Raw genomic sequence first — 57671 nt, forward strand, 5'->3', positions numbered from 1 at the left:
GTTATATGCACTCAAATAGTATGGCTGGTTTAGCTAAAAATGTTGTGATCAATCTTACTTTTGTAAACGCTGCTACGAGTTTCGCTATTATAGTTTTCCAATAGTCACTAATAAGCTTTGTTGTTTTTATTACTGCGTAATGTAACAAAGCTATTATTTCGTTCTGGCAATTGTGGGTAGCTCAATTTATAGTGTGGCTATTACTACCGTCTTTTACTTTAAACTTCAGTAATTAAGTTTAAATTTATCAGGCATATAACAAGCAATTTAACGGGACTTTTACAGCTGGCTGTGCTCGTCCCTCGCAAATTTTAAGCCAGCAATAAAAGCCCATTAATTGGGCGTTATATGCAATTCATGTAGTAGGGTGCTTTAGCTAATATTTTGGTTATTAACTTTTACTTTTTTATGTGCTGCTACGTGTTTCGCTATTATAGTTTTCCAATAGTCACTAATAAGCTTTGTTGTTTTTATTACTGCGTAATGTAACAAAGCTATTATTTCGTTCTGGCAATTGTGGGTAGCTCAATTTATAGTGCATTTATTACTACCGGCTTTTACTAGTTGCTTGTGTATTTATGTTTAGGTTTATCAGGCATATAACAAGCAATTCAACGGGACTTTTACAGCTGGCTGTTTCGTTCCTCAACATTTTAAGCCAGCAATAAAAGCCCATTAATTGGGCGTTATGTTTAAAAGGAGTTTTTGTGCAACTTGAAGCTGAAAGTATATTCGGAAAGTACTTTATAGATATTAATGAAAATACTTCTGAAGTTTTAATTTCTGATTTATCGGGTGATAAATCACTAGCATTAACCTTGAAAGATTTTGAAGGGATAAATCCAAGTCATAAGCTGGAAATTTTCGGGGCTGGTTGCAGAATAATTGATGCGCGAGTTAAGGAAGCTATAAACACCAATAATGATGAGCCTGAGATCGAGGAAAAGCTTGTCGAAGCAACCTTAGCGTTATTGATTGCTGATTTTACAAAGCGTTTTGGTAGTCAACAGCATAAATTGAAAAGCTGTGTTTATCATTCATCAGCATTAGAGTTTTGGGAACAAATACCTGAGCTTGTGATTAGGAAAGGATGCACTAAAGAATCAAACATCCTTATTGTCGCTCAAGAGTTAGCGCATAGAGGGCTCGTTGAATTTAATGAATCTGGTATGGGGTTTATGTTAACGAAACTAGCTTTTGTTAAATGCGAAAATTTAAGTTGTTTAGATAAAGCTAATGCATTTTTTACTAAACACCAATTATTCATGGCTGTATTAGCGGTAGTTGGTATTGTAATTGGTTTAATCAGCATAATTTAAACATAACAAGAACTTCAAACGGAAAAAATACAGTTGGCTGTTTTCACTCCGTTCAACATTTTAGCCAACTACATTTTTCCGCTTAAGTAGGCGTTAGATTTTTCGTTTATAAATTGAGGTTTAAAGTGGAAGTAGAAAAAGTAAATTCCCAAGCTATTTACAATCAAGTTAAATATATTCAAGGAATATTCGATAAGTCTGGAATAGAGATAAAAAAGCATAGCTTTTTATATAAGTTGCTATCGAAGACATTAAAAAATTACGGTGCATCAAATACACCATTTGAAATATTTGATGCTCTGTATGTAAATAGAATTTATTCGGCATTATTAAACTTAGAAGACTGTCACAACATTAAATCATATTTAAAAGACCTGATGAGATCTACATTAGATTTTATGGAGGTATCTCAATCCCATTCAAAAAATATACTTTTTGAACTAGAGGTAACAGGTAAACTTCGTAAAATTTTCGAGAAAACATATTTAGCAGAGCCCGACATAGTTGTACCATTTGAAGATGGTAATGTTGGAATTGCTTGTAAAAAAATAATTTCAGAAAGTAACTTTGAGAAACAATTATCTAAAGGTGTAAATCAAATTAAAGATAATGATTTTATTTTTGGCATTGTGGCAATAAATATTGATAATTTACTACCAGAGAAAACAATTTTGAATGCAAATACATTTAGTGAAGCTTTAGAAATATTGCACAATCAAAACATGGACTTTATTAATAAGTACTCTCATAAATTTAAGAAATATTTAACTGAAAATAGAATTATATCTGTACTTGTAGTTTCATCAACAATAGCTGATATAAAAAATGAGAATCCAAGATTCAATAATATCTCTCAGTCTACAATCTGGACTATTCAAGGGCTAGAAGAAGAACACAAAAATAAGGTAAATCAGTTTAAACTATTAGATGATAATGCTACATAGTATTTTGTGTATGTATATAGAAGTGAACGTAATTTACTTTAATGTAATATTAATTAGTACGTCGTAAATCAAAATCTAACAAGTTGCTCAAACGGACACAAACAGCTGGCTGTGCTCGTTCCTCGCTATTATAGCCAGCCATTTTTAGCCGCTTAGCAAAGCGTTAGCCAACCTCAAGAAAGGATTGCAACCACACGATGAGAAGTGGCAAAAAAAGTATTCTTACGCCTATCAGTCCAATTGTGATAGCTGATAATAAGTCGTATTGGGCTACACATTTTTATAGTATTTTAAAATGTATGGATAGCCATAAAAACTTAATGCACTCCCCAAGGAGATTTCAAGAGTTTCCTACTTGGTCATTAAGCTTGCTTAGGGGGAATCTTCCTCCCAATTTTTTTGATCAAATCGAAGTCTATATTAGGAACTGGGGAGTGCAGTATTTCTTTGCGAGCCTGTTTAATCAAAAAATTGGAAGTCACATAATAATTGAGTTGATTGAAAGGTTAGAAGAATTATATGCAGTTTGTTTTAACAAAGATTTAGAGCAGTTTTTATTTTATGTTTCAGGAAATGATTCTAGTTTAAGTTATAAATTGTCAAACAGGTTTACTGAGGTTTTTCCATTTAGAGAAATGAAAGGCTCAGTAGCTGATTTAATAGGATATTCAGATCTTTGTCTTGTTTTAGACAACACTTTTACAGGTTCTTCTATTGGAATCTTTGGTGAAGTGGAAGGAACCTACGGTAATAAACTTAGAACTGAAAGCTACTGGGGAAAGAAGCAAGAGTTCTGTGTTTTTAGTGTTGGTGTTGTTGATGGTGATCAAAAGCTAATTTATTTTGAGGAGTCGAACCACAAAGGCATACCAAGAGTTCATCTTATGTTCGAAAAATCTCATTTTTTCATTAGCGATTTTTTGGAAGTTCTGAACTGTTTTAAATTCTTATTCTTGTATGGGCCGACCACAAAGTACCGTTGTCCAGATGATGAGTTTGGTTTTTTCCTAGCTGAGATAAAGAAAAGATGGTCTACCCCCATAGAGCAGGTCTTTGACTTTTTGGAAAAATTTATAGATGGTGGCGATTTGGTTGGTTATAACGATGGGGCTATATCAATTATCACAGACCTACAGTCATAGTTGGCTAACAAAGAAAACCTAAGACACCCATTTAGTTTGTTTATATATGTCAATTAGTTAGGTTATAAAACTCAAAAATGAAAAGGAAAGTTTGCCGAGGGCCAGAAGTCAGTTTGTCGTTTGGTTGAAGTTCCAGGGAATAAATAGGTTAATTAAGTTAACTGAGAATGAGGCATTCTCAGTTTCGTTGAACTACACCGCTTCGCGGAGCGGTTCATTTCATTGTTTCCTGTCTAATTCTATGATTCGTTACCAAACTTAGCTCCCCACTCATGGTTGGAAATGACGTTATAACCCTATTACGCCATCGGCTGACTTTTCGAAGTCACGCTGTGTTTCAAACGCCATTTTCTGCACAACATTAGATAAAAACGCAAGTTGAGTGTTTTCAGTAACCTTATTGCGGAATGAGTCCGTCACTATTTCATCACTGACGCGTTGTAAAGTTTCATCACGAATGCCAGAGTGCATGTCTGCTAAAGTCTCTGTGAAGGCATTAAGCGACATTTTCTCGGTGGCGGTACTGTCGCGGCGAGCACTTTCAAATGCGACTAGCGTACTGACCATATTACCAACGTCTTGTTTATAAACGTCGAAGGTTTTTGCGCTGTATATATTTTCCGATTCATGACCTTTTACCGAGTGGCCGTTAACCATGTTGACTTGGTTTTTGGTGGCGCCTAAAAGTATTCTTGACTGATTCACCGCACTGTCGAGGTTTTTAAACACAGCCGCGCCTTCTAATGCGACAACCGTCAGACCTTCTTCGATGTCAGGGCGCTCGATCAACGTGACATCATGATAGCGTGAGCCGTTGACCAGCGAGAGCACATTTTGGTTATTGCGCAGCTCACTTACCACAGCAACCGCTTCATCAAGGTTCTTTTTATTACTATTCTCTGACACCTTGTCTTGCAGCATATCATCGAGTCCTATGGTGGTAATCTCAATGTAAGCGCGTTTTTCTGGGTTCGATAAACCGCTTAGTTCGGTTCCCATGGTCTCTAGTTGTTCTTCAGAAAAGTCGTATTGCTCCAACATATTGATCATGCTGCTAACCGAGTCCAAAGCAAACTCTCGACCATGGCTTTCTTCATTGTCTTTTAACAGGGCGTCATCACCATGCCATGCAATGCCAAAGTCTTTTTTGACCTGAGACGTTATCTCATAAATCTTGACCGAGTCGACCATATCACCCAATGCGCTAAGCAGAGAGTCGGGAAGTTGGTCGCCCTCTGGACCCGCTAGCTGAGCCAAACGGTCGCCTAGGACGGTGTCTAAGCCGTAAACGCTGAGTAAACCGCGTTGTGCTTCATCGCTCATGTGCCCCAGTTGCTCGGTTAAAGCGCTAGGATCGTCTGTGGCCACGATAGCTGTCACATAGTTGTGTAGGTTATTGGCGGAAGTATCATTACGATAAGGGTCAAACTTGACCTGAGTGATTTTTTGACCGAAGACATTTTGTTTAAAGCTGGCGGCGGCATCGACATCGACTTGTCCAGCGTATTTGGCAGACTGTTCTAATATAGCACTGCGCTCAACCGTATTACTGCTTTTCAAGACATCCATAAATTTAGCAACTTTAGTTTGATAAGAGCGGTCGGCTTCGTTATGGGTCGTGTAATTTGCCGACGCTGGCAGAACCATCGCTTTGACCGTGATGGCTAAATCCTGTAGCGCTTCATCGCTCATGGATTCCGCCATATTCAGAAACTCAGGGTCGGTTAGCACACCGGCATGAAGGAAGTCGCGCATACTGTTTTGATAAAAGAAATGGCCCGCGTTGCCCTCATGTATCGGACCATCAAGGCGCTCAGCAAGAACCTTTGCTTTTGCTTTAAGCTCGGGTTCATTTTGATAGAGATTATACGGATCTCCTTTCGGGCGAATCAATGAAAAGGAAGACTCTTCTAAGAGATCATTCTCACTTCGATGAACCTGTGATGAGCTTAGACCCACTAACGCTTCTTGTAACCCAGAAGAGGAAGTATTGCTGAGTTGAGCTTGGCTAGATCGTTGGGATGAGTAAAACGTCATCGCCACATTCGTATTGCCCATACCGGTCACTGATATATGTGCCATCTATAACGTCCCTTTAATGAATCTGTATCTTGTTAGCGGCTAAGCTGCATGAAACTTGAGCCGTTTTTTTGCCACATCAGCCCAATCACACTTCCCCTAACAAACCGAATAAAACCTGATTAAAACCTGAGACATCCTTTTTGTTTATTTATACATTTCAATTAGTTAAGAAATAAAATCCTATATAGTTGTAAAAGAATAATACAGGCCACCCATCACTTTATTGATGTTTCTTTGATCACGATCTAAACTAGAAAAACAAACTCAAGGATGAGGGGAAAACTATGCCAAGGGCCAGAAGCCAACAAGTCAGTTTGTCTGATACTCCGTACTATCACTGTATTTCTCGATGCGTTCGCCGTGCTTTTTTATGTGGTGAAGATTCTGTTACTGGAAGAAGTTTTGAGCATCGCCGTGGTTGGATCGAGGCACGAATTTTATTCTTAGCTGAGGTCTTCTCTATCGATATTTGTGCTTATGCGGTGATGAGTAATCACTTGCACATTGTGTTACATGTAAATGAAACACAAACTAAAAATTGGTCTACTCACGAGGTCTTAAACCGCTGGCATTCCTTGCATAAAGGGACGTTATTTACACAACAATACGCCCGTGGCGACACCATGCCAGCTTATGCAATTGAACTGGCTGAGCGGTCGGCGGAAGCGTATCGAGAAAGGTTGTCTGATATCAGTTGGTTTATGCGGGAGCTGAACGAACCCATCGCACGGCAAGCGAATGCTGAGGATGAATGCACTGGACGATTCTGGGAAGGGCGCTTTAAATCTCAAGCCTTGTTAGACGAAGCCTCTGTTTTGGCTTGTATGGCCTATGTTGACCTTAATCCAATTCGAGCCAATGTCGCAGCCACGCCGGAAACGTCAGAATTTACTAGCATCAAAAAACGGGTGAAAGCGGCTGGAAAAAACGTTCAACCAAAAGCCTTATATCCTTTCGTTGGGAATGAAAGTAAAAATAAAACAGAAGGCATCTTATTCAAGTTAACGGATTACCTTGAACTGGTTGATATGACAGGTCGCATCGCTCGACAAGACAAACGCGGTGCAATTGACTTGTCGCTTTCACCCATTTTACAGCGGCTTGGAATATCCTCTGATAACTGGCTAACCATCGCTATTCAGTTTGAGCAACATACCCATGGCGTAGTTGGCCAGGAGCACAGCATTACTCGTTACAAAAACGCCCAGCCAAGGTCTAGGCCAAATAAACGATGTTGTCGATTACTTGCCTAGCGTATCCACATAGTTTATTTCACATTAGTCCTGGGTCTTACTAAACAGTAAGCGAATCCATTCATCTAAAAAATGTTATTTTTATCGGGCTAGATAACAATATTGGCTGTTATTTTTAATAAAACTCTGTTTTTCAGAATCGTGTGATCCGGTTGTCCAAAATACCAAAGCTGTTTTTTGAGTTTCATTAACGTTGGGTGTCTTAAGTTCGTTTATTGTGTGATCCGGTTGTCCAAAATACCAAAGCTGTTTTTTGAGTTTCATTAACGTTGGGTGTCTTAAGTTCGTTTATTCGATAAATCGCATTCCCAAATTAACGTATTATCTCAATTATTTTATAATAGACAGAGATTACATTCGAGTTTAGGATATAAAACACTGCTGAATTTGAATTAGCAGAAAATTGAAACGAGGATGGTGTTCATTTTATCGGGTGAAGATTACAAGCTAGCGCGCGTCTTTGCTTGTTGCGTTACATTGCCATAATTTTTGCCATCCAGAATAATCCAATATAAGAAATATAGCTTAGGATATCTAAGCTATAACGAATATACATGGAGTAATAAATGTTCAAGATGATGTTCTTATTTTTGTCAGTTCTTCTCAGTTTTTCTACCTTCGCAGGAGGTATAAAATCAACTCTTTCTAGAGAAAGCATAGGAGATATTGAGGGGATCCTTAAGGATGAAAGAACATGGTCTGCTCCTGAATTTGTTGCGGAGCAGAGTTACCGACCTAAAGTCGATCAACCTCTTAGTTTAGGCGTTTTTGATGTTAAACGCCCTTTACCTATTCAACTGACTTTTCTCAAAAAGGAAGATGTGGGGACAGCAAACTGTAGGGCTTATTTTCTTGATAAGAATTTTTCAGTCAAAGAGGCTAAATTATTTTTTGATCAGCACGCGGGCTCGAAGCTAAAGTTATTAAACGGTCAGCTAGTTAAACTCAAAAGCACTGGTGGCTCTGCCAGATGGTGTAAATTTACTGATTATAAAGTACTGGCAAGCCAAAAAGAGCTAGAGCAGGAAAGACAGAACAGAATAGCTGAATTTAACTCCTATCAATTTGAAGGCACTATAAAAGTCTTTGTGGCTCGTTTGTATCCTTCAAGAATGATTATGTTTAACCTAACAGCGGGGGATATCACGCAGAAAAGCCTATTTGAGCGTTGTGATAAGACCCTGACGATAGATCCACCTCTTACGAAATCACAAATAAGGGCGACTGATTATAGGAAGAAAGAGGCGACCGTTAATCTAAAAATAGAGGGAAGGAAGTGTGTCGCCAAGAGTGTGGTGTTTGACGCTTAATCATCGATAACCGTTAGTCAAAGAGTGGCTGAAAAATAAAATACTCTGGCTCCATTGACTCTTCATTTTATGGCAAGGAGATCACTCCTAATGTTTAAATGCTTTGGCTGTGATTACCCAGCCAAAGTTGAAATAAGATGAAATCTAGATGTGCCAACGACAAGCCATCCAACACCGTATTGATGTTTCCTTGCGCTCTTTCTAAGCAAAAAAATCACACTCAAGTATGAGGAATAAAGTATAAAAGTGTAAAAGTGTAAAAGTGTAATCAGGGTGTTTTAAGTCCGCTATTTAATCGAGAAACAATACGAAGCTTTGCTCGCTTCAAAAAATCCTTTTGCATTGAAGGTGCAAAAGATCGGGCGATTGCGACAGTCCCTACTAACGAGACTACCGTTTCTTCAGCTAAGGCTTTTGCTTCTCGGTTACCGTGTTTTTCTAGAATACCTTCTAAACGCTCAACTAAATTATCAAAGCAAGCTTGGTAGGCTTTGCGAACCTTTTCTTCTTTATGGGCGGCATCCGTTACTAGAAATTCCAGAGGTGAAGGCTCGCTATTTTTTTTACCCCAATTTAGGTAGCGAGTGACTAAGGCTTTAATGTGAGTATCTTTGCCTTCTGTTTGCTTATCGTCACGGGCCCAAAACGCATTGGACGTCGCAAACTGCATAGCTGCTTCGTATAAACTACTCTTCCCTGAAAAGTGTGCATAAAAAGCGCCGTGTGTCATATTCGCTTGTTGCATTATTTGCGTTAGAGTGACTCGATCAAAACCATGTGAGCAAAATAACTTCGCGGCGGCTTGTAATATCCGCTGGCGCGTTTGCTCTTTATGTTCAGGTGTGTAAGGCATAATTTTCTCCTTTTAGCATCCGACTCAAAATGTATATAGGATCATGGTAGCAGAGCTTTTTAATATTATCTTGATCATATAAAGACTTTCTCTAGCATTAGGTTTTTCTTTGTGTCGTAACAACAGAAGGTGAACTCATGTCACTTAAAGATCGTATTGTGATAACAGGTATGGGGTTAGTATCGCCTCTTGGCTTAGGTGTCGGTTCTGTGTGGGAACGCTTGGTTCGTGGAGAGTCTGGAGTCCGCTTGTTACCAACCACACTGGTCACAGGTCTGAGCACTCATATTGCCGGGCAAGTTCCAGATCACACAGAACAAGATAATGGTTTGAACGAATCGGATTATCTCTCTCCTAAAGAGCGTAAGCGGGTCGATTTATTCACGTTATTCGCTCTTGCAGCCTCAGAGGAAGCGTTGGCACAAGCCAATTGGAAACCATCAACTCTTGCGGATCAGGAAGCAACGGCAACCATTATTGCAACAGGGATTGGCGGTTTACCGACTATCACTCATGCTCAATCTGTTTTGACGAATCAAGGTGCTCGCAGGTTATCGCCTTTTACGGTTCCTGCCTTCCTTGCGAACTTAGCGGCCGGTAATGTTTCTATCAAATACGGATTCAAAGGGCCACTCGGTACACCAGTAACGGCCTGTGCAGCAGGAGTGCAAGCCATTGGCGATGCAATGCGTTTGCTGCGAACCGGTGAAGCAAAAGTTGCTTTAGCAGGTGGAACCGAAGCGTGTATCGATCCGTTGTCTCTTTCTGGGTTTGGTGCTTTAAAAGCGCTTTCCACTCGAAACGCTGATCCAACTAAAGCGTCGCGTCCTTTTGATAAAGAGCGGGAAGGCTTTGTTATGGGTGAAGGCGCGGGATTAGTTGTGTTAGAAACCCTTGAACATGCCTTAGCCCGCGGCGCTACGCCTTTAGTTGAAGTGGTTGGATACGGAACAAGCGCCGATGCTTATCATTTAACTTCTGGGCCAGAAAGTGGTGAAGGTGCTGCGCGTGCGATTAACACCGCTTTAGCGATGGCAAACATAACGGCTGACCAAATTGGTTATGTAAATGCTCACGCAACCTCAACTCCAGTTGGCGATCGTGGTGAGATCAATGCGCTTAGAAAAGTGTTTGGAGACAAGATAAGTGCCGTCGCTATTTCATCAACGAAATCGTCGACTGGGCATTTGTTGGGAGCGGCTGGTGGTGTGGAAGCTATTTTTAGTGCTCAAGTTATACGCTCTGGTACGTTGCCGCCAACCCTTAATTTAGAGAATGTTGAAGACAGCATGGCTGACCTTGATCTGGTGCCATTGGTTTCGCGTGAAAAAAGTGTCAAGTACGTTTTGTGTAATGGTTTTGGTTTTGGTGGCGTGAACGCCGCGTTAATATTGAAGCGTTATTAAGTGGGATGGATGCATGGTAATCTAAGACACCCATTTGGTTTATTTTGTGAATTCACTGAAAACTTTTACTTTGTAGGCGTAGATTCTGTTTTTGTACCGACTAAGAGCATTCAAATGCATGCAGAGCTAATGGCAAAAAATGTGAGCAAGACTCAAGTTGACTATGCCTTTTGTTAAATTAGGTGTTAAGTAACAGGTAACCCGGCCTATGATTGACTATGTACAAAGTATGTGGATGCTTGCATCTGATGGAGATAAACAAGGCGTACTCTTTTTTGTTGTTATCTACGCTTTCGTTATATGCCTATATTCTTCCATACAACAAATATTGATCAGAAGTTGGCCGACCACTAAAGGTCACTTACTGACGGCTTCAATTAAACAGAGGAGTACTCCTGAGTTGATTGACACAAATCAGGAATATAAAGTGAATTCGTTATATGTTTATCAGGTGTCTGATAAGGTCTATCAAGGCAAGCGAGTTTCACCTTGGTTAATCATTGCTTCTCACAATGCTAAATTCTTACTTAAAGCGCAATTAAAGAGTATCCAGAATAATGAAGATGGTACGGTAAATGTATTTTTTAACCCCAAAAAACCGCAAAAAAGTTATTTGGTTCAACCTGGGGGTTTAGGTATAGCCATTACTTTAGCCATGGCTATTTTACCTATCGTTTTCTATTCACTTGCGTATTTATAGTCAAGTAATAAATGGATGGTTAGTGATCCCGCTCGTTATAAAAATAGACAGACACCTCACTTTGATACTTGGCTTTAGGACGTGGCATTTAAAGAGATTAAAAAACCTAAATCCTATTATGCTCATGATCTATCTCTTTCTTCTTTCCTACTGTCATAAAACCGTAGCCGAATTGCCTTAGAAGTGACATTTCCAACCTTTAGCATAAAAGCATCAAACGCGTTAAGCCGCTAACCTCCTGTAGGCTAAAGGAAAATAAGATGCAAACTCGTTACCGCTCTGTCTTTATCTCAGATGTTCACCTAGGTACTCGTGCCTGCCAAGCAAATCACCTGCTCGATTTTCTTAATACAATAGAGTGTGAAACCTTATACTTAGTAGGAGATATTATTGATCTCTATGAAATGCAGAAAAAAGCCTATTTCACCGAAGAGCACAGGCAAATTATCAGCCTTATTATGCAGAAAGCCCGCGAAGGGACCAAAGTTATCTATATACCAGGTAATCATGACGCTTTTTTCAGACAGTTAGCAGGGCAAAGTATTGCAGGGATTGATATTAAGTTGAACGATATTTACACCAGCGTAGATGGTCGCCAATTTTACGTCAGTCACGGAGATGAATTTGATCAGGTAGTAAAGATAAGTCCTCTTTTATTAGCCATTGGTGACCGAGCCCACGGTCTAATGTTAAACCTAAATAACTGGGTAAATGGCATTCGAAAATTGATTGGCCGACCCTATTGGTCCTTTGCAAACTACATCAAAAATCATATCAATAAAGCCAAACAATTTATAAGTCGTTTTGAACAGGCGGCATTAAAATCGGCTGAAAGCCATAATGTGGATGGGTTCATTTGTGGTCATATCCACTACGCTTCTTTTCGCCTACAACACGGCAAGCTTTATTGTAATGATGGGGATTGGGTAGAGGACTGCTCGGCGTTAGTTGAAAGTGAACAAGGTGTGTTTAGCTTACTCCACTGGTCTGAAAACCCTCATACTATAGCTGTAGAGCCTGAATTAGAAACCCAATGGGGAACAAAATCAAAAACAACGTCTGGCCCAATAAAATATACCTGAAAGCAAAGCCTATGTGGTTGGCGATTTATCACCCTTAACCGACCAGCACGACCTCCACGCTAGACATTCCGCCTATCATAGGTCGATAGCAAAATAGAGTGCCCCCTTAGTAACACAGGTTTCACTCTATTATTCCTGTTTACGACTTCACAAAACACGTCTTATACGGTTGATAGGTATCATACAGCCAATTAAATACAAAAGTGTAAATCAAAATAAAGATTAAAAAACCGGCTTCCAAAAGAATCGCAGATAACCAAGTGATATTTAAATACCACGCTACCGTCGGCAAAGTAACAATCACCATACCGAATTCAAATCCAAATCAGAGGTCACTTTAGAGTTTTTAAGTGCCTCTAGCTTGGATATTATTGATATGCTCAAAGAAGGTAAAATGCTTACAGGCATTATCTTTAGTGAATTAGACATACCGAGCTATTTAGACTTTGATTGCCTAGGAACGATTAGTTTTGACTTATATGTTGCGAAATCTCATCCATTGGCTAAATTAGTCAGTAAAAATATGGATGATCTTAAATTACACAGGCAATAGCTTATCCGCTCACGTAACACTCAAACCAGTAGTTTCCAGCTTAGAGTGAGCCCAGATGTGTGGTACGCAGACAATTATTTTTTATTACTAGAACTAACGTTACAAGGTCATGGTTGGGGCTTACTGCCTAACCACATTGTCTCTGAATCGGTTGAAAATGAAGATCTCATTAAGCTCCCTCTCGCCTCTCAAGGGATGGGGTGGCACGCCAATATCGATGTGTTACAGCACCAGCAGCATAGTGATTTACCCATATTCAAAGATCTTAGGCTATTACTAAACGATTTTTTATAACTCCTCGTTATGATATAAACCAACCAAAAATTGTTTGTGTGATCACCTCGACTGTCGTTACTATTTTAGGCGTCTGCATACTATAGGTTATATGCTATTCTGCTGCACAAATGTAATCGACTCAGCTCATTATTCCAGAGCTTACTTTTCGAACTCGCATTAAGCGTTTACATTCATCGTTTAAATATAGGGCAATGCCCTACTCTGTCCTTAAGGGATTTGTGCATGACTGACTATCGTAAACAGTTTTGGCTAGGTGTAAGGGATTTATTACCATTAGTATCCGGTGTGCTGCCGTTTGGTTTAATTACAGGAGCTACTGGCGTTTCATTAGGTATGACGCCAGAAATGGTCATGGGAATGACGGTTCTTTTCTTTGCTGGCTCAGCGCAACTAGCCGCCTATTCTCTCATTCAAGATAATGCCCCTTTTGTCATCATTCTACTTACCGCTGTGGTCATTAATTTACGTTTTGTGATCTACAGTGCAACCTTTGCCCCCTTACTAGGGCCATTAAAAAAGCGTTATCGGTTCCCATTAGCGTATATGTTATCTGATCAAGTTTACGGGCTGTGTTCAATGCCAGATCAACAACAAAAAACCGATTCAGAACGACTTTGGTACCTCACCGGAGTATCTATCTCTATGGCATTAAGTTGGATATTGTCGGTTATATTAGGAGTCGCTATCGGCGCCAGCATTCCTGCTCACTGGTCTCTTGAATTCACCATACCACTTGCTTTCTTAGCTATGTTGGTTACCACCATTAGTAATCGCCTACTCTTTTTTGTAGCCATTATCTCTGGCAGTTGTGCTATCGCTTTCCAATTACTCCCCTATAACGCAGGTTTTATCCTTGCGGTTACCGCTGGAGTAAGTTGTGGCCTCTTCATACCAGAATTATTTAAAAAGCGGAGCAATAAACATGGATAATTTGACTCTCTGGCTGTTGTTTATCGCCGCTGGCTTAGGCACTTTTTTGGTACGACTTTCCTTTATTCAATTACATGGCAGTACCGAAGCGCTAATCCAACGTAGCAAAAAAATCCTGATGCTATTGCCTCCTGCAATTTTGGCTGCGCTCTGCGTTCCCGCACTTGTTTTTACCCGCCCAGCAACAGAGTATCAAATAGCCCCTTCACAGTTAGTCGCTGCGGCCGTCACCATTTTCATCGCTAAATACAGTCGCAGCGTCTTTTGGCCAGTGGTCGGGGGAATGCTTTGCTTTTGGTTAGTTCAATATATTATCCACTAAACATTCGCACTACCCCTTTAAACTCAGGTACTTCTTATTAAAAAGTCGAAGGTTAAAATACCTTTTCGATGATAGGTTACTAAGAGTTCGGGGGTTACTGATGCTCACTAAACACCGTCTTGGCGTTTTGTCGCCTCTTCATTTCTTTTTAGGAAGACTCCAAGGAAACAGCCACATTTGGACCCATTGCACAGACTTAAAAAGCAAAAGACTGATAATAGAAAGAAAAATAAGCCCCGCAAAGGCTTGAGGAATCTTAAAGAAAGAGGTGGAAAACTGGATAAAATAACCAAGACCTTCTTCTGCTGCAACAAACTCCGCCACCACAGCCCCAATAATCGCCAGAGTAATAGAGACTCTTAAACCACTAAATATGTGGGGAATTGCATAAGGAATACGTATTTGCCACGTTTCACGATAACGCGGTGCTCGCAATGACTTACTCAACTCAATCATTTCTGGTGGCGTTTCTAACATGCCGGTTGTTGTAGACACAACCAAGGGAAAGAAAGTAATAAGACAAGTAATTAGTACTCGCGATGGGTCATCGGTACCAAGCAACACAATAATTAACGGCGCTACTGCCACAACTGGCGTAGATTGAATGACGATCAATGCAGGGTAAAGCACTCGATTCATGAGTTCAGAACGCATCATGCCAATGGACAATGGTATAGCTATTATTATAGATAAAAAGAACCCCATTAATGCCACACGCAACGTTGCCCATAGATGAGTCATCCAACGGGAAAACTCCACATTTAAAAAGGCAGTAATAATAGAGGAAGGCGCAGGTAATATATAATTAGGAACCTTTCCAAATACACAAATGCATTCCCATAAAAGTACTAACCCTATAAAAAATAATCCAGGAGCAAAACGATTTACTTGTTGCTTACACCAAAACTTAAACGGGTACGTTTGGTTCATAAATATATCCTCGTATTATGTCGGTTAATTCAGCAAAGCGAGGGGAATTAATGGTTTTCGAGGTTCGAGGACGAGCCAAGTCTACTTCAATTAAATCCATTACGGTCCCAGGGCGTTTACTCATAACAAGAATACGATCTGATAACAGCACGGCCTCGCTGATGGAGTGAGTGATAAAAAGTACTGTTTTCGGGTGCTCACGCCAAATATCCAACAGATCGAAACCGATTTGCTCCCGCGTCAATGCATCGAGAGCAGAAAAAGGTTCATCCATTAACAAAATATCAGGGTTTAAAAGCAAAGCTCGTACAATACCAACTCGCTGCTGCATCCCTCCAGACAATTCATCCGGCATCTTATCGGCAAATTGCATCAATCCTGCCATTTCCAATAATTCATTAGCACGAACCTCATCAGCACTCGAATAACGGCCATATTTATGTTTCAAAGGAAACAGAACGTTTTTACGGACGGTTAACCAAGGCAACAAATTGGCTTTTTGAAATACAATACCCACATCATCACGAGGTTCTGTCACTGGCAAGTTGAACACAGACACACTTCCATGGGATGGCACCAATAACCCAGCTACCATTCTCAACAAAGTTGATTTTCCGCACCCAGAAGGGCCGACAACGGCCACAAATTCATGTCGGTGAATGTCCAGATCAATATCTTGCACTACCATTGGCGAATTAGGGTGTGGGTCGTATTTATGACCCACACCTTTCAAACTGACATAAGTAAGGTTTTTATCTGTCTTATTAGGAACCGGTCCCATAGGTTACTCCGGAATAAAGTCGTTATTTACAATCATCATCGGCTCCAATGCATCGTCTTCAAGGCCATTGGCTTCTGCAACGTATTTCCATGTTTTTTGGATTCGCTCAGGAGTAAAGTATCCAAAACCATCTTTTTCAGTCACATCGTTGAATACTAGGTTAGTGATGCTTTTTATTTGAGCAGACACTATACCTGCGTCCACTTCCGGTACCATTTTATGGAGATCTGCACCGGCTTTATCAGGGAATTCATAGGTAAACTGAATCGCTTTGGCATATGCTTTAACAAAACGTTTAGCCACATCTGGACGCTCTGTTAAGAATTTCTCTGAAGCCAATAAAGAAGAACTATAAAGGGATAAACCAGAATCGGACCAAGGCATTTCGATGACTTCTTTACCGACACTGCTTGCTTGATTTTTAAACAGTGCCGTATTCGTCACCCAGGCAATGATGGCATCAGCATTACCCGTAATCATCATTGGCGCAAGCGCACCAGGATCTGATTTCACTAACTGTATGTCCTCTTCAGAAAAACCGTTTTCTTTTAGCACTAAAGGCAAGAAGGCATTTGAAGAAGTAAACGGTGAGGTGGCAATTTTTTTGCCTTTTAAATCTTTAATGGATTTTATACCGCTACTTTTTAGAACAAAAAAGGCATGTGGCGCTTGGGTAAAATAAGGTAAAACGGCCACAACAGGCACATCGTCTTGTGCTCTCGCGGCCATTAAGGCACCTATATCAGAACTGCCTATATCAGATTGACCGGTTGCCATTTTTGTCAATGCATCTGTAGAGCCACGACCACTGGCAATGGAGACATCCAAATCCAATGCTTCAAAGAAACCTTGTTGAATCCCTACATATACGGGAGCTTTATCGCCTCCTGGTAACCAATCTAATTGAAAAGTAACTTTGTCTGCCGCCATGACGGATGTGCTCGTAATAAGACTCGCGAATAGTGTAAACTTGAGTTTGGTTTTCATTGATATGCTCCCAAAATACGACAATCGATTTGATTCATTTGTTTCAACCAAATAAAACACTGCAACAATCGTTCCCAACATTAATCTTCACCATGGTTTTTTTAAGTTTCTGAATTCATTATAAAAAAGTCATCGATTAAGTTTTAAAATGGAAAGGACGCACTCTCATTAAATTTAACAACGCACAAATTAAGAGCGTAAAACAAATATTCGCGACAATTTTGGGCTCTTGCTAGGTTCAGCGCCCCCCTGAAACCAAGACACTATTTTTTCCCGCTGTTTTCAAAAATAATCAATAGGTAATACGCCTTGAAATGCATTACAATGGTTAGCAACCGTTCAGCTGGTTTCTCTAAACCGACTGTCTCAACCGAATTCAACGATTCGTCTTTTTACTTGAAGAACGCTTTCTTGCATAACCATTCACATGAATAAAACCGAAAAGGATTTTTTGTGACTATAAATCTCAATATTGATCGCCACGCCAACCTAGTCGGAAGTTTTTGGATGATAATCGCAATGGCCATTTTTGCAATCGAAGATGTCTTTATTAAAATCGTTTCAGAGTCCCTACCCATAGCACAAACCATGATACTTTTTGGCCTCGGTGGCTCCTTAACCTTTGCTTGCGTCGCGTTATTAAAAAAAGAGCGCCTATTAAATCCAGACGTTCTCTCACGTCCAATGCGCTTTCGAATATTTTTTGAGATTTTTGGCCGCTTATTTTACGCTCTTGCGATTACTTTAACACCACTGTCCGCCGCCACTGTCATCTTACAAGCCACCCCCATTTTTGTTGTCGCTGGAGCCGCACTATTCTTTAGAGAAAAAGTAGGCATAAGAAGATGGGCTGCCATTTGTGTCGGCCTCATTGGCGTGGTTGTTATCATACGTCCAGGAACTGATAGCTTTTCCATGCTATCCATTCTAGCTCTTCTTGGGATGCTCGGGTTTGCCGGACGAGATCTAGCCAGTCGAGCCGCGCCAGCATCAATCAGTACCTCTATTTTAGGCGTATACGGTTTTTTTGCTGTTTTCATTGCCGGTGTGCTCTTATCGTTCTGGGAAGACACGCCTTTTATTTTACCTAATGCAAAAACCTCTCTCTATTTATTAGGCGCAATCTTAGCGGGTGTTTCCGCTTACTCAGGATTAATGAAAGCCATGCGAACAGGTGAAGTTTCCGCCGTGACTCCCTTTAGATATTCTCGATTATTATTTGGTATGGCCTTCGGCGTATTGCTGTTTAATGAACAAGTGGATATCACCATGTTGATTGGCTGTGGACTCATTATTGTGTCTGGTCTTTTTATTCTCTGGAAAAGAAAAAAACCTACGTCGCTAAGCTAATTCTTAGTGACGTTAATCGTATCAACAAGTAAAGCAGACTAATCTAGGGCGATACTCTGCTCATAATTAAAACGATTTTCAGGATCTAATTCCTTTTTCAGCTGTTGTAGTCGTGCATAAGAATTACCGTAATATGCCGTTTCATACTGTTTTATATTAAGATCTGGGTAATTAATATAGTGTTGAGTCACCTTATTATTATATAGGGTATTTTGTATGTTTTTCATGGCCTCCATACTCCGTTTCTCAGCATCCGAGCTGCTCCAAGAACATTGTGCTTCAGCTAGGTAGCTTGCATTGCGATGAGCATAAGCACTGCCCTCTACTCGTGCCATGTTATTGATCTCCCCCCTAGGGTGTTTATTTGAAATATGGCACCTGGAGTATCTGCGACTTGAGTAAATAACGCTTCAGCACACGCCTCTATATCCTTAAAGCTTTGGTAATATCCCGCACTAATGTTTTTGAAGAACAAAGGTTTATTATGGCCATAGTAGTATTGCACACCGATTTCAATAGGGTCGGGTTTTAACCTATCATTTTTATCCATAACACCATTGAATGTGCTTAATACTTGCTCCATTTCCTCGTCATGCTCTGTTGCCGTAAGCATAATGGTTAATGTATCTCTATTTAAAACAAAGGCAGAAAAAGCATGGTTTGGTAAGGTATCACACTGCTTAAACCAGAACTTCGCTAGATGAGCCGCTTTCTTAGGGGTCAATTTATATGCTCTGAATCGATGTTGGTATAATGTCGTCGGGGCGTTAACCGTTTTAAAACGTAACTGGGTTATTACGCCAAAATTACCATTACCTGCACCACGACATGCCCAAAGCAATTCCGGCAATTCATCAGAATCAATCACATTGCCCTTCACATCGACCAAACGGACACCCGTTAAATAATCACAGGTCAAACCAAATTGACGAGAAAATAAGCCATAACCACCTCCAAGTGTTATCCCAGATAAACCAACTGACGCACAAGAACCCGATGGTAATAGCCGTCCCTTGGGTAAACAATAATGATAAAGCTGGGCAAGACTAACGGCTGGGTCGGCTACCAAGCCATGGTCATTATCTAATTTCAAACTATTCATCTGAGAAAGGTCAATGACCATACCACCATGATTTAAAGAGAAGCCTTCAAAGCTATGACCACCACTTTTAATATTGATATTTAACCCATGCTGATCCGCATACTTAACCGCTTTTTGCACACCAAGCTCTGTTTTACACACGGCAATAATATGGGGCTTTGCATTAAAGCGTTTATTAAATAGCCTCCTGTAGACATCAAATCGTTTATGCTCTTTTTTCATAAACTGCACATCTTCATCACTGTCCAATCCCTGAACATGCGCCCAAGCCAAAGGCCCAGTAAAGGCCGTTAATCCGAATAATTTTAATAATGTTCGTCTATTGATATTCATCATCCTTATTTCATTCATCACTATGCTCATTCTAATACAAGACGTTCCTAAGGAAAGATGAAAATATTCAACCTTATTTCAGTCTGATTTTTTCTTCTAACGAATAGAGTCACAAGAAACCGACTTTAAAAATAACAGAGCCAAAGTCATACACTCGAATATAAAAAAAGGGGATGTACTGCAGAATGTTCCCTCTTCATATATGTGAAGGAGATTTGACACCCTGAAAAATCTTGCCTCGGATAGCGCTTTTGAAGAATATAAAGACACAGCCGCATTACTGTTAAATGCGAGTAATAAGGTCGATGACTTTGCTTAACCGTAGAATAAAATCATCACACTTGAACCTATTCCCTTGTCGCTTGCTCATTAGATTCGTACATGGTCTTTTTCCCTTGAAAATCTTTAAACAACCGCTCGTGAGCTGCTTTAGAAAAGGTATCATCACGAACGGTATATTGTGAAATCCAATTAATCAACATTTCTAAATTGGCATCTTGATCGGCTTTACTTTCATATTTATGTGGCTCCCATGGTCGATTTTTTGCATTTTCTATACATACAGAAACAGGTAAATTTAGAAATATCACTTCATCAGCCTGTTGAATCACAACGTCTAACAAATCAGAATAACAACCCTCTATAACCCAATTGCAATTAATTGATGTAAAGGCTCTTATCTGTGCACAAGACTCAGATACAGGCAAGCGTTCTGGTGGTGTCATGGGTTTCCACGCCACAGTATCGAGGTCTAAATGCGCTAAGTGATTTATCAATGCTAATTTTGTTGCTAACGTTGACTTACCTGAACCTGAGTTCCCAAAAATGACAATTTTACTCATAATAATCTCCTTAACGCCCTGTACCTTTGTTTTCAGAGTTCGCTTGTCTAGCAATAAGCGTATTCAGTCCTTTTATAAACTAACTTACACCCATAAGGCGTTTTTTTAACAGCCTCTTAGGTAGATTCAATCAAAGTGAAAGTATAACTCGCCTTTTACCTATTGTTGAGTAAACAAGCGGCCTTCTTAAACACTCTTTGACAATCCTTGGTTAAAAAAAGTATATTCGCACTCATCGGATTATTCCGGTTCGTTCTCGGGGCGGGGTGAAATTCCCCACCGGCGGTAAGGAGGTCTATTTCTAAGCCCGCGAGCGCCTATTAGACATGCTTCTTTTAGGGTCAGCAGATCTGGTGTGACTCCAGAGCCGACGGTTACAGTCCGGATGATAGAGAGCGTGTCAGACAAGCCTCACTGCATCGTTATACTTGTTATAGCGATAATATAAGGTATGCCATATTTTTATGGTGTATTTGCCTGTCCGTTCGCCCTGATTCACCTTTAATTTAGGAATTTACTATGAATCAGAGCTCAACGAATCTTATTGATTTCACACCAGCAACAAAACGTATCGCTATTTTCCATGCTACTTGGCACGAAGATATTGTAATGAATGCCGTAAATGGGTTTAAAGATGAACTCATTTCCCGTGGCTACAACGAAGCCTTAATAGAGACGATTTCCGTACCAGGTGCCTACGAAATCCCGCTACAAGCGAAACTGTTGGCAAAAAGTGGCAAATACTCTGCTATTGCGGCTAGCGCCTTAGTGGTGGATGGTGGAATTTATCGTCATGACTTTGTGGCACAAACCGTTTGTAACGCGTTAATGCAGGTTCAATTAGAAACAGAAGTCCCTGTACTAACGGCAGTGCTAACGCCTCACAACTTTCACGAACATGACGAACATAAAGACTACTTTCGCCGCCATTTCTTGAAAAAAGGCACGGAGCTCGCCAATGCTTGTGATATGGCGATTCAATTGACAGAAAAAGCAAAGCAACTTTAGCGAAATAAATAAGGCCGCTATCAGATTATGTTAACTTTATCTAATAGCGGCTTAGGTTCGCCTTATGAGGCACTCATTTCAAGACAACTGCAATGTGTTCCATTGAATCGCCATTAGACTATCTAGTTACTCCTCCATTCATCTCGATTAATTATTTTAACTAGATATCGCCATCTCTTGTTCAATGTTTAGGATTATAAATTCAGCAGGACGTATTAAAGCCACCTTGACGAATACTCTCATAAAGCCATTCAGGATATCGTCAGCGGTCATAGTAGATCCCAACCCACACTCGACTTGAAAAGCATCTGCAGCACTTGCTCCCTGTAGCCCCCCTTCTTTCCAAATACTTACCAAGAAACTACTTATCGCACTTTTAACAGCCTCCCAAGTATTGGCGCTATTGTCTTCAAATGCATAAGCAGCAACCGCTAGTTTTACGGATTGCTCAAGAAACGTCATTGTGCGTCTAACAGAGATGTAACGCCAATCTTGGCTATTACCATCTAGCGTTCTTGCTCCCCAAACTAAGATCCCCTGCCCATTAAAAAAGCGAATCGCATTAACCGACTTACCTGATACCGCATCGATATTCAAATCGGCTTGTTGCGCGTCAGTCAAGTGAATAGGAAGGCTAGAAGCACCTACAATACTGGTATTCGCGGGAGCATTCCAAACACCATGTTCATTATCATTGACGGTATAAACCCCCGCCATTGCCCCACTTGGAGGTAATACATTCGCATCACTCAATACATGATTAATGATTTGAGCGTATTCTGCAGAAGCGTTAAGCAAAGATTCATTAAGTTGAGATATTGACAGTGGATTCTCTTTAGAAGGTTGGTCAATCATGTCAATAATCGTCTCAACTACCCTATTAGGTGCAGAAGTAGGACTCAGGATTCGCTTTAACTGCTGAGCATCACCACCAAACAAATTGCTATAATTCATCTCATAGCTCTGCATGATAGTCGTACCAATAAATGGATAATAAACAGCGCCGTATTTTAACCCCTTTGAACCTGTTTTATTACGGAAGGTGTCAATATCATAAGTATATGTAATAGGATCTGGAGTATTACCACCAATAATATCAAACAAACAAACCGCGGTTTGCTGGTCATTCGCTTGCGACAACATAGATTCCATCAAGGTCCCATTATTATCTATTGATAACAGCGTCGCTTCTGGACAAATGTAGATTGTAGGCTCTGATTCATTTTTTAATAATGCTAAACCCCGTTGCAAATCGGCTAACTGTACATTTGGATTAACAATCTGCTCTCCTACATTACCCGCTTTTCCGCTTACCGGGCCATAAGAACCAACAGATACAATATACGCATCGCCCCCACCATTCTGATAAAACAGTCGAATACTATTGTATAAATAATAAATGGTACTAGGGTCCGGCACGATGCAGTAGCAACGCCCGTCCAGTTGAAGGTAATCTCCCTTGTTAGGCTTTGCGTCTTGCTCAATCAAGTAATATTCTGGATGATATGGAACCGCTGGTTCGGCTACAGAAGATGATGAAGAGGTTAAATAAATTTCTTGGAACTCCGCAAAAGACGATATCTTCTGTACCTTATTAGAGTAAGACTTTCCTTGAAACTCCGCACTAGGGGTATAGCCAATAAAAGCCGGCACCGCTGTAGCAACAGGAACAACAGAGTGGCCAAAAGCGTTTATCTCGTTTATATACACACCAGGTGTTTTGATATTAGAAACCATACCTATTTACTCCCTTTCGTTTAATACTCACCAATTTAAAAGTGAACATATTGGATCAAAATTCTAATAATTCATTGTGTTCTAAGGCGTTCAACATGTTAAATATGATCGACGGCTTTGCTACATTCTAGTACAGGATTAATGACCCATACACTAACAGGCTTAACGAAAGTAAATACTGGACATCCAACCTTATAAATCAGAAATTTGAAGTAAGTACTGGACATCCAACCTTATAAATCAGAAATTTGATCAAATTTTTTAATTCAAACAACGAGAAAAACAAGAGAAAAGTAAGTATTTAAGCCAATTAGCCGATAGAAATTGGTTAAGTGCGACGATTATTCATATATCAGGCGAGTAGGATTACTTACTATTGCATAAGAATGGTTTGGGGGGGATGCTATTTACGCTAGGCTAATAACTTGCAGCACCTTTTATTTGGCCTAGACCTTGGTTGAGCGTTTTTATAACGAGTAATACTATTTTCTTGCCCCACTATCCCATGGGTATTTTGCTCAAACTTAATCGCAATGGTTAACCAGTTGTCAGACGATATTCCAAGCCGTTGTAAAATGGGTGAAAGCGATAAATCAATTGTCTTTCTTTTATCTTGTCGAGCAATGCGGCCTGTCATATCAACTAACTGTAGATAATCCGTTAACTTAAACAAAATTCCTTCGTTTTTATCTTTATGATCATCTCCAATAAAGGGATACAGCACCTTTGGTTGAGTAATTTTCTTGGCAGACTCTACTCTTTTCTTAATACTAGTGAAGTCCGATGTTTCAGGCGTCGCTGCTATATTAGCTCGAATCGGATTAAGATCCACATAGGCCATACAAGCTAGAACAGACGCTTCGTCTAACAAGGCTTGAGATTTAAAGCGCCCTTCCCAAAAGCGACCTGTACACTCATCCTCAGCATTCGCTTGTCGTGCAATGGGTTCGTTCAACTCCCGCATAAACCAGCTGATGTCAGACAACCTTTCTCGATACGCTTCCGCAGACCGCTCAGCCAGTTTAATTGCATAGGCGGGCATGGTTTCACCACGAGCGTATTGCTGAGTAAATAACGTCCCTTTATGCAATGAATGCCACCTCCTTAACACCTCATGAGTTGACCAACTTTTGGCTTGTTTTTCATTAATGTGCAATACAATATGCAAATGATTACTCATCACCGCATAAGCGCAAATATCAATAGAGAAAATTTGAGATAAAAAGAGAATTCGTGCTTCAATCCACCCGCGGCGATGCTCAAAACTCTTTCCGGTTACAGAATCTTTCCCACACAAGAAAGCACGGCGAACGCATCGACTGATGCAATGGTAATACGGAGTGTCAGACAAACGGACCTGTTGACTTCTTGCCCTTGGCATAACTTTCCCCTCATCCTTGAGTTTGGTTTTTTCTAGTTTAGACCGTGATTAAAAAAACATCAATAAAGTTATGGGTGGCCTGTATTATTTAGTGATTAAAAAAACATCAATAAAATTATGGGTGGCCTGTATTATTTGATGGGTGGCCTGTATTATTTGATGGGTGGCCTGTATTATTTGTCAATGGGTGGCCTGTATTATTTATTTTCGGTGATTAAATGTGGGTGAGTATATTGAACCATGGAAGGCTATATTCTTGCATAATTTGCGCAAGTGGAAAAATAAACAATGTGGCGATGTAGAGTGCGTGGCGAATATTACGTAATACTAGACTTGATTTAGGGAGTAATAATCCTAGAATAATTAACCCAGTCATCGGTGTAAAGAGGATATAAATGACCAAATCAAATTGATAGAGATTTTCATTGACCTTGCTAAGCAAAGTAAACACCAATGAGAGTATCGCAAATAAGCTAGAGAGAAGTATGATATTTGCCCAGTGTTTAGATGTGGATTGGGCGTTTTTTGCATCAAGCTTTGCGCCCTTAAAACCTTTTCTTACGAAAAGAGCCGTTATCACCGCGAAAATAATGACTAAAGGCAGTAAAATTAACCCCATTATAGACTACCTAAACCGCTATATGCTTGCATCGATACTGACCCTTCAATCCATTACACCACGTTGAACTTACTTAATAAGTTATTCTCAAGCTCATGACTAAACACCATTCTAACCTTCTCTTCAAAAAAGCAAAAGAAAAGGTGTCGATAACGTGCTTAGAGAAAAAAGAGGGTCAACTCTTTAGCTGTTTGTCGGGCTGAAGGCGTGACCTACCCTAGATGAGAAAAACCTTCGTTTTTCTGTGCTGACAACGACAGTGATGCAAGCAAAAAAACGAAGGCTTTTTGTTATGTGTGCTCCCAGAAAATTTGTACGGAGAGGTAGGTTTGTTGGCCTACAGACGCAATCTACAAGGTCATTCTGGAGGCGGAATTTTGACCCAGCCTTCCATTAGAACACGAGCGCTGCGGCTCATAATGGCTTTTTCGATAACCCAATTACCATTTTCTTTAATGGCTTTGGCGCCGACTTTAAGTGTGCCAGATGGATGGCCAAACTCGACCATTTCTCTGTCACCGCCACCAGCCGCCAAATTCACCAAAGTACCCGGGATGGCCGCCGCTGATCCAATGGCAACAGCCGCTGTACCCATCATGGCGTGATGCAGCTTGCCCATAGACAAGGCACGTACCAAGAGATCAATATTCTCCGTCTCGATGGCTTTACCACTGGAGGAAACATAGCTTTTCGCAGGGGAAACAAAAGCGACTTTGGGTGTGTGCTGACGAGTTTTGGCTTCATCTAAGGTTTGAATTAGCCCCATTTTAATGGCACCGTGAGCACGTATGGATTCAAACATGGCTAGGGCTTTTTCGTCATTATTAATATCATCTTGCAGCTCGGCACCGTGATACCCAATCGCCTCGGCATTGATGAATATAGTTGGAATACCCGCATTGATCATGGTGACGTGTAAATCCCCTATCTCAGGCACGTATAAGGTATCAACCACATTACCTGTTGGAAACATGGAACCCCCTTCTTCGCCATCATCAGCAGGGTTTAAAAATTCCAACTTTATTTCGGCGGCAGGAAAAGTCACACCATCCAATTCAAAATCACCTAATTCTTGCACTTCACCATGGATAATGGGCACATAGGAAATAATCGTTTTTTCGATGTTGGCTTGCCAAATACGCACTTCCACCACACCATTTTCTGGGATTCGACTCGCATCAATGTAACCATTTGCCACGGCAAAGGGCCCTATAGCGGCAGATAAATTACCGCAGTTGCCACTCCAATCAACAAACGCTTTATCTATAGAAACTTGACCAAACAAGTAATCCACATCGTGCCCTGCTCGACTGCTGTTAGCAATAATCACCGTTTTACTGGTACTTGAAGTCGCCGCCCCCATGCCGTCAATTTGCTTTCCATAGGGGTCAGGACTGCCAATAACACGCATTAAAATAGCATCTCGAGCCGCACCCGCTACTTGCGCTGCTGCAGGCAGGTCTTCTAATTTAAAGAAGACGCCTTTACTGGTACCGCCACGCATGTAAGTTGCGGGAATTTTAATTTGAGGTTTTATCATAACACCATTCCTACACTGTCATTTGATTCAAATATAGCGGTCTTAAACACTTTCCGCTTCACTTAAAAAGTCTTTGGCAAAGCGTTGTAACACACCACCTGCCTCATAAATCGAGACTTCTTCCTCTGTATCCAAACGACAGATAACAGGCACAGTAATTTGTTCACCCGAAGTACGTGTAATCACTAACATCATGGTCGCTCTTGGTGTACGAGCGCCTTGAACATCAAAGATTTCGGTTCCATCTAAGGCCAACGTATGTCGATTGGTTCCCACTTCAAATTCCAGCGGTAACACTCCCATGCCAACTAAATTGGTTCTATGAATACGTTCAAACCCTTCCGCAACGATGACTTCAACTCCCGCCAGACGGACCCCTTTGGCGGCCCAGTCACGAGAGGAACCTTGCCCGTAATCCGCACCCGCCACTATGATTAGCGGTTGTTTACGCCCCATGTAGGTTTCAATGGCTTCCCACATGCGTGTTACTTGGCCCTCTGGTTCAACTCTTGCTAAAGAACCTTGTTTCACCTGACCGTTTTCTTGCACCATTTCATTTAACAGTTTTGGATTGGCAAAGGTCGCCCGTTGAGCGGTTAAATGATCACCACGGTGAGTCGCATACGAATTGTAATCCTCTTCAGGTAGCCCCATTTTATCTAAATATTCACCGGCTGCACTGGATTTCATAATGGCATTAGACGGAGATAAATGATCGGTCGTGATGTTGTCCCCTAAAATGGCTAATGGCCGCATTCCCGATAAACTACGCTCTCCCGCTAACGCACCTTCCCAGTATGGAGGTCGACGAATATAGGTACTCATTTCTCGCCAATCGTATAATGGACTTACCGCTGCGCTAGTGTCTTCTTTAATCTCAAACATAGGAATATAGACAGCATTAAATTGCTCAGGTTTAACGCTTTTCGCAACAATCGCATCTATCTCTGCATCACTTGGCCAGATGTCTTTCAAGGTAATTTCATTGCCTTCTTTATCAACACCTAGAATGTCTTTTTCGATATCAAAACGAATGGTTCCGGCAATAGCGTAGGCGACAACAAGTGGCGGTGATGCTAAAAAGGCTTGTTTTGCATAAGGATGAATTCGACCATCAAAATTACGATTACCAGATAATACGGCGGTAGCATATAGGTCTCGGTCAATCACTTCTTTCTGTATCATCGGATCCAATGCACCACTCATACCGTTACAAGTCGTGCAGGCAAAGCCAACAATGCCGAATCCCAGTTTCTCCAGTTCAGGCAGTAAATTAGCGTCTTCTAAATACAGCTGCGCCGCTTTTGAACCTGGTGCAAAGGATGTTTTTACCCAAGGTTTACGAGTTAAGCCTAACTCATTGGCCTTTTGAGCTAGTAAACCAGCCGCAACCGTATTTCTAGGGTTACTGGTATTGGTACAACTGGTAATAGCAGCAATAATCACGGCTCCATCAGGCATTAAGCCTTCATCGTTTTCTACTACACCAGAAATCCCACGGGCCGCCAATTCAGAGGTTGGTACACGATTATGAGGGTTTGATGGACCTGCTATGGTTCTAACTACACTGGAAAGATCAAAAGAAAGCACTCTTTCATAACGCGCCGTGGATAAACTATCAGCCCATAAACCAGTCGTTTTAGCGTAGTTCTCTACCAATGCAACTTGTTCAGGTTCACGACCGGTTAAGGTTAAATAGTCAATCGTTTGCTGATCTATATAAAACATGGCCGCCGACGCACCAAATTCTGGTGTCATATTGGAAATAGTCGCGCGATCACCAAGGGTGAGATGAGGAACCCCTTCACCGAAAAATTCTAAGTAGGAAGACACCACTTTTTGAGATCGTAAAAATTCTGTTAAGGCCAATACGATGTCGGTGGCCGTAACACCCTCTTGTCTTTTGCCTGTTAATTCAACCCCGATAATATCAGGAAGACGCATCCATGAAGCACGACCTAACATCACACTTTCCGCTTCTAGACCACCAACACCAATGGCTATCACACCCAATGCATCTACATGAGGAGTATGGCTATCAGTACCAACAAGGGTGTCAGGAAAAGCCACACCATCACGTGAATGCACAACTGGAGACATGCGTTCTAAATTTATTTGGTGCAGAATACCATTACCCGGAGGAATAACATCGACATTCTTAAAGGCTTTTTTCGTCCAGTTAATAAAGTGAAATCTATCTTCATTTCGACGGTCTTCAATAGCTCGGTTTTTATCAAATGCATCTTTATCAAACCCACCGTGCTCTACCGCTAAGGAATGATCTACAATTAATTGCGTTGGTACCACTGGATTCACTTTCGCTGGATCACCACCTTGCAATGCGATGGCATCACGTAAACCGGCCAAATCCACTAAAGCCGTTTGCCCTAAAATATCATGGCACACCACCCGCGCGGGAAACCAAGGAAAATCCAACTCTTGCTTACGTTCAATCAGCTGCTTTAAGGAAGCATCTAAGGTTTCAGGTGAGCAACGTCTCACTAAATTTTCCGCCAATACCCTTGAAGTATAAGGCAGTTCATCATAGGCACCGGGGCTTAACGCCTCGATTGCTTCACGAGTGTCAAAATAATCCAGTTGCGTTCCTGGAAGGGATTTTCTGTATTGGGTATTCATGATAAGGAACTCACTTAAAGCAGTAGCAGAAAATAAAGAGTGCAGTGCACACTACACCCTTTACCTGATTGAAAGGGATTGAGTCTAGGTCCGAGACTCTATCGGTGTTACGTTTCTTGGTTCTGGCCCTGTATAGTCTGCACTTGGGCGGATAATACGGTTATTCGCACGCTGTTCAAATACATGAGCGGCCCAACCCGTAAGGCGAGAGCACACAAAAATTGGCGTAAATAATTTTGTCGGGATATCCATAAAATGATAGGCACTAGCGTGGAAAAAATCCGCATTACAAAAGAGTTTCTTCTCTCTCCACATAACGGCTTCAACACGTTCAGAAACTGAGTATAAAACGGTATCACCCACATCATCGGAAAGTTTTTTAGACCACTCTTTAATAATGCCATTACGAGGATCTGAAGTACTATAAATTGCGTGCCCAAATCCCATAATTTTATCTTTACGGGCCAACATACCAAGCACTTCCGCTTCCGCTTCATCAGCAGAAGACCATTGCTCAATCATGTCCATAGCCGCTTCATTAGCACCGCCGTGTAAAGGACCTCGAAGAGAGCCAATAGCACCAGTGATACAACTATGCAGATCAGACAAGGTAGAAGCACAAACACGCGCGGTAAAGGTGGAGGCGTTAAATTCGTGCTCAGCATACAAGATCAATGAAACATTCATCACTTTCGCATGCAATTCACTTGGTTTCTCGCCTCTTAGAAGGTGTAAAAAATGGCCGCCAACAGAGTCGTCATCGGTTACGGTTTCGATACGAACATCATCATGACTAAAGCGATACCAGTAACAGATAATCGATGGAAATACCGCCAACAAACGATCCGCCATGTCTTGCTCATCAGCAAAGCTGGCTTCTGTTTCCAAATTGCCCAACATAGAACAACCTGTACGCATAACATCCATTGGATGGGCGTCTTTTGGGATTTGCTCTAACACGGTTTTAAGCGCATCAGGTAATTGACGTAAAGATTTGATTTTTTCGATATAGGCCGTCAATTCAGCTTGATTCGGTAATTTACCCTTAAGCAACAAATAAGCGACTTCTTCAAAGGTCGATTTCTCAGCCAATTCATGTATATCGTAACCACGATAAGTTAATCCAGACCCAGACTTGCCAACAGTACAAAGCGCTGTTGATCCTGCTGATTGTCCACGAAGTCCCGCACCAGTGAGTTTCTTAGCTTCAGCCATTTTTATTTTTCCTCTTCCGAATTCGGTTTACTTGTTTTTACCTTGAGCAAACAGTTCGTCTAGTTTTTGCTCAAAGTCGTGGTAATTCAAGAAATCATACAAATCCATACGAGTTTGCATGGTGTCGACAACCGCTTTCTGGTCACCATCTTGTAAGATGTGTTCAAAGACATTTAATGCCGCTTGGTTTGCTGCACGGAAAGCCGAAAGTGGGTAAAGCACCATACTGGCACCGTGAGCGGCCAATTCTTCTTTATTAAATAAAGGCGTTGCCCCGAACTCAGTGATATTGGCCAATAAATGACGACCACCAATACCTTTTGAAAATGCTTGGTAATCATCTAGTGTGTGAACCGCCTCCGCAAAAATACCGTCCGCACCAGCTTCTAAGCACGCTTGAGCCCGCTCAACGGCAGCTTCAAGTCCATCTTGTTGAAATGCATCGGTACGCGCAATAATAAAGAAATCGTCATCGGTACGAGCATCAACCGCGGCTTTCACGCGATCAACCATTTCTTCCAAAGAAACAATCTCTTTATTCGGGCGATGTCCACAGCGTTTTTGAGCGATTTGATCTTCAATGTGAACGGCCGCCGCACCTGCTTTGGTCATATCTTTCACGGTTTTGGCAATATTGAATGCACCGCCCCAACCGGTATCAATATCAACCAACAAAGGCGTATCAACAGCGGCCGTGATACGACGCACATCTTCCAGTACATCATTAAGGGAGGTCATTCCAAGATCAGGCAAACCATAAGAAGCATTCGCTACACCGCCACCGGATAAATAAATGGCTTTATGACCTACTTTTGTCGCCATCATCGCGTGATAGGCATTAATAGTTCCAACAATTTGTAGCGGATTAGAGTCTTCTAATGCTTTACGAAATCGAGCGCCTGCGGAAAGTGTATTCGCCATGGTTATCCCCTTAAAGTAGTTGTTTTTCATTGATCCGATGAAGAGCGTTATGCATGAATCAATAACAATATTGTCAACAATAAATGAATTTAAAAGAAATTAAAAGTCAATATTCTCACATATTGTCGACAATATTTATTTTCAAACCACATAAATCAAATATAAAAACCGCTAAATGACTCATGTTTTTATCTGCTAGCAGCTAGTTTTCATCGCTTTCTTTTTTCTTCTGCTCTTCCTTCCATTCTCTTAATTCTTCATAGTATGTGTCCCAAACACAGGGCTCACAGGCACTTTCACAGCATTCGCCGTCTGCTGGAGGTAATGGTTTTTCACTCATAGTAGGTTCCTCTTGCTTATCCTAAATTGTAGACAATAAAAAAGGGAATCGCTGAATAACAATTCCCTTTCTCTAACTAACATTGTATTAATTTATAATTAGTATTCAGCGTTGTGATATACGTTTTGCACATCATCTAGATCATTCAGTAGATCTAAGAAACGTTCAAACTGCTCAACTGTCTCACCTTCAATTTCTATGGTGTTCTGAGGCACAAATTGAATTTCATCAACGTCTAACTCGATACCATCAAACGACTCCATCAAAGCACTTTTGGCTTTTCCGTAATCTGTATGGGGAGCGAACACAGTGATTTTACCGTCTTCATTTTCAATATCCGTGACATCAACATCGGCTTCCATTAGCGCTTCTAATACGGCTTCTTCATCACCAGAAAAAGAGAAAATCGCACTGTGGTCAAACATATGACTCACACTGCCTTGAGTGCCAATTTTCGCCTTAACCTTGTTAAAACAAGTGCGAACATCCCCAAAGGTACGATTTGGATTATCAGACAAGCAATCCACAATCACCATGGTACTTCCAGGACCGTAACCTTCGTAACGCGCAGTATCAAAGTCTTCACCTCCGCCGCCTTTCGCTTTATCAAGTGCTTTGTCTATAACATGCGTTGGTACTTGATCTTTTTTGGCACGATCAATCATTGATCGTAGTGCTAAGTTACCATTAGGATCAACACCACCAGACTTAGCACAAACGTATATTTCACGACCGTATTTACTGTACACTTTCGCTTTTTGATCAGACGTTTTTGCCATCGACTCTTTGCGGTTTTGGAAGGCTCTGCCCATTTGGTTTTTCCTATTAAGTTGTATCGAAAGTTCGATTTTATCGCGAAGTATCCTTCTAGGGAACCACCCAAACCAAAACAATCTAAAAGCGTAGGCCCTCTCTCCCTTTTAAAAAGACTCACTTAACAGGTTTCGGGCCGCCGCAACCACAATCGCAACCGCATCACTTTCTGTTTGCTTCATCAATTCTTCATTCGGGATTTCTTGCTGGGTTCTATTCACTATTACCCCAGCGACACAGCCTGCTCGCCAACCATTCGCGGCGCACATGGTGAATAAAGTAGCGGATTCCATTTCGTAATTTAACACGCCTAGCGCTTGCCATTCTTTTAACGAACCAACAAAACGAGCCGCAACATGACCATTAGCCGTATCATATCTTTCTTGGCCTGGGTAAAAAGTATCTGAAGATGCGGTAATACCGATATGAGTTTTTGATCCCATTTCACGACTTGCGTTTACTAAAGCCGTCACACAATCAAAGTTAGCGACCGCTGGAAATTCCATTGGAGCAAAGTGCGAGCTCGCCCCGTCTAGTCGAACAGAACCCTGAGTCACTATCACATCACCTACATCAACATTCGGTTGGATTGCTCCCGTGGTACCAATTCTTAAAAACGTATTTACACCAAGTTGCGCCAACTCCTCTATCGCAATGGACGTAGACGGACCACCGATACCAGTAGAACAAACCACAACAGGCCTATCATCAAGATAAGCAAGATAACTCGTAAATTCTCTATGACTAGCCAATTTCTTAGCACCACTCATTAGACCTGCGATTCTAGATACGCGTTCAGGGTCGCCAGGAACGATGGCGAGAGTTGCCCCTTCTAGCATGGAACGATTTAATCCTAAGTGAAAAACGGTATTTTGCATGGAAATGCCCCTTATATTATTTTCAGTTTCAACAAAACACATAAAACAAAAATTCAAATTGATGTGAGTCATCCGAATGGACTCTTCTACACATAGTATTTATCTAAACAAGAAAAGAAACAAAAATTTCATTAAAAAACAAAGGTTTTGATATGGTAATTTCAAAATAAAATGGTATTACCAATATTTAAAATTGAAAAACCGCCATTATCTTTAAATATATTGACTTATACAGGGATAGTTAATATGGTTTATTCATAAATAAAAACAATTGGTAATACCAATAAAGAGAGCACAATGAACTTCCAAAGCTTTTTCATAGACTTATCAAACGCCATTCCATCAGAGAGAATCATACAAGACAGTTTGCGAACATTGGCCTACGGGACAGACGCCAGCTTCTATCGGTTAACACCAAGAGCCGTTATACAAGTCAATAGCGAAGCCGAAATCATTCATGTTCTTAAAACCTCAAAAAAACACCAAATACCCGTTACCTTTCGGGCCGCAGGCACTAGCCTTTCAGGTCAGGCTATTACGGAGTTTATTTTAATCACACTAGGCGATAACTGGAAAGGACACACCATTCTCGACAACGGTCTTAAAATTTCATTACAACCGGGAGTTAGGGGTTCACAAGCAAATAAATATTTAGCGCCTTTTGGACGTAAAATAGGCCCAGATCCAGCGTCTATTAATGCGGCTAAAATCGGTGGTATCGCGGCCAACAATGCTTCTGGCATGTGCTGCGGGACAGCACAAAATACCTACTATACGATGGACAGCATGAAACTTATTCTGGCTGATGGCACACAGCTAGATACATCAGATGAACACTCTATTGCACAATTTCGCCAACAAAAGTCATCCCTACTAACTGCATTAAAGGACCTCTCAGATTGCGTTAATTCAGACCCTAAACTCGTCGAGAAAATCCGTTACAAATACAGACTTAAAAACACCACTGGATACGCTATAAATTCATTAACGGATTATCAAGATCCCATTGATATTTTACAGCACTTAATGATTGGCTCAGAAGGAACGCTTGGTTTTATTTCTGAAATTCGCTACAACACTGTGATTGATTCTCCTTTCAAAGCCTCCTCTTTGATGTTTTTTGAATCTATTGACCTTGCTTGCAAAGCCGTTAGCCTTCTTAAAAAATGCCCTGTAGAAGCAGTTGAACTCATGGACTGGGCGGCTATTTCTTCTGTTCGCCACCACGACACCATGTCACCGCTCATGCCCTCTCTTTCTAAAGGCTGTGCCGCACTTCTTATCGAAACCCGAGCAAAAGACAACAGCGAACTGGATAACCAAATACAAGAGATCACGGATACACTTTCAGCAAATCACGTTCACTCAAATATCGAAGCGCCTTTCCAAAAAGACCCTGCGATCACCAGCCAGTATTGGTCAATTAGAAAAGGGATTTTTCCAGCGGTTGGCGCAGTAAGAACCACAGGCAGCACAGTATTAATCGAAGATGTCGCCTACCCCGTTGATCGCCTTGCTGAAGCGGTTAAAGATTTACATCATTTATTCGAAAAGTGGAATTATCATAACGCGGTTATTTTTGGTCACGCCTTAGAAGGCAACCTGCACTTTGTTTTCCCTCAATCTTTTGACAGTCCTGAAGAACAGCAACGCTATGAGGGATTAATGGAGGATGTCACAGATCTAACGGTTACCCGTTATCAAGGTTCATTAAAAGCAGAACATGGTACTGGCCGTAACATGGCCCCTTTCGTCGAAAAAGAATGGGGAAGCAAAGCCTACCAAGTAATGGAGCAATTAAAAAAAATCATCGACCCAGATGGCCTACTAAACCCGGGAGTGATCTTAAACACTGACCCAAACATTCACCTGAAGAACATCAAACCATTACCAGCCTCCAATCAAATTATTGATTCTTGCATAGAATGCGGTTTTTGTGAGCCAAGCTGCCCTTCGAGAGATCTAACGCTGACACCAAGACAGCGAATTGTTGTGCAAAGGGAGATATCTCGCCTTAAAAATGATCAGCAGGATGAGGCCAGATTAAAAACACTGACGGCCGATTATCAATTCTATGGAGATGACACATGCGCAGGTTGTGGTCTATGCAGCACCTTATGCCCTGTGGGAATCAATACAGGCGATTTAACCAGACAACTACGACAAGAAAAAAATGCAGACAAAGACACAAAGGCTCTTTGGTTCGCAAACCATTTTTCCAAAACCACTAAAGGAGTTAAGTTAGGCTTGACGGTAGCCAATGCTGGACGACATATTTTTGGCAACCATTTAATGAAAACACTCACGAAAGCCACCAACACGCTATCAAAAGGCAGGGTAGGTGAATGGCGACCCAATTTACCGAAAGCAAATAATTGGACACCGGAGGCATCACACATATATTCAGACACTAAGAAGATCTCTAGCAACAGCAAAAAGGTCGTGTACTTTCCCTCCTGCGCCTCTCGAACTATGGGAGTAGGTCCAGATCAAGAGGATCAACGCCCACTTACAGAAGTTATTTTTAATCTATTAGAAAAAGCAGGATTTGACATCCTCTATCCAAAGAACCTTAGCAATTTATGTTGCGGCATGCCTTTTCAAAGCAAGGGGTTTCTAGACATTGCCAATGACAAGCGCAGTGAACTTATCAACGCCATCGAACAAGCCTCCAATCATGGCGAATACCCAGTGCTATTTGATACTAGCCCGTGTGCCGCAAGAGCTTTTGAACAACTACCAGACTCATTAACTTGTTACGACCCTATTGAGTTTGCTATTGAACACTTATTACCTAACCTCAGCATTCAAACGTCTGAAGAACAAATTAGCCTACATATAACCTGCAGCACAACAAAAAGCGGATTAGCCGAAAAAATGGCATTTCTTGCCAATCAACTTAGCACAAAGGTCTTTATTCCTGATGATATAGCGTGCTGCGGATTTGCCGGCGATAAAGGTTTTTTCACACCTGAGTTAAACCAATCAGCCCTACGCACGTTAAAGCCCCAGCTACCAAAAAACACGACATTAGGCGTATCTAGCAGCCGCACCTGTGAAATAGGATTAAGTGAACACGCAGGCATCCCATACCAATCTATCTATTATTTATTGGATAAAGTGAGCCGTAGAATCTAACCACGTCTTTAATGCCTTGCTAAACCTGTTGCTCTCACGAAACGTTTTAGGAAGGCATTTGAAATGTGAGCTATACTCTTTAAGTACTTGAACATAAGATACTTTAGTTTTGAATTCCTTATTTTTTACACAGCATGGTGCTAGTTCTAATTTCTTTAAAGGAATATCCTTGTTATATGAAGTGCGGCTGACTATTTTTAATAGGACCAAACATAAACAACCACAAGATTAAGCGAGCACAATGAGAAACCCTTTCCACTACTTTCAAATAAGACACAAACTCTTTGCTATTTTTGTCTTAAGTAATGTGCTTGTAATTGTCTCTATGTGGCAAGTTTTTCAATGGAGCTTTGATAGAGGCTTTGTTAGCTATACGGCTGAGCGAGATACCGAGTTTGTAGAACAAATGTCCACTCGTAGCGCCAACCTTTATCTTTACTATAATAATTGGGACTTTTTAATTGATGAGAGCCGCCAAGAAGTCTTATGGAAAAAGACGCAATTACAAAATATGCGAGATCTGATTCCGCCACCAGAAACCCCAAACTTGGATTTGATCTATCCATCTAAATATTATCGCATCCGCTTTCTTCTCTTTGATGAAAATCAAAAAACCATCATTGGTCATGGGCAATTTAAAAAAGTAAAAACCGAACCAGTCATAGTGCACGATAAAATTGTTGGTTATGTCGGTTTAAAGTCGGTTCGTGAACTGGTGCAAGATCAAACACTGCGCTTTGTAAGGCAGCAGGGTGAAGCCTTTTTGCTTATCTCTGCATTTATGCTCACCATCGCAGCCTTGCTTACATGGCCGTTAGCTCAATGGCTTAGCACACCGATTTGCTCTATGAGACGAGCCACAAGAAAGCTTTCAGCCGGTGAATTTGATACACGATTAAAAGTAAAGGGGCATGACGAGATATCGGATCTAGGTCGAGATTTAAACAACCTCGCGAAAACCCTAGACAAAACTCGCCAGGCACGTAAACGCTGGGTGGCCGATACGGCTCATGAGCTCAGAACACCTGTTGCCATTTTGCGAGGTGAAATAGAAGCGATTCAAGATGGCATTATTAAGGTCACTCCTGATTCCCTTAACTCGTTATTACAGGAAACCATTCATATTGGTCGTATGATTGATGACCTTAACCAATTATCAATGCACGATATGGGCAGTTTAAATTACCATATGGAACCAGCTAATATTGATGAAGTTCTTAAAGATACAGTTCAATCAATGACAAGAACCTTTAATGATGCGAATATTACACTAGAATTAGAAATTGATAAAAAAGCCAAATATGAACTTATGGCTGATACCGACAGATTGTTCCAACTTTTTTCTAACTTAATGAACAACTCATTGAAGTACACTGATGCACCAGGATCGCTTAACATTAGTATCAGCAAAACATCAGATGTCATTGTCATACGTTTCGAAGATTCCTCCCCAGGAGTCAGCGAGGAAGATAAAGACCGTATTTTTGAACAGTTTTACCGTGTCGAAAATTCTCGTAACCGCGCAACAGGTGGACGCGGTTTAGGGTTAGCGATATGTAACCAAATTATTGAAGGCCATAATGGTAGTATGAGTGCATATCACTCACCTCAAGGTGGCCTAGGTATTAAAATCAATCTACCGTTAAATCAACAGGATTAGATAAATTATTATGAGCACAATTTTAATTGTTGAAGATGAAATCAAATTAGCTGAACTAGTTGGCGCCTACCTAGATCAATCTGGTTATGAGCACCATCACCTAGACCGTGGTGACATTGTCGTTGACTATGTTAAGAACTCACATGTTGATTTAATCCTATTAGATTTAATGTTACCAGGGCTCGATGGCATTGAAATTTGCAAACAAATACGTCAATTTAGCTCTGTTCCTATCATAATGGTAACCGCAAAAGCAGAAGAAATTGATCGCTTAATTGGGTTGGAAATGGGGGCAGATGATTATATTTGCAAACCTTTCAGCCCTCGTGAAGTGGTTGCCCGCGTTAAATCGAATCTACGCCGTGTTTCCCTTGATAAGATCGAAGAGCCAAAAACAGATGGCTTCGAACTGGACGTTGATCGCATTCGAGCCACTTATAAAGGTGAACTTATTGATCTCACAACCGTTGAATTCCAATTACTACAATTGTTAATCAAAGAGCCTGGACGTGTATTTGGCCGTGAAGTGATTATGAAAAGCATCTACACAGACAGCCGTGTTGTAAGTGATAGAACAATAGACAGCCACATCAAAAAGCTGCGTAAAAAGATCTCAGCGATCGCTCCTGAACTTAATGTTATCCATTCCGTATACGGTGCTGGTTATAGATTTGAAAATAACGATTAGAGATTGCTCTATTGAATAATTTTTTTGAGGTTCTACAGTTTTCTTTCTCTGTAACAATGCCAATATTTCTGATATTGGCATTAGGGGTTTTGCTTTATAGAATTAAGCTGATTAATGATAATTTTGTCGATGTAGGCTCAAAACTTGTTTTCAACGTCACATTACCTGCATTGCTTTTTCTCAGTATCACTAAAACCCCACTCTCAGAAAACACTGACTTTTCTCTCGTCATATATGGCGTTATTGCGGTCTTTGTAATTTACCTCTTTTTCGAGTTTTTTTCGGCTCACTACATCAAAGAGAAAATCGATAGAGGCGTCGTTATCCAAGGGGCGTTTCGCTCCAATATGGGCATTATAGGTCTAGCCTACTGTGTTAATGCGTATGGAGATGACGTTTATGCGGTAGCACCCGTTTATCTTGGAGGAGTAACCATCCTTTTTAATATTCTGTCTGTTATCACTCTTAACAAAGCCGTGAATAAAGATACAAACCTTAAAAGCACCATAATAAAAGTACTAAAGAACCCTCTTATTATCTCCATTTTATCCGCAGTATTAGTCTCTTATTCAGGCCTTAAAATGCCTGACATTCTCTTAAAAACAGGCAACTACTTCGCCCAAATGACTCTCTCTTTAGCGTTACTATGTATTGGCGCTTCACTTAGTTTTAAGACAATGAAAAGCGACTTTTCAAATGCGCTGCTAGCCTCTTTCGGCAAGCTCATTTTTATTCCAGTCATAACCACATTTGGCGGCTATTTACTGGGTTACCGTGGAATGGAGTTAGGTGTTTTAATGCTCATGTCATCAGCCCCTTCCGCTTCCGCCTGCTATGTTATGGTTAGATCCATTGGAGGAAACGATAAACTTGCCGCCAATATCATTGTGATCACTACTCTTGCTTCTATTTTTACAACCAGCTTTGGTATTACACTTTTAAGCTCTTTTAACTTAATGTAGAAATACACTGAAATCGACTTAATAAACTCTCACCAGCAAAGACTTGATACTGACACTATGGGCATTCCTTATAAAAAGAATAAAACGCTTTTTTTTATTATTAGCCTTATTGCTTTATATATTGTATTTTGGGGCGTTCAGGCGATTTCCTTACAAGCATTATTGATTAATAAGCATCGCGCAGGCGAAGATCAGCTGCTCACTTATGTAGCCGATCTTCGAAGAGAGTTAAAAGATTATCGCTTCTTACCTTATACTCTTACGGAAAACCCAAGCATCAGACGCTTTCTTAGTGATCCTGACGCCTCTAACAATACCCTTTTACGGACGTCCATAGAAAGGCAACTAGAAGACCTAAACAAAGCGTCCCAAACACAGGCTTGGTTTGTATTGGACAATGAAGGTCAAGTGCTTCTCTCTAGCACTCAATCGGAAGCGGATAATTTAAGTCATTATTTTGAGCCTCACCACCTTAAAATTGAATTAGAAAGCCAAAAAGGAGAATCTATTCTTCTTTCTGGATACAATAAAACCAATCAACAAATCACTCACCTTGTTCTTGCTCCCATTTATCAAAACAACATCATTACTGGCTCAATTGGCGTTAGAGTTAACCTAAATAGATTGATAGAAAGCTGGACTGTTGTTGGCGATCTCATAGCCATTACCGGTCAGAATCATCAAGTTTTTTTAGCCAATAATTCAAAAAATATCTTTGATCTTGAATGGGACAAAAAACTTTCTTCTATTCGGTTTGTCGATCAAACAAAATCCAAACTTTATGAAAGCAATGATGAGAAATTTCTCTTACAAAATGTATTACTGGATGATCTTGCTTGGACCTTACACTTTTTAACACCGTTACAACAAATTGTCAGAGCGGCTAATTTTATTGCTTTTGGCGGCGTTATTCTGATTTCGCTCATCCTTACCTTCTTACTTTACAGGCGAGAACGATCTTTAAAAATAGCCTCTGCCGTTGAAAACCAACGACTCGTATCAAAAAACACCCAATTACAAAGGGCGCTTATTGAAAATACCCATGTCGGTTTAATCCAATTAACTCATCAAGGCGTAATTTCTTTTATTAACCCAACGGGACACCGATACTTTCAAAAAGACCATGACCTTATTGGAACCTCTTTACGAAATCTTTTATCAATAGAAGATTGCGACCCAAAACTTATCTTACAACTGGATACCCTTTTTCAAAGTGCCAGTGATGATAAGTTTATTGAACAAGAAGTAGTTTTCAAAAAATCACTTGATCAAACCTTTCCAGCACTATTATCCGTGTCTCCTATAGAATGGTCGGACTCTCAAGGCTATCTAGTAACAGTCATCAATATCAGTAAGCGAAAACAAGCAGAACAAGCACTCACGAAAATAAACCAACAACTTGAAGTACGTGTCTCAGAAAGGACAGAAGCCTTAAAACAAACCCAAAAAGAATTGTTAAGAAGTGAAAAGTTGGCCGCAATCGGTCAAATGTCTACCGCCATCGCACATGAACTCAACCAGCCATTAACAGGCATTAGAACCTTGGTATACAGTGCAGAACTGCTTCTACAAAGAAACAATATAGAAGAAACGCAAGCAACGTTAGTCAAGCTTGAGCAACTCGTCAGTAGAATGCATAGCTTAACAAGCGAGTTAAAAGTACTGGCCTATCGAAGACCGGAGAATCTGACCAAAACAAATTGTGAAGAATGCTTTACGAATGCCTTAGTCAGCCTTGGGGATCAAACTAGTCCTCTAAGAATTATAAAAGAATTTCAACATACGTTCGTTTATGCAGAGCCAACTAGACTCGAGAGGATTTTCTCTAACCTCATAAAAAATACCCTGGAAGCCTGTGAAGAAAACGCTATCGCACCTGAAATACTCATCAAAACCAAACTGGATACCGCCTCTAAGAACCTCATCATAGAGCTCAGCGATAACGGACCAGGCACGAGCAAAGACACACTCCCTCACTTACTGGAGCCTTTTTATACCAGTAAGCCTGTTGGCAAAGGACTTGGCCTTGGCTTAGCCATTAGTGCAAGTTTAGCAAACGACATGAAAGGTCAACTTATTGTGGGACACTCACAACAGGGCGGACTGACTTTCACCTTGACTTTACAAAGAGCGGAATAGATGCAGAATCAAAAAAATTCACCTAACATCAAAATCTGGCTAATAGATGACGATGAGTTAGTCAGGTCAACAACCGCCCAATGGCTGAGTTTGTCTGATCACGAAGTAATTGAATTTACCAACCCATTAGAGTTACTAGACAAATTCAATGAAAATGAAAACTGTGTCATTATCAGTGACATTCGCATGGCTCCCATTGACGGTTTAACACTACTCGCAAAATTAATAGAAAAAGACCCCCATGTCCCTGTCATTCTGATAACAGGCCATGGAGACATAGATATGGCGGTTAGTTCACTAAGAGACGGTGCGTTTGATTTTCTAGAAAAACCCTTTGACCCTAAAAGGCTTTCCGTTACGGTTGAAAAGGCTATAAAAAAACGTCAACTTTGGTTAGATCAGCATTATCAAAACCGCTATCTTGATGAGTTAGAAGGTTTAGAAGAACTCATTATTGGTCAATGCTACCCGATCAAACAAGTAAGAGAGCAAGTAAACACTTTTGCAAAAATGGATACGAATGTCATCGTTTATGGTGATACTGGCTGTGGTAAGGAACTGGTCGCTCAAGCACTACACCAAACTAGCCATCGTTCAGGGCACCCTTTTGTAGCGATTAATTGCGCCGCTATTCCAGCTGAGCTGTTTGAAAGCGAACTCTTTGGTCATGAAGCAGGCTCATTTACTGGTGCCAATAAAAAACGCATTGGCAAGATTGAGAACGCCAGTAACGGCACTCTTTTCCTTGATGAAATTGAAAGCATGCCAATTGCAATGCAAATTAAACTATTAAGGGTACTTCAAGAGAATATTCTGGAGCGAGTTGGTAGCAACCAGCCTATTCATGTTGATTTACGTGTTATTGCCGCCGCCAAGACAGACTTACAACGATTAGACGGTTTCCGACAGGATCTTTTCTTTCGTTTAAATGTCTCTCAAATACATTTACCCACACTGCGGCAACGAGGAGACGACATTCCTCTACTTTTCAAACACTTTTGCCGCCAATTTTCCGACGAAAAGAAGGTTCCATTAAAAAAACTTAGTCCTATAGACCATGAAACACTAATGATTTATAGCTGGCCTGGTAACATCAGGGAGATGCGAAATATTGCGTTACGCTATGTACTAGAGCCAAATACGACCATTGCTAAAATTTTAAACGGCTACCACACCCAAGAACCCAACTATCAATATAGCCCACTGCCATTAAGCGTAAAAGTCCAAGATTACGAACGTAGCCTCATCGACTCTAGCCTAGAGCGTTGCAAAGGTAATATTCAAGAGGCACTCGAAATACTTCAACTCCCAAGAAGAACCTTAAATCAAAAGATGCAAAAATACGGCTTAAATCGTAGTGACTACCTAGATTCACAAGACGGATAATGTTCCCAAACACCACTTAACATTCGAGAAAAAAATGCACATAGAATTAATTGATATTGTAATTTTTGTTATTTTGGGGTCAATAGCCTATTTCTGGTGGAACTCTAACTCAATTAGAGAGCTGGCTTTCTCACATGTAAAAGCCCACTGTAAAAAACATGAAGTGCAACTTCTGGATCAATCAGTCGCATTACATAAATGGAAAGTAACTTGGTCTACGGGCCAACTGAAAGTGCTTAGAGAATACCAATTTGAGTTTACGTCAACCGGAGAGGCTCGTTACAAAGGTGAAGCGGTTTTAATAGGGAATACATTGATGAAAATAGAACTTTCTGCTTATCACATATAGAAAAAAAGCCTACTTATAGGGAGTTTACAATTGATTACTATTTTATTTCAAATATTTACACTTCTTTAAATAAAAAAGTGCGCCCTTAATATGATTTTTAACAAATAAAGTAATTGATAATTTAATTTTGTATTAGTATTTCCCTTACACATCAACTATATTTGTACAATAATGAAAATAATTAAAGGATGTATCATGCTGTCAAACCTTAGTTTCAGGTCAAAACTAATCGCCCTTCTTGCTTCTGCGATAGTTGGATTTGTGATTGTGACCATCGTAGCGTTAAATGGATTGAATTCTCAGGAGAGCTCTGCCGTAAAACTACAAAGTCTAACTGCGGTTGAAAAGAATCTAGACAGTCTTGCGATTATGATGATGGAAAAATATGAAACGCTTAAGTCCGTCGATAACAGTAATTACCAAGAATTCATTAATGACCTGGAAACCAACACGCAAAACTTTGCCAGTACTCTTGATAATGACATAAAAACCCTTGAAACCAAGACGGGTAAAGATTTACTTCGCAATACTAAAAACCAGTTAGATCAATACTCTATTGCCTTAATTGATCTTGTTCAGCAACGTCATATTATTGGTTTTGATATCAATTCAGGATTGATGGGATCAATAGAAACCTTAGGGGCTACGGTATTCGAACAGGTGTCATTTCTAAGTTTGATTAAACAAGAGTTTTTACCCGTTCGAGAAGCTGAAAAAAACTACCTGTTTGATCCTAATGACGAAAACTCAGAAACTTTTCAAACTAAATACGATAAATTCTTTAAACGTGTACAAAACTTTGGTTTAGAAGAAAGGTTTGGAGAGGTAATTAACCAGTACTATGATGCTGTTCAAGCTTTCTCATCTCAAGAGAAAAAGGTCAAAAGTTCAACAGCAGAATTTAACACCCAGCGCACGCTATTTTCCGCTTCACGTTTAGAAACGGGGAATTACATTAAAAAAGTCGTAACTGAAGCCCAAAACACAGCAAAATCCATGTCGAATCAAGCCAGCTTCACATTGATTAGCGTCAGCATTATTGTTGCTCTTATTGCCGCGATAATGATGGCTGGTATTGGTAAAAGCGTTAATAACACCCTGAATCAAATCATCAAAGATTTGGCGAAAGTTAAAGGAGGGGATTTAACCGCTCGCCTTTCTGTCAATGCTAAACGCAATGATGAATTTGACGCTTTGTGTGGCTCTGTTAATGAAATGACAACAGGCCTGGGATCGGTAGTAAGTGATGTTATTTCTACTACAAAAGAAGTAAACACCATGGTGAGCAACCTAAACACTTCAGTAAATAGCATTGCCGAAAGTAATAAATCCGTTAGCTTGCAAACCAACTCTCTGGCTGCTGCAACAGATGAAATTTCAATGACTATTTCTAGCATATCATCAACAACTGATGATTTAAGTAGACAGTCGCAAGAAACGTATGAGTCTGCTAAAACTGGGGCAGAAACGATTAAAGGTGCCCTATCAAACCTTGGCAAGACCGTCGAAGTAGTGACTAAAACCGGCATTCAATTGAATGAACTAGGCCAACTATCTAAAGACATCGATAATGTTATTGGCATGATCAACGACCTTGCAAACCAAACTAATCTCTTAGCTCTAAACGCGGCTATCGAAGCGGCAAGAGCTGGTGAAGCGGGTCGAGGTTTCTCTGTCGTTGCAGATGAAGTGCGCTCATTAGCCGAAAAAACGGTTGATGCTACATCTAAAATCACTGAAATCGTAAGTACAATTCAAGGCTCAACCAAAAACGCAATTGAAACCATGGAAAGCGGTCAAGAGAGCTTAAAAGCCATTGAAGAATACGGTGCAAAAGCAGAAACCGCCATGAAAGACATAGAAGAGAACGCTCAAACGAGCTCTATCTCTTCTGTCGACATGGCGAGGTCTATCCAAGAAGTGTCTAAGACTGCGGTTAGCATGAGCCAAGAAATGGATAGCATTGCACAGCAATTACAAGGTGATACTGAATCTATCAATAGCATTGCCGGCAATACAAATCACATTCACGATCTAGTAACCGATCTAGATAAGAAAACTCGTGTGTTTACAACCAATTAAACACATAGAATATGTATTTAATATAAACAGACCTAAAAAAGCCAGTATTTTGAATACTGGCTTTTTTTAGGGCATTTTAAAAGTCGCGCTTTTTATAGGTTCGAAAACTCTTTTTCCCAGCGTTTTGCTTCCTTCTTAGAAGGTCCACCTAATGCATTGACGGCCGTTCTTAGTCGAGCCCTTGATAAATCAGGGCCAAGTATAGCCATAGAGTCAAAAACAGATACCGATGCCGTAGAACCAGAAATAGCAACAAACAAAGGAGCAAAGAAATCTTTTGGCTTAACCTCTAACGCTTGAGCTAACTCTTTTAGGGCTGAGAATATTTCATCTTTTTCCCATGTACGTAATGCTTCAAGCTTCCATAGAGAGAACTGCATTGCTTTACGTAGAGTTTCTTCCTCCATCTTCATACTAGAAAAGTCTTCTTTAGTCACTGGTAGCAGACCTTTTAAGAAGAAACCAGCCACATCGGCAACATCTGAAAACTTTTCGACACGAGGAATGATCAAAGGCAAAATTTGCATCAAGTATTCAGGATTTAACGCCCAATCAACAAACTTAGACGCAAATTGATCGTGCGTTAAATTTTCACGAATCCAAGTACCATTTAGCCAGCTCAGTTTTTCTACATCAAAAACAGGACCACCTAAAGATACACGCTGTATATCAAAATTCTCAACCATTTCATCAAGAGTAAACTTCTCTCTCTCATCTGGCATAGACCAACCCATACGACCTAGATAATTGATTACTGCTTCAGGTAAATAGCCCATACGCTGATAATACAGAATACTGGTCGGATTTTTACGCTTCGATAATTTTGATTTGTCTGGGTTACGTAACAAAGGCATATGACACAGTGTTGGCATTTCCCAATCAAAATATTGATAAAGAAGAATGTGCTTAGGTGCAGAATTAATCCATTCTTCTCCACGAATAACGTGAGTAATCTTCATTAAATGATCGTCAACCACATTCGCAAGATGGTAAGTAGGCATGCCATCTGCTTTTAGCAGCACTTGCATATCTACCTGAGACCATTCGATCTCAATCTGTCCTCGCAGCATATCCTCTACAACACAAGTCCCTTCTTCAGGAATTTTCATCCTAATTACATAAGGCGTTCCTGCGTCAAGTTTCGCTTGTATTTCATCTTCGCTCAACAACAAGGCTCTACCATCGTACTTTTGCTGTTGCCCTTGTGCTTTTTGTTCCTCACGCATCAGATCTAATTCTTCAGACGTTTCGAATGCATAAAAAGCATGACCTTTTTCAACTAACTCTTTTGCATAGTCAGCATAAATATCACCGCGCTCACTTTGACGATAAGGACCATAAGGGCCTCCAACATCAGGACCTTCAGCCCAATCTAAACCTAACCAGCGCATCGCATCCAAAATCATTTTTTCTGATTCTGGCGTACTACGAGTTTGATCCGTATCTTCGATACGAAGAATGAACTTACCGCCCATCTTTTGAGCAAAAGCCATATTAAACAGTGCTATATAGGCGGTTCCAACATGAGGATCACCTGTTGGTGAAGGCGCTATGCGAGTTCTTACTTCAGACATGAGTTCTCTCTTTTATCCTGTTTCAAATTTGGAAGCATTATAATCTTGTTTACAATAGAAAAGTACGCCAACGCATGATTTCTTTTCTATTCTCGTCCTACACATGGATACACAAGTTGAGATAGTCGCACTCCAACTTCAATATCGGTTTTTAACGTTACGAGCCGGCGACTTAATAAGCATTGCTCATAATGACCAGACAGTTTTTGTTGCTGTTTGTCGGTAAAACGAGAAAGGTCATTATAAATTGATTCGATGTTTGTGGCTTTTTGCATAATGGCTAAAGCCGTTTTAGGGCCAATCCCCATCACCCCAGGAATACGATTGGTTGTGTCTCCAACTAAAGCCCAATAGTCCCCTAGCTGATCACATAAAACCCCATACTTTTCTTCCGCCCAAATACGGTCATAGCCTATTTTCGAAAAACAGTCGTATTGTAGAATATTTTCATCTGATAAGAGCTGAGAAAAACCTTTATCCGTTGATATAATGTAAGACTTAATGCTGTTCTCCGCCGCCTTGACAGCAAGAGTGGCAATAATGTCATCTGCTTCTAGACCCGTTAACCGTATAGAAACAATCCCATTAAAGCGAAACAATTCGGCAAATTTAGGCAAGGCATCCAGCAGTACATCATCCATAGGGACTCTGCCAAGTTTATATTCAGGAAACACTTCATGGCGCCATGTTTTTCCACTTGAGTCAAAGACGACAATGGCGTGACTAGGTAAAAATTGCTTTGTAAGTCTAGCAAGTGCATCGATTGAAGCACTTTGAGTACGCTCAATACGCCTCTTTATGTCCTGTTCACTTTCTAGTGCAGCATAAAGACGCCTAATAAGATTCAGCCCATCGATAAGAAGTATTTTTTTTGCACAAATTACCTTATTTATTTTTCCATAATGAGTGATAACCTTAATAATATAAAAGAGTAACATGAAATTTGTTACTCTTTACCTGCTCATTAATTTAGAAGGATTAAAAATGACCCATATTAATCAATACTCGTATGCAGCTGCAATCTCATTTTCTTTACTGGCATCTAACTACGGATATTCTACTGAAGCGAATATTAATGCGGTCATAGGCCTTGGTTCTAGCCAAATTGTAGAACAAAACTTACAAAGTGCCGAACCACAGCTACCCATTACCAGTGGCAGCCTACTCCCTCTTGATAGCATGTTTACTGGGATATCAACGGCCTTAGATAACCATTTAACCCAATGGATAAAACACTTAAATCAAGAAGTGAAAGTCGAACATAAATCGAGAGACTTAAGCTTTCAGGGACAATTAACTCAAGTCACTCAGGCTACATTTGCCTTAATAATCAATAAAAAGTCAGTATTGTTGCCAATATCCGACTTTTACTTAATACCAAGTAATAGCCCATCCCAATTGAACCACACGGAAAAAAATACCTATACCGGCAATATCACCTATCAGACGCCTTCATTGTCTTGGCAACCAAAACTCAGCATTCTTTTCCAAGAAGATTTCGTTAAGCTCATCGAGAATGCACTAATATCAAATTTATCAAACAAAAATTTAACCCTACAAGACCCCATTTTGCATTTATCGCAAACACCCTCGTCTAATGTCAGATTCAAAAGTGAAAGAGCATTCGCGGTCGCTGACATGGCATCACCATCCGTCAATTATGCGAACGATGAAATTATCATTCCTTTGAATAACAGAAAGCTAGACATTGAACCATTAACCGAATATTTGATACCGATTCAACAACAAAAACTGAAGATTTTAAAACGGACCATTAAATCAACCGTCTCAACCCACCCTCAATTTTTAGGGGAACAGACATTAGGTTTCCAACAGGCCTATGAAGTGAAATTAGACAAAGAAACCCTGCCAGGGAATTACCAAACTTATTGGCAGCAACAAGATTTATACTTGCCAAGTAACAATATTTTTTTAGAGCAAACCCGGTTAGATCAAATACTAGAGCTAACACCTAATCAAAGCCATGACCTAGAAGGAAAATTAACCTTAGTTAATGCCTCCGGTAGAAGCCTACCTCTTTCTCAAACATGGGAGCTAGAGATAAAAAACCTATCAGTTCAAAAGCAAAACTATAACATCTCTCACAACATGAATGGCATTATAACTAATACCTCTGGCGCCATGTCAGAACCAAATGGAATCCATTCACGACGCTTCATCGGAAGCTTACCTCCGAAACAAACAAAAACACTACGCTACACCGTAACATTGACACAATAATAGGGCATTCCTATAAACAACGAATGGCAGACATTTAGTCAATATGGCTGCCATTCATGTAAGATATACCAATAAGATAGCTGTGCAATGATATCTTCTAAGGTAATATTATTATTTTTCATACTTAAAGGCATAACATATTCATGAAAAAACATATTCTAGCGACGTTTATTGCGGCGGCCAGTATTAGTAACCTATACGCTGAATCATTATTTGAAGTGTACAAGCTGGCGCAAGAACACGATCCAAGCTTACGAGCAGCGGCAGCCACTTACGACGCTCAAAAAGAAGAAGTCACCATTACAAAAGGCAATTTATACCCAAGCATTACCTTTAATGGAAACCTTGGATATACAAATAGTGACAGCAGATCATACGATGGTTCTACCCTATCGAATGCCCTATCACTAAATATGAACTACCCCATTTATTCCCCTGCGTTAGGTTATGCGGTTGATGCTGTTGAAATCAATTTCGATAGCGCGGCCATTAATTATGAAAACGCCAAGGAAAATTTAGCTCTAATTTCATTGACCGAGTATTTTGACTTACTAACAGCACAAGCAACGCTGAAAAATACAGAAGCTCAAGTATTAAGTAACGCCAGTCAACTGGATAGAGTTAAAAAACAATTTGATGTGGGCTTAGTCTCAATCACCGACTTGCAAGATGCTCAAGCCGCCTATGATGCCGTAAAAGTAAACTCTTTATCCGCTTATTCAAGCGTTTTAAAAGCTCAACAAGCTTTATTTCAAAGAACCGGTAAACAGATTACTTCAATCCCTGAACTATCAAAGGGCTATAAAATCCAACTTGATAATGACTTAACTGTTGAGCAATTAATTAAACAGGCAAAAGTACAAAACACGGACATTAAAACGCTTGATTTGGCCGTTCAAGCAGCTGAAAAGAATATTCAAATTGAAAAATCCAATGGTCGATCACCTACCGTCGTTCTTACCGGTGCATTAAGTCAATCTGATGCGGATTCATCCCCAAATAAAAGCTCTGATGGTAATTCAACTGATGCCTCTATTGGTATCGGAGTCAGTGTTCCACTCTACAAGGGTGGTGCGATAAATGCGTCTGTTAGGAAAGCGTCTTCAACCGCTGAAGCCGTTAGAGAAAACCGCGCTGCAGCAATACAAACGCTAGAACTTAACTTACGCAGCCTATATCTTGACCTTGAAACGTCCGTGGCTCAAATAGAAGCACAATCGCAACTGGTAAAATCAAGAACAAGTGCCTTAGAAGCGACTCAAGCAGGCTATGACGCAGGGATTCGTAATCTTGTTGAGTTATTAACAGCGCAATCAAACCTTTATGACGCTCAGAATACTTATCAGCAGCTTCGCTATGGTTTTGTCGTTCAAAAGTTAAATCTATTAGAACTTACAGGTAATTTATCTGAAGATGAAATTCGTAAGTTAGGAGCTTGGTTGAAGTAACTACTAAGCTATAATAAAAAGCCTCACCATAAAGATATGATGAGGCTTTTTATTAGACCAAGAGAAAAAGGCTTTATTTAACACCTTAAAAGCGAACCGAATATAGCAAAGCGCCTTACTCTTCTTCTGAAGACATTAGCACTGGTGTATTGATAAAACGAGCCAACACTTTAGAGAGACCATAAGCATCTTCGCTACCTGCTAACTCTCGAATTGAATGCATTCCAAATGTGGGCAATCCTATATCAATAGTTGGAACACCAATTCCACCGGCCATAATAGGACCTACCGTACTACCACACGCCATATCAGAACGAACCACAAACGTTTGCACTTCATACCCTTCCTGCTTAGCTAGATCACGATAGATACCAGCTGTTTCACTGTTTGTCGCGTAGCGTTGATTACTGTTTACTTTAATAACTGCACCAGAGTTAATCATGGGCGCGTGTAATTTATCGTGCTTAGCCGAATAATTCGGGTGTAATCCATGAGAATTATCTGCTGATATCAGCATAGAGCGATTAATGGCTTGAACAAAGTGCTCAGGATTTGGAGATAATCGCTGTAATACATCCTCCAAGAAAGGACCGTTGGCTCCACTGGTCGATAAACTGCCCACTTCTTCATGATCCGTACAAATCAATAATGCAGGTTGATGACTTTCTTTAGCCGCTAATAAAGCGTCTAAGCCAACAAAGCAGCTTAACAGATTGTCTAATCGAGCAGAGCAAATAAACTCCTTATGTAAACCCACAAGCGAAGGGGCTTGAGTGTCATAAAGAGACAATTCAAAATCTAAGATCTCAGCCCCTCCTAATGTTGGATGCTGTTTACGAACTTGTTTCATCAAAACCGATTGCAGCTCAAGTTCTGATTTAGCTAGACCTAAGATTGGCAACATTTCTTCCTGTGGATTCACTGAAAAGCCGTCATTTGCACTTCGATTCAAATGGATAGCCAAATTAGGAACAACAGCAATGGGGTCTTTAAAATCGATTAAACGACTTATACGCTCCCCTGAATCTAACTTTAATGTGATACGTCCTGCCAAAGAAAGATCGCGATCAAGCCATGTGTGTAAAAGCACACCACCATATATTTCAACACCCAACTGATGATAGCCAGAACGTACTACATGAGCATTGGGTTTTAACTTCAAACATGGACTATCTGTATGGCCACCAATCATTCGCCAACCGGAACTATGAAAATTTAGCGTGGGAGTAGTGAAAGCAATAATCGACGATGCATTGCGCGTTACAAAATACTGACCACCTTCTTCAATCACCCAATGGTCTTTTTCTTTTAACTCTTTAAACCCCTTATCGAGCAAGGTAGCTTTCATACTATCTACAGCATGAAAAGGCGTCGGTGAATTGTGCAAAAATGATAATAGAGACTGATTAAAAGCTTGATTTTTCATAATTTTTTGAAATGCCTGAATCTAAAAAAGACTTTTTAACGGATTAACTGGTCATATTGCATCATGTCTAATATGATTTCAAAATGAATATGGATAATTATTTAAGAGAACCGAATCCAGATGAATTATAAACACTTATTTATATGCCTTTTAATGGGGGCAACGCTTTCTGCCTCCCATACGTTTGCTTACAACAAGCTTAAGCCATTAGACGAAAATAAAGAAGTATCTCAACAACTCGTTGAAATACTAGAACGAGTTCACTATAACAAAACCGTCATCAATGATGAAATATCCTCAATGGCTTTCAATCATTATTTAGATTATTTAGACCCAAGTAAAAGCTTCTTTCTACAAAGTGATATAGATTCTTTCTCCAAGTATAAGCTTACTTTTGATGACGCGTTAAGGTCTGGAGACACCGAAGTCGCCTACACTATTTACAATGTATTTCTAGAGCATTTGGAAACCAGACTAAATAAACTAATAGCAGACTTACCCGCTATGATTAAAGGATTTGATTACACCAAAGACGAAGTGCTTAATATCGACCCAGATCAATTAAACTGGTCAGATACGCAAGCAGAACTGGATGAGATATGGCGTAAACGAATCAAGAATAGAGCCTTAATTCTGAAAATGAATGACCAAACTGAGGAAAAAATAATTGAATCCTTAACAAGGCGCTATAAAAATCAACTGAAGCAAATTGAACAAACCGACGAAATAGATATTTTTCAAATTTTTGCTAACTCAATAACCGCCAGCTTGGATCCTCATACAAGTTATTTTGCGCCGCGAGCATCGGAAACCTTCAATATCAATATGAGTCTGTCTCTTGAAGGGATTGGCGCCGTTTTACAACAGGAAGATGAAGCAACCAAAGTTGTTCGATTGGTTCCTGGTGGCCCGGCGGCCTCTCAAAGTGACCTTGCACCGAATGACAAAATTATTGCCGTCGGTCAAGACGGCGAGGAGATGATTGATGTTGTTGGTATGAGATTAGATGATGTCGTTGATATGATTCGAGGAGAAAGAGATACCGCGGTGAACCTTGAAATTATCCCGTCTAAAGGTAATGGGCAGACTAGCAAAATCATTTCTATTATTCGTAAAAAGGTAAAACTAGAAGACCAATCTGCACAAAAACATATTGTGGAGATTGAGCGAAACGGTGAAAACTATAAAATAGGTGTTATAAAACTACCTACTTTTTATTCTGACTTTGCCGCCATTCAAGCGGGAGACCAAAACTACAAAAGCTCCACTCGCGACACGAAAAGGTTGATTGAAGAACTGAGAAAAGAAGACATTTCAGGGTTAATTCTCGATTTACGAGGCAACGGTGGAGGCTCTTTACAAGAAGCCAACGCTCTTGCAGGATTATTTATCCCCTCAGGGCCAACTGTTCAAATCCGGGATGCCAGCGGAAGAGTCAGTATTTTAGGAGATCAAGATCGCAGTGTAACCTATAGTGGTCCAATGGCTATCTTGGTAAATCGCATGAGCGCCTCTGCCTCAGAAATCGTTGCCGGAGCGTTACAGGATTATGGGCGCAGTATCATCCTTGGAGGGCAAACATTCGGCAAAGGTACGGTGCAAGTTCTACAAGCGCTTGATAAAGGCCAATTGAAAATCACTCAAGCTAAGTTCTACCGAGTATCTGGGGAAAGCACGCAACACAAGGGCGTCGTCCCTGATATTACCTTCCCTTCGTTACTTGATGAAGATACGGTGGGGGAAAGCGCTTTAGACAACCCTTTACCTTGGGATCAAATCCACGAAACGCGCTACCCTGTTTATTGGGATATTCCATCAATAACACCAAAGTTAACGAAAGAGCACAACAGACGCATAAAACAAGACCCTAATTTCATTTCAGTGATAGAACAAATCGATTACATCAAAGAAAGAACGGAGAATATAAAGACGATCTCTCTAAATGAACAAGACAGACTTGAGCAACAAAAGAAAGGTGAACAGGATGAAATTGCTCGTGAAAATAAACGTCGCGAAGCACTTGGGCTAGAGCTCATTGAATCGGTTGACGACATTGTTCCAACAGACGAAGACAGTTATGAACATGAAGCCGGTGAAATATTATTAGACTTCATTTCATTGAATCAATAAAGATCGTTAGGATTTCTAGGTAACTTGTCTCTCATTACAGATAAGTTACCTAGACAAACAGCCACAAATGTCCCGCTTTTCTATTTACCCAGAGAAACCAGTTAACAGTTCTATGATAATCCCTTTAAGTGCGAACGCCATCATCCCCAAACCTAGACCACCTACAATTATAAAAGTACCGAGGCGGCCCGCATTGGCTCTGCGCGCTAAATCAAACATAATAAACAGTAAAAAAAGACACAACCCGGATACCATTACTGTCATCATAATGGATTCAAACTCTTCTATTTCCATTTTTTAAACACCTTTATTAAGCATAAACATGGCAAAATCATCATCAGACCGCAATACTATCGATTTATTTGGCAAAACTCGAGGCCGCCCCGTCACTCAACCCTTACCAAGGAAAGAACAACTAAAGAAAAATAAACAAATACAAAGGGCGAAAGAAAAAAACTGGGACTTAAACGTCTAGAAATCATATTAGATCAAGAAACAATAGAAAAGCTCGATACTCTCTGCTTAGAACAAGATATCAAGCGAGCAGAATGGTTAACCATGCAAATTGCACTGGCTTACTCAAAAAGAAAAACTAGTCGAAAAAAGCGCGTACTCAAAGAATAAAATCCTTTCAAAAATACGCACTTTTAGAAACCATTTTACTTAACTACAAAACCACACTGACTTAATGGGTTTCTAACTGACTCAATAAATTAATCACCTGCACACTGGCGGCTTCCATCGCAGCTAGATGCTTGATAGCCCTATCAAGATCACCTTCTTGTTTTGCAAGTAATGCATCAATGCCATTCTGATGAACTTGAGCATGGGGTTCATCAAGCTGCTTAAAGACGGAGCTATTTTGAAACTGTTCTTTACCCTCGGCAAGATACCATTTACCTAAACGACAGTTATTATGGTCCGATATAGAAGATACATCCGGCTTTTTATCCACAGAGAATAGACGATGAATTTCTGCTTTCCACACCATATGATCCATTTTAACCGTATGTAAAAAACAATTTGTCGCCTCATGATCCAATTCTTTCTGCGTGCTTAAGGCCGTGCTAATAACTTCTTGCACATTTCGCACAGTTTCACCCGTTAGGGTAACCAAATCAGAACATCCTGTTGCCACCATATTGATGTGACCATCAGCGATCCCTGTATTTTTCTCAATGGCTTCCACTAATTGCGCTATCTCAGCACTGGCATCTCCCGATTTTTGAGCAAGTGAACGGACTTCGTCTGCCACAACAGCAAAGCCTCGACCTTGCTCACCTGCCCGAGCCGCTTCTATTGCGGCATTCAGCGCCAGCAAATTGGTCTGCTCTGAAATGCCACTCACAATACCAACGAACTGAGTAATATTACTTGCTAATGTTTTCAGCGTTTTTACGCTTGAATTACTTTCTACTGCGCCATTCTGAATAATGTCGATGGCTTTTTGTAGTGCATTCATCGCTTCTGCACTTTCATTTGCCGTCTGTTCAAAATCTACCAGCTTCTTACTTTCATTATTTAGCGCATGCATACTGCCTTCAATAGAGTCACGCACGCCAGATAAAAGACCAAGGCTATCTAATAGTAAGCCATCTGTATTTTTTTGTTTTGCCGATAAGCGCAATGATTCTAATTCTGTCTGGGCTTTCTGATGTTTAGAAAGCAGTTCTGTCATTTCCTGATTTAAGGCGGTTCGGTCTAATTCTAGTAACTCAAGCTTTTCTTCTAGTTGCTGGATTTGTTTACCCTTTCCCCACATATAAACCTCTTATTCGTTGTTGTTTGTTATAATCATTTAAATTACCACTAACTATAGAATAAACCCATGGCAAAGCTATATTTTTATTTTTCCGCAATGAACGCTGGTAAATCCACCGTTTTATTACAATCAGCGCATAACTATCAAGAAAGAGGCATGAAGCCTTTACTCTTGACGGCGGCTTTAGACAATCGCTATGAAGTCGGACAGATCTCCTCTAGAATTGGTATTTCTGCTGAAGCTCGGCTATTTGATAAACATACGAATTTACTTCAAATTGTTAAAGATGCGCTTACAACTCAAAACATTGACTGTATCCTCATTGATGAGTCTCAGTTTTTAACAAAAGAACAAGTATACGATTTAACTGACATCGTTGATGACCTGAATATTCCAGTGCTCGCATTTGGTATTCGTACAGACTTTAAGGCCGAACTATTCGAAGGCAGCCAGGCCTTATTAGCTTGGTCAGATAAACTCATCGAACTAAAGACCGTTTGCCACTGCGGAAGTAAAGCAACGATGGTTATTAGGGTCGATCCTGAAGGCAATCCTGTACGAGAAGGCGCACAAGTAGAGATCGGAGGCAATGACAGATATTTATCTGTTTGTCGTAAACACTTTAAAGAAGCACTTAAGGGCTAATCATGTGGTTTAATAATATTCAAATATTCCAATTAAAAAATGTAGAAGCACTCGATACCAATGAATTAGTTGATAAATTACCTGACTTCCCTCTAAAAGAATGCGGTAGCCAGGAAGAGTTTTCCTTTGGCTGGCTACCTCTTATCCGCAAAAGTGAGCAATGGTCTCTTATTGGAAATAACTGTTTGATGATAAGAGCAGGCAAAGAAGAAAAAGTGCTGCCCTCTTCTGTCGTTCGCGAAGAATTAGAAAATAAAGTATCCGAAATTGAGCTGTTAGAAGGTCGCAAGGTAGGTCGTAAGGAAAAGTCGGACTTGAAAGACGAGCTGGTTTTTACACTAAGACCAAAAGCGTTTTCTAAACGTTCTGACATCTGGTGTTATTTTGATCTTAAAGCAAAAATTTTAATTGTAAATAGCACCAATGCAAGCCTA

The 57671-nt window shown here is 40.4% G+C and carries 52 protein-coding genes, 2 pseudogenes and 1 riboswitch (1 of these 55 running past the window's edge); of the genes and pseudogenes, 29 read left to right on the forward strand and 25 right to left on the reverse strand.

The features are described from left to right. Positions 1 to 707 precede the first annotated feature (707 nt). The 3 genes from O1D97_RS02190 (at position 708) to O1D97_RS02200 (ending at position 3405) form a co-directional block, all read left to right on the forward strand. Positions 708 to 1319, forward strand: coding sequence for a hypothetical protein (locus tag O1D97_RS02190; protein WP_269122425.1), 612 nt, complete (start codon positions 708 to 710; stop codon positions 1317 to 1319). Between the two features lie 125 nt (positions 1320 to 1444). Continuing rightward, positions 1445 to 2263: a hypothetical protein gene (locus tag O1D97_RS02195; RefSeq protein ID WP_269122426.1), complete on the forward strand. Its 819-nt coding sequence runs from the start codon at positions 1445 to 1447 to the stop codon at positions 2261 to 2263. Between the two features lie 197 nt (positions 2264 to 2460). Then, entirely contained in the window at positions 2461 to 3405 is a 945-nt protein-coding gene (locus O1D97_RS02200) for a hypothetical protein (protein WP_269122427.1), read from the forward strand. A 288-nt stretch (positions 3406 to 3693) separates the two neighbouring features. Here O1D97_RS02200 and O1D97_RS02205 read toward each other — a convergent pair whose 3' ends face one another. Continuing rightward, positions 3694 to 5487, reverse strand: coding sequence for a hypothetical protein (locus tag O1D97_RS02205; RefSeq protein WP_269122429.1), 1794 nt, complete (start codon positions 5485 to 5487; stop codon positions 3694 to 3696). A 284-nt stretch (positions 5488 to 5771) separates the two neighbouring features. Between O1D97_RS02205 and O1D97_RS02210 the strand changes: the two genes are divergently transcribed. Together O1D97_RS02210 and O1D97_RS02215 are read left to right on the forward strand one after the other, a co-directional pair. Then, positions 5772 to 6740 carry a transposase gene (locus O1D97_RS02210; protein ID WP_269122430.1) on the forward strand — a complete coding sequence of 323 codons (969 nt, stop codon included), beginning with the start codon at positions 5772 to 5774 and terminating at the stop codon, positions 6738 to 6740. Positions 6741 to 7306: 566 nt separating this feature from the next. Next, positions 7307 to 8050: a hypothetical protein gene (locus O1D97_RS02215; RefSeq protein ID WP_269122432.1), complete on the forward strand. Its 744-nt coding sequence runs from the start codon at positions 7307 to 7309 to the stop codon at positions 8048 to 8050. Positions 8051 to 8318: 268 nt separating this feature from the next. Here O1D97_RS02215 and O1D97_RS02220 read toward each other — a convergent pair whose 3' ends face one another. Continuing rightward, positions 8319 to 8903, reverse strand: a complete 585-nt coding sequence (locus O1D97_RS02220; protein ID WP_269122434.1) for a TetR/AcrR family transcriptional regulator — start codon at positions 8901 to 8903, stop codon at positions 8319 to 8321. Between the two features lie 137 nt (positions 8904 to 9040). Between O1D97_RS02220 and fabF the strand changes: the two genes are divergently transcribed. The 4 genes from fabF to O1D97_RS02240 all read left to right on the forward strand — a co-directional run bounded on the left by fabF (position 9041) and on the right by O1D97_RS02240 (position 12091). After that, the gene (fabF, locus tag O1D97_RS02225; protein ID WP_269122435.1) at positions 9041 to 10309 is read left to right on the forward strand and encodes a beta-ketoacyl-ACP synthase II; all 1269 of its coding nucleotides are present in this window, start codon (positions 9041 to 9043) and stop codon (positions 10307 to 10309) included. A gap of 9 nt (positions 10310 to 10318) precedes the next feature. Beyond that, a complete protein-coding gene (locus O1D97_RS02230; protein ID WP_269122437.1) occupies positions 10319 to 10486 on the forward strand; it encodes a hypothetical protein in 168 nt (55 codons plus the stop codon). Positions 10487 to 10517: 31 nt separating this feature from the next. After that, positions 10518 to 11009, forward strand: a complete 492-nt coding sequence (locus O1D97_RS02235) for a DUF3592 domain-containing protein (RefSeq protein ID WP_269122439.1) — start codon at positions 10518 to 10520, stop codon at positions 11007 to 11009. A gap of 260 nt (positions 11010 to 11269) precedes the next feature. Further along, positions 11270 to 12091, forward strand: a complete 822-nt coding sequence (locus tag O1D97_RS02240) for a UDP-2,3-diacylglucosamine diphosphatase (RefSeq protein WP_269122442.1) — start codon at positions 11270 to 11272, stop codon at positions 12089 to 12091. Between the two features lie 139 nt (positions 12092 to 12230). On the opposite strand, the pseudogene O1D97_RS19750 reads toward O1D97_RS02240, so the two are convergent. After that, positions 12231 to 12401 (reverse strand): annotated as a pseudogene (locus O1D97_RS19750) (chlorhexidine efflux transporter); the annotation flags it as partial. A gap of 51 nt (positions 12402 to 12452) precedes the next feature. On the opposite strand from O1D97_RS19750, the gene O1D97_RS02245 reads away from it, so the two are divergent. The 4 genes from O1D97_RS02245 to O1D97_RS02260 all read left to right on the forward strand — a co-directional run bounded on the left by O1D97_RS02245 (position 12453) and on the right by O1D97_RS02260 (position 14193). Next, entirely contained in the window at positions 12453 to 12644 is a 192-nt protein-coding gene (locus O1D97_RS02245; RefSeq protein WP_269122444.1) for a type 2 periplasmic-binding domain-containing protein, read from the forward strand. Positions 12645 to 12701: 57 nt separating this feature from the next. Continuing rightward, positions 12702 to 12938 (forward strand): type 2 periplasmic-binding domain-containing protein, encoded by a 237-nt coding sequence (locus O1D97_RS02250; RefSeq protein WP_269122446.1) that lies wholly within the window; start codon positions 12702 to 12704, stop codon positions 12936 to 12938. Between the two features lie 225 nt (positions 12939 to 13163). Further along, positions 13164 to 13871, forward strand: a complete 708-nt coding sequence (locus tag O1D97_RS02255; RefSeq protein ID WP_269122447.1) for an AzlC family ABC transporter permease — start codon at positions 13164 to 13166, stop codon at positions 13869 to 13871. Then, positions 13864 to 14193, forward strand: coding sequence for an AzlD domain-containing protein (locus O1D97_RS02260; RefSeq protein ID WP_269122449.1), 330 nt, complete (start codon positions 13864 to 13866; stop codon positions 14191 to 14193). The genes O1D97_RS02255 and O1D97_RS02260 overlap by 8 nt, the downstream gene beginning before the upstream one ends. A 138-nt stretch (positions 14194 to 14331) precedes the next feature. On the opposite strand, the gene O1D97_RS02265 is transcribed toward O1D97_RS02260, so the two are convergent. The 3 genes from O1D97_RS02265 to O1D97_RS02275 are packed head-to-tail and all read right to left on the reverse strand — an operon-like array spanning position 14332 to position 16891. Next, entirely contained in the window at positions 14332 to 15123 is a 792-nt protein-coding gene (locus tag O1D97_RS02265) for an ABC transporter permease (RefSeq protein WP_269122451.1), read from the reverse strand. Beyond that, complete coding sequence (locus O1D97_RS02270; RefSeq protein WP_269122453.1) at positions 15101 to 15904, reverse strand: ABC transporter ATP-binding protein; 804 nt, start codon at positions 15902 to 15904, stop codon at positions 15101 to 15103. The genes O1D97_RS02265 and O1D97_RS02270 overlap by 23 nt, the downstream gene beginning before the upstream one ends. Before the next feature lie 3 nt (positions 15905 to 15907). Continuing rightward, positions 15908 to 16891, reverse strand: coding sequence for an ABC transporter substrate-binding protein (locus tag O1D97_RS02275; RefSeq protein ID WP_269122455.1), 984 nt, complete (start codon positions 16889 to 16891; stop codon positions 15908 to 15910). Positions 16892 to 17344: 453 nt separating this feature from the next. Here O1D97_RS02275 and O1D97_RS02280 point away from each other — a divergent pair, with 453 nt between their 5' ends. Next, positions 17345 to 18241 carry a DMT family transporter gene (locus tag O1D97_RS02280; protein WP_269122457.1) on the forward strand — a complete coding sequence of 299 codons (897 nt, stop codon included), beginning with the start codon at positions 17345 to 17347 and terminating at the stop codon, positions 18239 to 18241. Between the two features lie 38 nt (positions 18242 to 18279). Here O1D97_RS02280 and O1D97_RS02285 read toward each other — a convergent pair whose 3' ends face one another. From O1D97_RS02285 to O1D97_RS02295, 3 genes are all read right to left on the reverse strand, one after another. Next, entirely contained in the window at positions 18280 to 18576 is a 297-nt protein-coding gene (locus O1D97_RS02285) for a BBE domain-containing protein (RefSeq protein ID WP_269122459.1), read from the reverse strand. After that, positions 18564 to 19694: an FAD-binding oxidoreductase gene (locus tag O1D97_RS02290; RefSeq protein ID WP_269122461.1), complete on the reverse strand. Its 1131-nt coding sequence runs from the start codon at positions 19692 to 19694 to the stop codon at positions 18564 to 18566. The genes O1D97_RS02285 and O1D97_RS02290 overlap by 13 nt, the downstream gene beginning before the upstream one ends. 329 nt (positions 19695 to 20023) lie before the next feature. Further along, on the reverse strand, positions 20024 to 20518 hold the full coding sequence (locus tag O1D97_RS02295; protein ID WP_269122462.1) for a P-loop NTPase family protein: 495 nt from the start codon (positions 20516 to 20518) through the stop codon (positions 20024 to 20026). Positions 20519 to 20766: 248 nt separating this feature from the next. Further along, positions 20767 to 20919, forward strand: a riboswitch (FMN riboswitch). Between the two features lie 118 nt (positions 20920 to 21037). Here O1D97_RS02295 and O1D97_RS02300 point away from each other — a divergent pair. Then, positions 21038 to 21526, forward strand: coding sequence for a 6,7-dimethyl-8-ribityllumazine synthase (locus O1D97_RS02300; RefSeq protein WP_269122464.1), 489 nt, complete (start codon positions 21038 to 21040; stop codon positions 21524 to 21526). A 156-nt stretch (positions 21527 to 21682) separates the two neighbouring features. Here the strand turns inward: O1D97_RS02300 and O1D97_RS02305 are convergent, their stop codons facing one another. The 10 genes from O1D97_RS02305 to udp all read right to left on the reverse strand — a co-directional run bounded on the left by O1D97_RS02305 (position 21683) and on the right by udp (position 33607). Further along, positions 21683 to 23263, reverse strand: a complete 1581-nt coding sequence (locus O1D97_RS02305; protein ID WP_269122466.1) for a phage tail sheath family protein — start codon at positions 23261 to 23263, stop codon at positions 21683 to 21685. A gap of 412 nt (positions 23264 to 23675) precedes the next feature. Further along, positions 23676 to 24644 carry a transposase gene (locus tag O1D97_RS02310; protein ID WP_269122468.1) on the reverse strand — a complete coding sequence of 323 codons (969 nt, stop codon included), beginning with the start codon at positions 24642 to 24644 and terminating at the stop codon, positions 23676 to 23678. Positions 24645 to 24858: 214 nt separating this feature from the next. Further along, complete coding sequence (locus tag O1D97_RS02315) at positions 24859 to 25263, reverse strand: hypothetical protein (protein ID WP_269122469.1); 405 nt, start codon at positions 25261 to 25263, stop codon at positions 24859 to 24861. A gap of 358 nt (positions 25264 to 25621) precedes the next feature. Further along, positions 25622 to 26803, reverse strand: a complete 1182-nt coding sequence (gene prpF / locus O1D97_RS02320; protein WP_269122470.1) for a 2-methylaconitate cis-trans isomerase PrpF — start codon at positions 26801 to 26803, stop codon at positions 25622 to 25624. A 42-nt stretch (positions 26804 to 26845) separates the two neighbouring features. Further along, the gene (acnD, locus tag O1D97_RS02325) at positions 26846 to 29440 is read right to left on the reverse strand and encodes a Fe/S-dependent 2-methylisocitrate dehydratase AcnD (RefSeq protein ID WP_269122472.1); all 2595 of its coding nucleotides are present in this window, start codon (positions 29438 to 29440) and stop codon (positions 26846 to 26848) included. 84 nt (positions 29441 to 29524) lie between these two features. Beyond that, complete coding sequence (gene prpC, locus O1D97_RS02330) at positions 29525 to 30655, reverse strand: bifunctional 2-methylcitrate synthase/citrate synthase (RefSeq protein WP_269122474.1); 1131 nt, start codon at positions 30653 to 30655, stop codon at positions 29525 to 29527. 27 nt (positions 30656 to 30682) lie between these two features. Continuing rightward, positions 30683 to 31576: a methylisocitrate lyase gene (gene prpB / locus O1D97_RS02335; protein ID WP_269122476.1), complete on the reverse strand. Its 894-nt coding sequence runs from the start codon at positions 31574 to 31576 to the stop codon at positions 30683 to 30685. A gap of 202 nt (positions 31577 to 31778) precedes the next feature. Continuing rightward, positions 31779 to 31916, reverse strand: coding sequence for an oxidoreductase-like domain-containing protein (locus O1D97_RS02340; protein ID WP_269122478.1), 138 nt, complete (start codon positions 31914 to 31916; stop codon positions 31779 to 31781). A 98-nt stretch (positions 31917 to 32014) separates the two neighbouring features. Beyond that, positions 32015 to 32728 carry a YebC/PmpR family DNA-binding transcriptional regulator gene (locus O1D97_RS02345; RefSeq protein ID WP_269122480.1) on the reverse strand — a complete coding sequence of 238 codons (714 nt, stop codon included), beginning with the start codon at positions 32726 to 32728 and terminating at the stop codon, positions 32015 to 32017. Between the two features lie 108 nt (positions 32729 to 32836). After that, positions 32837 to 33607, reverse strand: a complete 771-nt coding sequence (udp, locus tag O1D97_RS02350) for a uridine phosphorylase (RefSeq protein ID WP_269122482.1) — start codon at positions 33605 to 33607, stop codon at positions 32837 to 32839. A gap of 297 nt (positions 33608 to 33904) precedes the next feature. Between udp and O1D97_RS02355 the strand changes: the two genes are divergently transcribed. From O1D97_RS02355 to O1D97_RS02390, 8 genes are all read left to right on the forward strand, one after another. Next, a complete protein-coding gene (locus tag O1D97_RS02355; RefSeq protein ID WP_269122484.1) occupies positions 33905 to 36745 on the forward strand; it encodes an FAD-binding and (Fe-S)-binding domain-containing protein in 2841 nt (946 codons plus the stop codon). A gap of 241 nt (positions 36746 to 36986) precedes the next feature. Further along, complete coding sequence (locus O1D97_RS02360) at positions 36987 to 38405, forward strand: ATP-binding protein (protein ID WP_269122485.1); 1419 nt, start codon at positions 36987 to 36989, stop codon at positions 38403 to 38405. 10 nt (positions 38406 to 38415) lie between these two features. Next, positions 38416 to 39093 carry a response regulator gene (locus O1D97_RS02365; RefSeq protein ID WP_269122487.1) on the forward strand — a complete coding sequence of 226 codons (678 nt, stop codon included), beginning with the start codon at positions 38416 to 38418 and terminating at the stop codon, positions 39091 to 39093. 11 nt (positions 39094 to 39104) lie between these two features. After that, entirely contained in the window at positions 39105 to 40055 is a 951-nt protein-coding gene (locus O1D97_RS02370) for an AEC family transporter (RefSeq protein WP_269122489.1), read from the forward strand. A gap of 57 nt (positions 40056 to 40112) precedes the next feature. Next, on the forward strand, positions 40113 to 42194 hold the full coding sequence (locus O1D97_RS02375) for an ATP-binding protein (protein WP_269122492.1): 2082 nt from the start codon (positions 40113 to 40115) through the stop codon (positions 42192 to 42194). Beyond that, positions 42195 to 43580 (forward strand): sigma-54-dependent transcriptional regulator, encoded by a 1386-nt coding sequence (locus O1D97_RS02380; RefSeq protein WP_269122494.1) that lies wholly within the window; start codon positions 42195 to 42197, stop codon positions 43578 to 43580. A gap of 34 nt (positions 43581 to 43614) precedes the next feature. Then, positions 43615 to 43929 (forward strand): DUF3301 domain-containing protein, encoded by a 315-nt coding sequence (locus tag O1D97_RS02385; RefSeq protein WP_269122496.1) that lies wholly within the window; start codon positions 43615 to 43617, stop codon positions 43927 to 43929. A gap of 195 nt (positions 43930 to 44124) precedes the next feature. Then, positions 44125 to 46011 (forward strand): methyl-accepting chemotaxis protein, encoded by a 1887-nt coding sequence (locus O1D97_RS02390; protein ID WP_269122498.1) that lies wholly within the window; start codon positions 44125 to 44127, stop codon positions 46009 to 46011. 92 nt (positions 46012 to 46103) lie between these two features. Here O1D97_RS02390 and gltX read toward each other — a convergent pair whose 3' ends face one another. Both gltX and xni read right to left on the reverse strand, forming a co-directional pair. Beyond that, positions 46104 to 47585, reverse strand: a complete 1482-nt coding sequence (gltX, locus tag O1D97_RS02395) for a glutamate--tRNA ligase (RefSeq protein ID WP_269122500.1) — start codon at positions 47583 to 47585, stop codon at positions 46104 to 46106. Between the two features lie 86 nt (positions 47586 to 47671). Beyond that, positions 47672 to 48523, reverse strand: coding sequence for a flap endonuclease Xni (gene xni, locus O1D97_RS02400; protein ID WP_269122502.1), 852 nt, complete (start codon positions 48521 to 48523; stop codon positions 47672 to 47674). Here xni and O1D97_RS02405 point away from each other — a divergent pair. Further along, positions 48522 to 49826: a hypothetical protein gene (locus tag O1D97_RS02405; RefSeq protein WP_269122504.1), complete on the forward strand. Its 1305-nt coding sequence runs from the start codon at positions 48522 to 48524 to the stop codon at positions 49824 to 49826. The two genes, xni and O1D97_RS02405, sit on opposite strands and share 2 nt — an antisense overlap. Before the next feature lie 143 nt (positions 49827 to 49969). Next, on the forward strand, positions 49970 to 51274 hold the full coding sequence (locus O1D97_RS02410) for a TolC family outer membrane protein (RefSeq protein ID WP_269122506.1): 1305 nt from the start codon (positions 49970 to 49972) through the stop codon (positions 51272 to 51274). 115 nt (positions 51275 to 51389) lie between these two features. On the opposite strand, the gene O1D97_RS02415 is transcribed toward O1D97_RS02410, so the two are convergent. After that, positions 51390 to 52700, reverse strand: coding sequence for a M18 family aminopeptidase (locus O1D97_RS02415; RefSeq protein ID WP_269122508.1), 1311 nt, complete (start codon positions 52698 to 52700; stop codon positions 51390 to 51392). 120 nt (positions 52701 to 52820) lie between these two features. On the opposite strand from O1D97_RS02415, the gene O1D97_RS02420 reads away from it, so the two are divergent. Then, positions 52821 to 54830, forward strand: coding sequence for a carboxy terminal-processing peptidase (locus O1D97_RS02420; protein ID WP_269122510.1), 2010 nt, complete (start codon positions 52821 to 52823; stop codon positions 54828 to 54830). Between the two features lie 84 nt (positions 54831 to 54914). On the opposite strand, the gene O1D97_RS02425 is transcribed toward O1D97_RS02420, so the two are convergent. Then, a complete protein-coding gene (locus O1D97_RS02425) occupies positions 54915 to 55124 on the reverse strand; it encodes a DUF2788 domain-containing protein (RefSeq protein ID WP_269122512.1) in 210 nt (69 codons plus the stop codon). 28 nt (positions 55125 to 55152) lie between these two features. Between O1D97_RS02425 and O1D97_RS02430 the strand changes: the two genes are divergently transcribed. Next, the gene (locus O1D97_RS02430; protein WP_269122514.1) at positions 55153 to 55305 is read left to right on the forward strand and encodes a hypothetical protein; all 153 of its coding nucleotides are present in this window, start codon (positions 55153 to 55155) and stop codon (positions 55303 to 55305) included. A 210-nt stretch (positions 55306 to 55515) separates the two neighbouring features. On the opposite strand, the gene O1D97_RS19755 is transcribed toward O1D97_RS02430, so the two are convergent. Together O1D97_RS19755 and O1D97_RS19760 are read right to left on the reverse strand one after the other, a co-directional pair. Beyond that, positions 55516 to 55830, reverse strand: a complete 315-nt coding sequence (locus O1D97_RS19755) for a CZB domain-containing protein (RefSeq protein WP_428981082.1) — start codon at positions 55828 to 55830, stop codon at positions 55516 to 55518. Positions 55831 to 55932: 102 nt separating this feature from the next. Then, a pseudogene (locus tag O1D97_RS19760) lies at positions 55933 to 56592 on the reverse strand (methyl-accepting chemotaxis protein); the annotation flags it as partial. A gap of 66 nt (positions 56593 to 56658) precedes the next feature. On the opposite strand from O1D97_RS19760, the gene O1D97_RS02440 reads away from it, so the two are divergent. Beyond that, complete coding sequence (locus tag O1D97_RS02440) at positions 56659 to 57237, forward strand: thymidine kinase (protein WP_269122517.1); 579 nt, start codon at positions 56659 to 56661, stop codon at positions 57235 to 57237. Positions 57238 to 57239: 2 nt separating this feature from the next. Continuing rightward, positions 57240 to 57671, forward strand: the 5' portion of a protein-coding gene (locus O1D97_RS02445) for a recombination-associated protein RdgC (protein ID WP_269122520.1). 489 nt of this gene lie beyond the right edge of the window; 432 of the gene's 921 nt are visible here — the first part of the coding sequence; it begins with the start codon at positions 57240 to 57242; the stop codon falls past the right edge of the window.

The organism is Marinomonas phaeophyticola, from assembly GCF_026966905.1.
Lineage (GTDB): Bacteria > Pseudomonadota > Gammaproteobacteria > Pseudomonadales > Marinomonadaceae > Marinomonas > Marinomonas phaeophyticola.

Excerpts from the sequence above, each read along its gene's own strand:
- O1D97_RS02230 (WP_269122437.1), top strand. The coding sequence starts at position 10,319 with ATGCATGGTAATCTAAGACACCCATTTGGTTTATTTTGTGAATTCACT.
- gltX (WP_269122500.1), bottom strand. The coding sequence starts at position 47,585 with ATGTCTGAAGTAAGAACTCGCATAGCGCCTTCACCAACAGGTGATCCT.
- prpC (WP_269122474.1), bottom strand. The coding sequence starts at position 30,655 with ATGGCTGAAGCTAAGAAACTCACTGGTGCGGGACTTCGTGGACAATCA.
- O1D97_RS02215 (WP_269122432.1), top strand. The coding sequence starts at position 7,307 with ATGTTCAAGATGATGTTCTTATTTTTGTCAGTTCTTCTCAGTTTTTCT.
- O1D97_RS02210 (WP_269122430.1), top strand. The coding sequence starts at position 5,772 with ATGCCAAGGGCCAGAAGCCAACAAGTCAGTTTGTCTGATACTCCGTAC.
- O1D97_RS02405 (WP_269122504.1), top strand. The coding sequence starts at position 48,522 with ATGAAATTTGTTACTCTTTACCTGCTCATTAATTTAGAAGGATTAAAA.
- O1D97_RS02340 (WP_269122478.1), bottom strand. The coding sequence starts at position 31,916 with ATGAGTGAAAAACCATTACCTCCAGCAGACGGCGAATGCTGTGAAAGT.
- O1D97_RS02365 (WP_269122487.1), top strand. The coding sequence starts at position 38,416 with ATGAGCACAATTTTAATTGTTGAAGATGAAATCAAATTAGCTGAACTA.
- O1D97_RS02300 (WP_269122464.1), top strand. The coding sequence starts at position 21,038 with ATGAATCAGAGCTCAACGAATCTTATTGATTTCACACCAGCAACAAAA.
- prpB (WP_269122476.1), bottom strand. The coding sequence starts at position 31,576 with ATGGCGAATACACTTTCCGCAGGCGCTCGATTTCGTAAAGCATTAGAA.
- O1D97_RS02220 (WP_269122434.1), bottom strand. The coding sequence starts at position 8,903 with ATGCCTTACACACCTGAACATAAAGAGCAAACGCGCCAGCGGATATTA.
- O1D97_RS02425 (WP_269122512.1), bottom strand. The coding sequence starts at position 55,124 with ATGGAAATAGAAGAGTTTGAATCCATTATGATGACAGTAATGGTATCC.
- O1D97_RS02385 (WP_269122496.1), top strand. The coding sequence starts at position 43,615 with ATGCACATAGAATTAATTGATATTGTAATTTTTGTTATTTTGGGGTCA.
- O1D97_RS02310 (WP_269122468.1), bottom strand. The coding sequence starts at position 24,644 with ATGCCAAGGGCAAGAAGTCAACAGGTCCGTTTGTCTGACACTCCGTAT.
- O1D97_RS02410 (WP_269122506.1), top strand. The coding sequence starts at position 49,970 with ATGAAAAAACATATTCTAGCGACGTTTATTGCGGCGGCCAGTATTAGT.
- O1D97_RS02420 (WP_269122510.1), top strand. The coding sequence starts at position 52,821 with ATGAATTATAAACACTTATTTATATGCCTTTTAATGGGGGCAACGCTT.
- O1D97_RS02440 (WP_269122517.1), top strand. The coding sequence starts at position 56,659 with ATGGCAAAGCTATATTTTTATTTTTCCGCAATGAACGCTGGTAAATCC.
- O1D97_RS02305 (WP_269122466.1), bottom strand. The coding sequence starts at position 23,263 with ATGGTTTCTAATATCAAAACACCTGGTGTGTATATAAACGAGATAAAC.
- O1D97_RS02390 (WP_269122498.1), top strand. The coding sequence starts at position 44,125 with ATGCTGTCAAACCTTAGTTTCAGGTCAAAACTAATCGCCCTTCTTGCT.
- O1D97_RS02290 (WP_269122461.1), bottom strand. The coding sequence starts at position 19,694 with ATGAATGAAATAAGGATGATGAATATCAATAGACGAACATTATTAAAA.
- O1D97_RS02355 (WP_269122484.1), top strand. The coding sequence starts at position 33,905 with ATGAACTTCCAAAGCTTTTTCATAGACTTATCAAACGCCATTCCATCA.
- O1D97_RS02345 (WP_269122480.1), bottom strand. The coding sequence starts at position 32,728 with ATGGGCAGAGCCTTCCAAAACCGCAAAGAGTCGATGGCAAAAACGTCT.
- O1D97_RS02415 (WP_269122508.1), bottom strand. The coding sequence starts at position 52,700 with ATGAAAAATCAAGCTTTTAATCAGTCTCTATTATCATTTTTGCACAAT.
- O1D97_RS02255 (WP_269122447.1), top strand. The coding sequence starts at position 13,164 with ATGACTGACTATCGTAAACAGTTTTGGCTAGGTGTAAGGGATTTATTA.
- O1D97_RS02235 (WP_269122439.1), top strand. The coding sequence starts at position 10,518 with ATGATTGACTATGTACAAAGTATGTGGATGCTTGCATCTGATGGAGAT.
- O1D97_RS02430 (WP_269122514.1), top strand. The coding sequence starts at position 55,153 with ATGGCAAAATCATCATCAGACCGCAATACTATCGATTTATTTGGCAAA.
- O1D97_RS02315 (WP_269122469.1), bottom strand. The coding sequence starts at position 25,263 with ATGGGGTTAATTTTACTGCCTTTAGTCATTATTTTCGCGGTGATAACG.
- O1D97_RS02205 (WP_269122429.1), bottom strand. The coding sequence starts at position 5,487 with ATGGCACATATATCAGTGACCGGTATGGGCAATACGAATGTGGCGATG.
- O1D97_RS02260 (WP_269122449.1), top strand. The coding sequence starts at position 13,864 with ATGGATAATTTGACTCTCTGGCTGTTGTTTATCGCCGCTGGCTTAGGC.
- O1D97_RS02265 (WP_269122451.1), bottom strand. The coding sequence starts at position 15,123 with ATGAACCAAACGTACCCGTTTAAGTTTTGGTGTAAGCAACAAGTAAAT.
- O1D97_RS02295 (WP_269122462.1), bottom strand. The coding sequence starts at position 20,518 with ATGAGTAAAATTGTCATTTTTGGGAACTCAGGTTCAGGTAAGTCAACG.
- O1D97_RS02360 (WP_269122485.1), top strand. The coding sequence starts at position 36,987 with ATGAGAAACCCTTTCCACTACTTTCAAATAAGACACAAACTCTTTGCT.
- xni (WP_269122502.1), bottom strand. The coding sequence starts at position 48,523 with ATGTTACTCTTTTATATTATTAAGGTTATCACTCATTATGGAAAAATA.
- O1D97_RS02275 (WP_269122455.1), bottom strand. The coding sequence starts at position 16,891 with ATGAAAACCAAACTCAAGTTTACACTATTCGCGAGTCTTATTACGAGC.
- O1D97_RS02270 (WP_269122453.1), bottom strand. The coding sequence starts at position 15,904 with ATGGGACCGGTTCCTAATAAGACAGATAAAAACCTTACTTATGTCAGT.
- O1D97_RS02285 (WP_269122459.1), bottom strand. The coding sequence starts at position 18,576 with ATGGCACGAGTAGAGGGCAGTGCTTATGCTCATCGCAATGCAAGCTAC.
- udp (WP_269122482.1), bottom strand. The coding sequence starts at position 33,607 with ATGCAAAATACCGTTTTTCACTTAGGATTAAATCGTTCCATGCTAGAA.
- O1D97_RS02380 (WP_269122494.1), top strand. The coding sequence starts at position 42,195 with ATGCAGAATCAAAAAAATTCACCTAACATCAAAATCTGGCTAATAGAT.
- acnD (WP_269122472.1), bottom strand. The coding sequence starts at position 29,440 with ATGAATACCCAATACAGAAAATCCCTTCCAGGAACGCAACTGGATTAT.
- O1D97_RS02200 (WP_269122427.1), top strand. The coding sequence starts at position 2,461 with ATGAGAAGTGGCAAAAAAAGTATTCTTACGCCTATCAGTCCAATTGTG.
- O1D97_RS19755 (WP_428981082.1), bottom strand. The coding sequence starts at position 55,830 with ATGGATCATATGGTGTGGAAAGCAGAAATTCATCGTCTATTCTCTGTG.
- O1D97_RS02240 (WP_269122442.1), top strand. The coding sequence starts at position 11,270 with ATGCAAACTCGTTACCGCTCTGTCTTTATCTCAGATGTTCACCTAGGT.
- fabF (WP_269122435.1), top strand. The coding sequence starts at position 9,041 with ATGTCACTTAAAGATCGTATTGTGATAACAGGTATGGGGTTAGTATCG.
- prpF (WP_269122470.1), bottom strand. The coding sequence starts at position 26,803 with ATGATAAAACCTCAAATTAAAATTCCCGCAACTTACATGCGTGGCGGT.
- O1D97_RS02375 (WP_269122492.1), top strand. The coding sequence starts at position 40,113 with ATGGGCATTCCTTATAAAAAGAATAAAACGCTTTTTTTTATTATTAGC.